The sequence below is a fragment of the Okeania sp. SIO1H4 genome (assembly GCF_010672695.1).
GTDB lineage: Bacteria > Cyanobacteriota > Cyanobacteriia > Cyanobacteriales > Microcoleaceae > Okeania > Okeania hirsuta.
On the sequence record NZ_JAAHGB010000033.1, the window covers coordinates 1 to 57,671 of the forward strand.

General features: G+C 37.6%; 51 protein-coding genes and 2 pseudogenes. 28 read left to right on the forward strand and 25 right to left on the reverse strand.

Annotation, left to right across the window (positions count from 1 at the left end):
• Positions 1-338 precede the first annotated feature (338 nt).
• Positions 339-1,802: an IS66 family transposase gene (locus tag F6K06_RS19735; protein WP_287242907.1), complete on the reverse strand. Its 1,464-nt coding sequence runs from the start codon at positions 1,800-1,802 to the stop codon at positions 339-341.
• 103 nt (positions 1,803-1,905) lie between these two features.
• Positions 1,906-2,151: a helix-turn-helix domain-containing protein gene (locus F6K06_RS19740; RefSeq protein WP_124143351.1), complete on the reverse strand. Its 246-nt coding sequence runs from the start codon at positions 2,149-2,151 to the stop codon at positions 1,906-1,908.
• 211 nt (positions 2,152-2,362) lie between these two features.
• Here F6K06_RS19740 and F6K06_RS34085 point away from each other — a divergent pair.
• Together F6K06_RS34085 and F6K06_RS19745 are read left to right on the forward strand one after the other, a co-directional pair.
• Positions 2,363-2,863 (forward strand): annotated as a pseudogene (locus tag F6K06_RS34085) (S8 family serine peptidase).
• Positions 2,864-2,887: 24 nt separating this feature from the next.
• Positions 2,888-4,117 (forward strand): PatA/PatG family cyanobactin maturation protease, encoded by a 1,230-nt coding sequence (locus F6K06_RS19745; RefSeq protein WP_353734871.1) that lies wholly within the window; start codon positions 2,888-2,890, stop codon positions 4,115-4,117.
• A gap of 523 nt (positions 4,118-4,640) precedes the next feature.
• On the opposite strand, the gene F6K06_RS19750 is transcribed toward F6K06_RS19745, so the two are convergent.
• Both F6K06_RS19750 and F6K06_RS19755 read right to left on the reverse strand, forming a co-directional pair.
• Positions 4,641-5,015, reverse strand: a complete 375-nt coding sequence (locus F6K06_RS19750; protein WP_124143352.1) for a hypothetical protein — start codon at positions 5,013-5,015, stop codon at positions 4,641-4,643.
• A 457-nt stretch (positions 5,016-5,472) separates the two neighbouring features.
• Entirely contained in the window at positions 5,473-5,649 is a 177-nt protein-coding gene (locus tag F6K06_RS19755) for a hypothetical protein (RefSeq protein ID WP_161564338.1), read from the reverse strand.
• A gap of 317 nt (positions 5,650-5,966) precedes the next feature.
• Here F6K06_RS19755 and F6K06_RS19760 point away from each other — a divergent pair, with 317 nt between their 5' ends.
• From F6K06_RS19760 to F6K06_RS19775, 4 genes are all read left to right on the forward strand, one after another.
• On the forward strand, positions 5,967-6,155 hold the full coding sequence (locus tag F6K06_RS19760; protein WP_124143353.1) for a cyanobactin biosynthesis PatC/TenC/TruC family protein: 189 nt from the start codon (positions 5,967-5,969) through the stop codon (positions 6,153-6,155).
• A 775-nt stretch (positions 6,156-6,930) separates the two neighbouring features.
• Positions 6,931-7,698, forward strand: coding sequence for a hypothetical protein (locus tag F6K06_RS19765; protein ID WP_353734872.1), 768 nt, complete (start codon positions 6,931-6,933; stop codon positions 7,696-7,698).
• A 121-nt stretch (positions 7,699-7,819) separates the two neighbouring features.
• On the forward strand, positions 7,820-8,428 hold the full coding sequence (locus F6K06_RS19770) for a ThiF family adenylyltransferase (protein WP_287242905.1): 609 nt from the start codon (positions 7,820-7,822) through the stop codon (positions 8,426-8,428).
• Positions 8,429-8,481: 53 nt separating this feature from the next.
• Complete coding sequence (locus F6K06_RS19775; protein ID WP_287242903.1) at positions 8,482-10,125, forward strand: DUF4435 domain-containing protein; 1,644 nt, start codon at positions 8,482-8,484, stop codon at positions 10,123-10,125.
• Between the two features lie 284 nt (positions 10,126-10,409).
• Here the strand turns inward: F6K06_RS19775 and rd are convergent, their stop codons facing one another.
• Positions 10,410-11,123 (reverse strand): rubredoxin, encoded by a 714-nt coding sequence (rd, locus tag F6K06_RS34090; RefSeq protein WP_353734873.1) that lies wholly within the window; start codon positions 11,121-11,123, stop codon positions 10,410-10,412.
• Between the two features lie 159 nt (positions 11,124-11,282).
• On the opposite strand from rd, the gene F6K06_RS19790 reads away from it, so the two are divergent.
• The 3 genes from F6K06_RS19790 (at position 11,283) to F6K06_RS19800 (ending at position 12,474) form a co-directional block, all read left to right on the forward strand.
• On the forward strand, positions 11,283-11,717 hold the full coding sequence (locus F6K06_RS19790) for a Fur family transcriptional regulator (RefSeq protein ID WP_192901041.1): 435 nt from the start codon (positions 11,283-11,285) through the stop codon (positions 11,715-11,717).
• A gap of 165 nt (positions 11,718-11,882) precedes the next feature.
• Positions 11,883-12,131: a hypothetical protein gene (locus F6K06_RS19795; protein WP_124143360.1), complete on the forward strand. Its 249-nt coding sequence runs from the start codon at positions 11,883-11,885 to the stop codon at positions 12,129-12,131.
• Entirely contained in the window at positions 12,088-12,474 is a 387-nt protein-coding gene (locus F6K06_RS19800) for a VOC family protein (protein ID WP_124143361.1), read from the forward strand. Before F6K06_RS19795 ends, F6K06_RS19800 begins: the two co-directional genes overlap by 44 nt.
• Positions 12,475-12,597: 123 nt before the next feature.
• Here F6K06_RS19800 and F6K06_RS19805 read toward each other — a convergent pair whose 3' ends face one another.
• Positions 12,598-12,762 (reverse strand): hypothetical protein, encoded by a 165-nt coding sequence (locus F6K06_RS19805; RefSeq protein WP_287242901.1) that lies wholly within the window; start codon positions 12,760-12,762, stop codon positions 12,598-12,600.
• 22 nt (positions 12,763-12,784) lie between these two features.
• Here F6K06_RS19805 and F6K06_RS19810 point away from each other — a divergent pair, with 22 nt between their 5' ends.
• On the forward strand, positions 12,785-14,050 hold the full coding sequence (locus tag F6K06_RS19810) for a tetratricopeptide repeat protein (protein ID WP_124143362.1): 1,266 nt from the start codon (positions 12,785-12,787) through the stop codon (positions 14,048-14,050).
• A 73-nt stretch (positions 14,051-14,123) separates the two neighbouring features.
• On the opposite strand, the gene F6K06_RS19815 is transcribed toward F6K06_RS19810, so the two are convergent.
• Together F6K06_RS19815 and F6K06_RS19820 are read right to left on the reverse strand one after the other, a co-directional pair.
• Complete coding sequence (locus F6K06_RS19815; RefSeq protein ID WP_124143363.1) at positions 14,124-14,684, reverse strand: Uma2 family endonuclease; 561 nt, start codon at positions 14,682-14,684, stop codon at positions 14,124-14,126.
• A 186-nt stretch (positions 14,685-14,870) separates the two neighbouring features.
• On the reverse strand, positions 14,871-15,737 hold the full coding sequence (locus F6K06_RS19820; RefSeq protein WP_124143364.1) for an aldose epimerase: 867 nt from the start codon (positions 15,735-15,737) through the stop codon (positions 14,871-14,873).
• A gap of 80 nt (positions 15,738-15,817) precedes the next feature.
• On the opposite strand from F6K06_RS19820, the gene F6K06_RS19825 reads away from it, so the two are divergent.
• Positions 15,818-16,000 (forward strand): hypothetical protein, encoded by a 183-nt coding sequence (locus tag F6K06_RS19825; RefSeq protein ID WP_287288568.1) that lies wholly within the window; start codon positions 15,818-15,820, stop codon positions 15,998-16,000.
• 281 nt (positions 16,001-16,281) lie between these two features.
• On the opposite strand, the gene F6K06_RS19830 is transcribed toward F6K06_RS19825, so the two are convergent.
• A complete protein-coding gene (locus tag F6K06_RS19830) occupies positions 16,282-17,538 on the reverse strand; it encodes a histidine kinase (protein WP_124155120.1) in 1,257 nt (418 codons plus the stop codon).
• Between the two features lie 445 nt (positions 17,539-17,983).
• On the opposite strand from F6K06_RS19830, the gene F6K06_RS19835 reads away from it, so the two are divergent.
• From F6K06_RS19835 to F6K06_RS19845, 3 genes are all read left to right on the forward strand, one after another.
• Positions 17,984-19,636 carry a DUF2079 domain-containing protein gene (locus F6K06_RS19835; protein ID WP_124155121.1) on the forward strand — a complete coding sequence of 551 codons (1,653 nt, stop codon included), beginning with the start codon at positions 17,984-17,986 and terminating at the stop codon, positions 19,634-19,636.
• Between the two features lie 194 nt (positions 19,637-19,830).
• Positions 19,831-19,995 carry a hypothetical protein gene (locus tag F6K06_RS19840; RefSeq protein WP_287242896.1) on the forward strand — a complete coding sequence of 55 codons (165 nt, stop codon included), beginning with the start codon at positions 19,831-19,833 and terminating at the stop codon, positions 19,993-19,995.
• Positions 19,996-20,077: 82 nt separating this feature from the next.
• Positions 20,078-20,341 (forward strand): hypothetical protein, encoded by a 264-nt coding sequence (locus F6K06_RS19845; RefSeq protein ID WP_124144407.1) that lies wholly within the window; start codon positions 20,078-20,080, stop codon positions 20,339-20,341.
• 433 nt (positions 20,342-20,774) lie between these two features.
• On the opposite strand, the gene F6K06_RS19850 is transcribed toward F6K06_RS19845, so the two are convergent.
• From F6K06_RS19850 to F6K06_RS19870, 5 genes are all read right to left on the reverse strand, one after another.
• Complete coding sequence (locus F6K06_RS19850) at positions 20,775-21,539, reverse strand: alpha/beta fold hydrolase (RefSeq protein ID WP_124144408.1); 765 nt, start codon at positions 21,537-21,539, stop codon at positions 20,775-20,777.
• Between the two features lie 471 nt (positions 21,540-22,010).
• Positions 22,011-24,623 (reverse strand): primosomal protein N', encoded by a 2,613-nt coding sequence (gene priA / locus F6K06_RS19855; protein ID WP_124144409.1) that lies wholly within the window; start codon positions 24,621-24,623, stop codon positions 22,011-22,013.
• Between the two features lie 1,129 nt (positions 24,624-25,752).
• Complete coding sequence (gene mutT / locus F6K06_RS19860) at positions 25,753-26,154, reverse strand: 8-oxo-dGTP diphosphatase MutT (protein ID WP_124144410.1); 402 nt, start codon at positions 26,152-26,154, stop codon at positions 25,753-25,755.
• A gap of 72 nt (positions 26,155-26,226) precedes the next feature.
• Positions 26,227-26,568 (reverse strand): DUF760 domain-containing protein, encoded by a 342-nt coding sequence (locus tag F6K06_RS19865; RefSeq protein WP_124144411.1) that lies wholly within the window; start codon positions 26,566-26,568, stop codon positions 26,227-26,229.
• A 1,336-nt stretch (positions 26,569-27,904) separates the two neighbouring features.
• Positions 27,905-28,861: an RNA polymerase sigma factor, RpoD/SigA family gene (locus F6K06_RS19870; RefSeq protein ID WP_124144412.1), complete on the reverse strand. Its 957-nt coding sequence runs from the start codon at positions 28,859-28,861 to the stop codon at positions 27,905-27,907.
• Between the two features lie 806 nt (positions 28,862-29,667).
• Here F6K06_RS19870 and F6K06_RS19875 point away from each other — a divergent pair.
• The 3 genes from F6K06_RS19875 (at position 29,668) to purB (ending at position 32,371) form a co-directional block, all read left to right on the forward strand.
• Positions 29,668-30,348 (forward strand): peptidase, encoded by a 681-nt coding sequence (locus F6K06_RS19875; RefSeq protein WP_287242892.1) that lies wholly within the window; start codon positions 29,668-29,670, stop codon positions 30,346-30,348.
• A gap of 37 nt (positions 30,349-30,385) precedes the next feature.
• On the forward strand, positions 30,386-30,607 hold the full coding sequence (locus F6K06_RS19880) for a hypothetical protein (protein ID WP_287242890.1): 222 nt from the start codon (positions 30,386-30,388) through the stop codon (positions 30,605-30,607).
• Between the two features lie 468 nt (positions 30,608-31,075).
• Complete coding sequence (gene purB / locus F6K06_RS19885) at positions 31,076-32,371, forward strand: adenylosuccinate lyase (RefSeq protein WP_124144414.1); 1,296 nt, start codon at positions 31,076-31,078, stop codon at positions 32,369-32,371.
• 357 nt (positions 32,372-32,728) lie between these two features.
• On the opposite strand, the gene F6K06_RS19890 is transcribed toward purB, so the two are convergent.
• Positions 32,729-32,905 (reverse strand): hypothetical protein, encoded by a 177-nt coding sequence (locus F6K06_RS19890; RefSeq protein ID WP_287274458.1) that lies wholly within the window; start codon positions 32,903-32,905, stop codon positions 32,729-32,731.
• On the opposite strand from F6K06_RS19890, the pseudogene F6K06_RS19895 reads away from it, so the two are divergent.
• The 7 genes and pseudogenes from F6K06_RS19895 to F6K06_RS19925 all read left to right on the forward strand — a co-directional run.
• Positions 32,897-33,172 (forward strand): annotated as a pseudogene (locus F6K06_RS19895) (M15 family metallopeptidase); the annotation flags it as partial. The gene F6K06_RS19890 and the pseudogene F6K06_RS19895 overlap by 9 nt on opposite strands.
• 28 nt (positions 33,173-33,200) lie before the next feature.
• On the forward strand, positions 33,201-33,431 hold the full coding sequence (locus F6K06_RS19900) for a S8 family serine peptidase (protein WP_275670335.1): 231 nt from the start codon (positions 33,201-33,203) through the stop codon (positions 33,429-33,431).
• Between the two features lie 911 nt (positions 33,432-34,342).
• The gene (locus tag F6K06_RS19905; protein ID WP_287242888.1) at positions 34,343-35,443 is read left to right on the forward strand and encodes a chlorophyll a/b binding light-harvesting protein; all 1,101 of its coding nucleotides are present in this window, start codon (positions 34,343-34,345) and stop codon (positions 35,441-35,443) included.
• A 191-nt stretch (positions 35,444-35,634) separates the two neighbouring features.
• A complete protein-coding gene (locus F6K06_RS19910; RefSeq protein ID WP_124144417.1) occupies positions 35,635-36,663 on the forward strand; it encodes a chlorophyll a/b binding light-harvesting protein in 1,029 nt (342 codons plus the stop codon).
• 2 nt (positions 36,664-36,665) lie between these two features.
• Positions 36,666-38,231, forward strand: coding sequence for a chlorophyll a/b binding light-harvesting protein (locus tag F6K06_RS19915; RefSeq protein ID WP_287242886.1), 1,566 nt, complete (start codon positions 36,666-36,668; stop codon positions 38,229-38,231).
• Positions 38,232-39,155: 924 nt separating this feature from the next.
• Positions 39,156-39,869, forward strand: a complete 714-nt coding sequence (locus F6K06_RS19920) for a phycobilisome rod-core linker polypeptide (protein ID WP_287242884.1) — start codon at positions 39,156-39,158, stop codon at positions 39,867-39,869.
• A gap of 255 nt (positions 39,870-40,124) precedes the next feature.
• Complete coding sequence (locus F6K06_RS19925; RefSeq protein WP_124144420.1) at positions 40,125-40,319, forward strand: hypothetical protein; 195 nt, start codon at positions 40,125-40,127, stop codon at positions 40,317-40,319.
• 91 nt (positions 40,320-40,410) lie between these two features.
• Here F6K06_RS19925 and F6K06_RS19930 read toward each other — a convergent pair whose 3' ends face one another.
• The 3 genes from F6K06_RS19930 to F6K06_RS19940 all read right to left on the reverse strand — a co-directional run bounded on the left by F6K06_RS19930 (position 40,411) and on the right by F6K06_RS19940 (position 42,128).
• Positions 40,411-41,331, reverse strand: coding sequence for an iron uptake porin (locus F6K06_RS19930; protein ID WP_287242881.1), 921 nt, complete (start codon positions 41,329-41,331; stop codon positions 40,411-40,413).
• 88 nt (positions 41,332-41,419) lie between these two features.
• On the reverse strand, positions 41,420-41,770 hold the full coding sequence (locus tag F6K06_RS19935) for a hypothetical protein (RefSeq protein ID WP_124144422.1): 351 nt from the start codon (positions 41,768-41,770) through the stop codon (positions 41,420-41,422).
• Positions 41,771-41,915: 145 nt separating this feature from the next.
• Positions 41,916-42,128 (reverse strand): IS1 family transposase, encoded by a 213-nt coding sequence (locus tag F6K06_RS19940; RefSeq protein ID WP_124144423.1) that lies wholly within the window; start codon positions 42,126-42,128, stop codon positions 41,916-41,918.
• A gap of 329 nt (positions 42,129-42,457) precedes the next feature.
• Here F6K06_RS19940 and F6K06_RS19945 point away from each other — a divergent pair, with 329 nt between their 5' ends.
• The gene (locus F6K06_RS19945; RefSeq protein WP_124154414.1) at positions 42,458-43,768 is read left to right on the forward strand and encodes a GTP-binding protein; all 1,311 of its coding nucleotides are present in this window, start codon (positions 42,458-42,460) and stop codon (positions 43,766-43,768) included.
• Positions 43,769-44,514: 746 nt separating this feature from the next.
• Here F6K06_RS19945 and F6K06_RS19950 read toward each other — a convergent pair.
• Positions 44,515-46,002, reverse strand: a complete 1,488-nt coding sequence (locus F6K06_RS19950; protein ID WP_287242878.1) for a TldD/PmbA family protein — start codon at positions 46,000-46,002, stop codon at positions 44,515-44,517.
• Positions 46,003-46,130: 128 nt separating this feature from the next.
• Between F6K06_RS19950 and F6K06_RS19955 the strand changes: the two genes are divergently transcribed.
• Entirely contained in the window at positions 46,131-47,597 is a 1,467-nt protein-coding gene (locus F6K06_RS19955) for an AMIN domain-containing protein (protein WP_287242876.1), read from the forward strand.
• Between the two features lie 305 nt (positions 47,598-47,902).
• Here F6K06_RS19955 and F6K06_RS19960 read toward each other — a convergent pair whose 3' ends face one another.
• Entirely contained in the window at positions 47,903-48,403 is a 501-nt protein-coding gene (locus F6K06_RS19960; protein ID WP_287242875.1) for a DUF3172 domain-containing protein, read from the reverse strand.
• Positions 48,404-48,915: 512 nt separating this feature from the next.
• Here F6K06_RS19960 and clpS point away from each other — a divergent pair.
• Positions 48,916-49,203: an ATP-dependent Clp protease adapter ClpS gene (gene clpS, locus F6K06_RS19965; RefSeq protein WP_124144428.1), complete on the forward strand. Its 288-nt coding sequence runs from the start codon at positions 48,916-48,918 to the stop codon at positions 49,201-49,203.
• A 70-nt stretch (positions 49,204-49,273) separates the two neighbouring features.
• Entirely contained in the window at positions 49,274-50,302 is a 1,029-nt protein-coding gene (locus F6K06_RS19970) for a CPBP family intramembrane glutamic endopeptidase (protein WP_287242873.1), read from the forward strand.
• Positions 50,303-50,531: 229 nt separating this feature from the next.
• Here the strand turns inward: F6K06_RS19970 and F6K06_RS19975 are convergent, their stop codons facing one another.
• The 5 genes from F6K06_RS19975 to F6K06_RS19995 all read right to left on the reverse strand — a co-directional run bounded on the left by F6K06_RS19975 (position 50,532) and on the right by F6K06_RS19995 (position 57,589).
• The gene (locus F6K06_RS19975; protein ID WP_287242871.1) at positions 50,532-51,911 is read right to left on the reverse strand and encodes a cytochrome P450; all 1,380 of its coding nucleotides are present in this window, start codon (positions 51,909-51,911) and stop codon (positions 50,532-50,534) included.
• A gap of 529 nt (positions 51,912-52,440) precedes the next feature.
• On the reverse strand, positions 52,441-53,385 hold the full coding sequence (locus tag F6K06_RS19980; RefSeq protein WP_287242869.1) for a putative 2-dehydropantoate 2-reductase: 945 nt from the start codon (positions 53,383-53,385) through the stop codon (positions 52,441-52,443).
• 787 nt (positions 53,386-54,172) lie between these two features.
• Positions 54,173-54,613 (reverse strand): thioesterase family protein, encoded by a 441-nt coding sequence (locus tag F6K06_RS19985; protein ID WP_124154418.1) that lies wholly within the window; start codon positions 54,611-54,613, stop codon positions 54,173-54,175.
• Positions 54,614-55,720: 1,107 nt separating this feature from the next.
• Positions 55,721-56,167 carry a tellurite resistance TerB family protein gene (locus tag F6K06_RS19990; RefSeq protein ID WP_124154419.1) on the reverse strand — a complete coding sequence of 149 codons (447 nt, stop codon included), beginning with the start codon at positions 56,165-56,167 and terminating at the stop codon, positions 55,721-55,723.
• Between the two features lie 114 nt (positions 56,168-56,281).
• The gene (locus F6K06_RS19995) at positions 56,282-57,589 is read right to left on the reverse strand and encodes an ATP-binding protein (RefSeq protein WP_287242866.1); all 1,308 of its coding nucleotides are present in this window, start codon (positions 57,587-57,589) and stop codon (positions 56,282-56,284) included.
• Positions 57,590-57,671 lie beyond the last annotated feature (82 nt).

Here is a 57,671-nt window from a genome sequence, read left to right on the forward strand (position 1 = left end):
ATATTTGGCTCACGACAGAGGAACTGAGTTGCGATCGCATATCAAAAATATCGGTCATGTAGCAGAACTTAATACTACATGTTAAGACATTAGTAGTATGTAAAGCGTGCCAGCGCTCATTGCTATAACTTTTAAATCATAAAACACTTGCAGCCATTTTTGAACTTCACCATAGCTAAAGAAACCTTCCGCAGATGTGAGTTCTTTGGTCAGTTGATTGACGATCTCTGGTGGTACTGCTCTTGGCCTTCCGGGACTTTTTTTTCTGTTTAATATTCCTTCTATTCCCCGTTGACGATATGTAAGGATTCAGGTGAAAGCGATCGCTTCCTAATAATTCAGGTATCAGATGTAGGAATCAGAGAAAGAGTTGATAAGTTATCATTATCTAGAGCGATATGGCTTATGCCACGCTCCGCGTTTAATGTCGGCGACAGCCGAAACGCCTTTAAAGACTGCTCAAAGAAATCAATCACTGAACGTCCCTGGCGACGACAGGTTTGTACCACAGTCAGTAAATTTGCTGTGTGTTGAAATCTTTCCATGCTTCTGGAGCCACCACTTACCTTTCGTTTAGTGATAGCTAGCCTTAATGAGCGCTCTGCAAGATTATTATCAGGAGGAATTTCTGGGTGATGGAGAAAATACCACCATTGGTGAGCTTTGAGCTTGAGGCTGCGTAACAATTTTCCTGCCTCATAACCTGCTTTGTTGCTCCATTGTTTGAGTGTTGACTCTACCTTGTGTTTAAATCTAACAGCCCAGTGACGATAACCATCACGCTCTTGATTTTGTTGCCATTGGCTATAATGACGAAATCCCTCATCAATTAAGTCTTTAAAAGCTTTCCCAATGGCTTGATTATTTTCCCCTGGTAATTGAATCAATCGTTGAAAGTGACGACGTAGATGGGCTAGACATTTCTGTTGAGCTTTGACTGGATAGCCATTGTACACACTTAAATCATCACTACTTATGACACCACCGTATTCACTACCTAACTGGGATTCTAGTTCAGCACGACTCCTAGTATCGGCGGCTCGGAACAGACAGAAATCTTCATTTGTCAACACCCATAGCCATTCCTTGATTCCCTTTACAGGCCAAGGTGTTTCATCTACATGAATTGATGGTTGTTCTTTTTTTACCCAATTTGACAATTGCTCTACATGAGGTTTGATTGCTGATTCCAACCTTTGATTGGTATTAACTAAAGTCCCTAAGCCAATATCAATTTTCCCCAACTCCCATAACATCTCTTGTTGTTTTTCGTAGGGTAGATGTCCGATCTGGCCTAACCATCCCAGGAAGGCTTGTAGCTTCACTCCTAAATCTTGTCCCGGTATCATCTCAGAAGACCAAGAAGCAGATGTTACTTGACTACAGCCTCTACATTGACAACTGTGACGGTGGTACTCTACTATCTCTATGGGTTGAGCTACCAGTTGTGCTACTTGTTGGGTTTCTACTTCTATCGGCTCACTTAAAAATTCTGTTTGACCACAATTAATACATACAAAAGGTTTGAGGATTTCGATTCTGTCTATTCTAGAAAATCCTTGACGAGTCTTTCCCTGATGGCCTGGTTGACCTCCGGGGAGTCTCTTTTTTGGCTCGGACTTTGGATTATCTTCAGAGTGTTTTGCTGTTTCTGACTTTTTTAGTATATCTGTTGATGGTGGTTTGGAGGAACTTTTGCTGTCCAAATCTCGACTAATTTTTAGTTTCTCAATTTCTCGTTCTAGTTTTTCGATCACTTTTTGTTGAGCCAATAGCGTCCTTACCAGTTCCTTCTTTGACAACTGGTTGAGATTTTCCCGGAGTTAGGGATGCTTGTGACTCACTCATATCCTTACTTTACCGTAGTTTGATTTTTTGTCAAGCTCTCGCAGATTTCCTGAATCCTTACCACTCAAGACCTGTTAAGCGATCGCTCTCACCTGAATCCTTACGACGATATTCACCAAACCAACGTTGTACTGTCACTCGATGACAACCGAGCAACTCTGCTATTTCTCCGATAGTATATAGCTTTTTCGTTTTTAACCAGTAAAGTGCTTGTAATTTTTCTTTGATATGCCCATCTGTTTCCTGGGACAACAGTTTTTTTAATTCAGATTCTGTTTCTAATATTTGAGTTTTTGTTTTCATCTAATAACTGCAATCACTTAATAATTTTGTACCTATTTCATTGTAACAATATTTTTTGAAATTGGTATAAAAGTTTAGTAAAAAATTTTGTTTGCCCAGCATTCCGCAGGAAAACAACTCTTGCTCATGCTGCCACCAAAATTAATATTTGTTTTGTCAGGCTGATGTTGAAGAGATTAGTGGCGATCGCCTAATTTCTTCGAGAACCCAAATGGGTTCTATAAACTTAGCTCGTGGCATTAACCTGGCCGTAGATTTAGGGGCAAATATTATCCACTGTGCTGCCTGCCGCCCTAGCAAAACGGGCGTTGCTCACGAACTATTGGAAAAAGCAGTACGTCAAGCTCTAGAAAATAATATTTTAATTGTTGCTCCGACTGGAAACAATAAAGGCGAATGTTGGTGTCTTCCCGCTATATTGCCTGGAGTAATGTCAGTAGGGGCAATGAAAGATAATGGTCAAATATTCAAGTTTAGTAACTGGGGTGGGCAGTAGCAAAAACAAGGTATTATTGCTCCCGGAGAAAATATTCTTGGTGCTCAACCAGGAACAGAAGAAACTGTTCGTAATAAAGGTACCAGTTGTGCAGCACCAATGGTAACAGGTATTTCGGTACTTCTAATGAGTTTACAATTGCAGCAAGGAGCAGCTCCAGATGCAGAAGCAATACGGGCAGCATTAACAAATAGTGCCATTCCCTGTACTTTGTAAGATACCGAAGAAGTAGAACGCTGTATGTTAGGTAAGCTCAATGTTGCCGGAGCTTTTCAACTTTTGACAGGAAAGGAGTTAGCAGCAGTGGAAGTTTCTACGGCAGAGGTAACGCCAGAGGAAGATGTAATATTAGGAGATAGTGGGGTTGATAGAAAGGCAGAAGGCAGAGAGCAGGAGGCAGGAGAGATTTATCCCGATGCCGTTCGCGTAGTGTCTCCGCAGGAGATAGGCAGGAGCATTCTGGCAACCAAAGGGGGTTTCAAACCTCCGCTGAACTCCCGTTTAGTGACTCCCATTCATTCGGGGTCAGAATCCGCAACTGAACAGAACCTTCTGCCTTCTGCCTCTCTTGGTGCGCATTCCCTTGCGTCTAACGCCGACGCGGGGTCGCACCGCTCCTGCCTTCTGCCTTCTCAAGGTATTACGCCCAGTGCTACTTCCAACAAAATTTATGCTTTGGGAACAGTGGGTTATGATTTTGGCACAGAAGCACGGCGTGACTCATTTAAACAGTTGATGCCAGCAGCAGTTATTTTAGGAGTTCAAGTTCCTGCGAACCCTTATAATGCTAGCCAAATGGCAAATTATTTAGATGCTAATTTATATGAAGGCAAATCTTTAATCTGGACATTAAATATAGAATTAACTCCTATTTACGCCCTCCAACCTGTAGGCGCATTTGCCGAGGATATTTATAAAACTCTGCAAAATATGTTAGCAGGAGAGGTTGAGGAAGAAGACAATGAAGGTTACATCGAAAGAGTCAGCATCACTGGTAGGTTGAGCGACAAAACTGTGAAATTATTTTCTGGGCAAATTCTACCTGTGGTAAAAATATATAGTCCCAGAGGAATGTATGGTTGGACAGTGAATATGCTGATAGATAGTGCCCTCGCATCAGTAAGTGCAGAGCGAGAAGAAGCTGAAGAAGAAGCAATACGAAAATCTCTAAGAAGTTTTCTGCAACGGGTTTATTATGACCTCCGCAACTTGGGACAAGCAGACCGTGATCGGGCCATTAACTTTGCTGCGACAAACGCTTTTCAATCAACAGCTTCTATTTCTAAAGCAGTAGCAGTTGGTATGGAGTTGCACAGTATAGAAGTCGAAAAAAGTCCTTTCTGTCCTTACAATAGCAACTGTTGGGATGTAAAGCTCAAGTTTTTTAATCCAGATAACACTAGGAGGGCAAAAAAAGTATATCGTTTTACTATTGATGTATCTGACTTGATGCCTGTAACATTAAGGTAAAATGCGGTCTTGGTCTGTTCCGAAGTAATAGAGTATCCCCATAATTAGTTATTGCATAATTCAGGAATCAGGACTCAGGACTCAGGACTCAGGAGACATAATTCTAATAAGAAAATTCTGATAGCCGATCATAAATAAAGTTAACTTTGAAGAGGATAAGCTACACTAAATCCGGCTATCTATCTATGAGTATCTTTATTACGATGGTAAACCAGAGGGCAGAAAGGTTAGAGAGGATTGAAAAGTACCTTTGGCTCGGCGGATTTAGTATCATAAGTATGGTATGATAGATCTATTAGGAGAGCCGTAGAATTGGCTACATACAGAATTCCGCCCAGGTTTGGATAAATTTACAACATCCGTATATTAGACGTTTAATTTTGCTAACCTAATTACTGAGGGTTAAAAGCATTTATTTAAGTCTATTTAATATAAAACATCTCAATTTAGTTTAGGTTTTTAACTCATTTGTAGCCCTCTATTTTACCCTTTTTACCCTACATATCTAATTTACCCTATATACCTAAGTTTTAATTCTTCTTGAAAGTAATTGTTCTTCTAAAGCAGCAATTCTATTATAAGCCGCCGTCAATTGAGCTGTTAGCCGTTGAATTTGAATCTCTGATGTTAATTCTCCATCCATATTTTGACTACCTTGATTCATATAGTCATCATCTACTAGCACATCTTTGTGTTCTAATTCTAGATCAAAACCGTTATATTTTTGTTTTAGCTCATTGACATGTATCAGATTAGAAGTAGTTTCTGTAGATGGATGTTTATTTACCTTCTGTTTAATTATAAAGGTTGATACCTGATCGTTCAGTTTTTCAATAATGGTGTGTATTGCTTCAATTTTTTTACTCAAAGCAATAATTTGTTCTTGCAATAGTTCCATATATTTCTTCACTACCCGAAAATTAAGTTTACATTCTTCAATTTTAATAAACATTGAGTATAATTAGCTATTATTTCCAATTTCTTAACTTTATAATAAGAATTAATTCCTTAAAAAAAGATTAAATTTTGAGATGTTTAAAGAGATATTAAAATCAAAAATAACTCTCTACGTCTATTTGATAACTTTCGGGTTTACCATTCTGTATCATGTGGCCCTTGCATAGGGTATTGAATGAATAACTCCACTGCTTGGTTTTCAAACAATTGTCTTCGCAGTTTACCCCCAAATCAAACTTTGAGTCTAAACATAGTGGTTTGCGATCTTAGAGCTGATTTGTAAACTTAGCTAAAACCCTTATTTTATCTAACTCTCAGGGATTTAGGTTTTCTTGGACTATAACTCCCAAAACCCTTGTATTGCCATAAATTCAGCCTCTTAATATTTACTTTATAAATCAGCTCTTAGTGCGTTGATGATATCCACTTTCATGCTTCCATTGATTACGTCCTTTTTTACGAATTCGTCTGAGACTCTCGTCTCTGGGATGGAGAGCAGCTTTGCAGTTGCCACGCTTTCCAATCACAGCATTTTGGCGTGGTGGAATAGTTGATTTCGCTCCTCTTTTGCTCACTATGGCATAATACTTTATGTTTTTAAGAAACCTAGGAAAAATATGGGTTTCAGCGTTCTTAGTTTTAGACTAAGACAACGAAAAAATCAAGCTTTCAGTCAGTCGAGAGAAGTTGTTTTGGTTGCCAATATCAAAAACATACCCTTGTAAGATATCTCCATCTCTTGATTAAATAGATCTCAAATGGGTTCTATAATTATCCGACTTACAATCAGCTCAAGTTCTCTGGTTGGGGTTTCTGAGAGTCCTCTGCACCTGGATAGTCGGGTGATCGCTAATCTTGAAAAAATTTATAATGTTGTTAAATAAGGATAATTATGTCAGAGCAAACATCTCAAGCTTCTCAAAATTTGAGTAACAGCGAAAATCAACATCTATCTGAGCAAGAACAAGAATCTATGATGCTGGCAACTGGTCTGGAAGACTATGCACATTGGAAAATTATGTTCAAAGACCAGAAGAGGGAAGACGATAAACCTTTCTGTCGCGGACGCATTTGGGCTTAATATCGAATCCAGTAGCATTGGTATATAGTAGAAGAAAGAAAAGTCTTGCTTTGTTTGATTTTTAAGCTTTTGATCTGTCCGCGTCCTTTGCTTCGACTGCTATAATTCAGTATTGAAATTAAAAAATAACAGTCAACATTGTAGGGGTAAACGGCCGTTTGCCTCTAATGATGCTAGAAATGATATTACTCACAAAGCAAAGGAATTTAATATTAAGAAGTTAAAACTTAAAATTCTTGATACCAAACTATTTCTTTGTTGCTAAATAGACATCTCCAGAAAAGAGGGAAAAGGGAGTAGGGAGTAGGGGGAAATAATTGATAATTTCTGTGCGATAATTGATTTGATTTTTTATAATTGAAGATGTCTAATAGAAATCTCCAGAAATTAAATATTACTATCTTCCTTCCAGTTAATAAATTTTAACTTCCAAATTTACTCATTATTATATCATGTCCGGTAGCATCGGTATTGTATAGCAAAGGTAGGCAACAGGCAACAGGCAGGAAGGCTTAAGAGCAAGAAAAAAACTTAAATTTCCTGTAGATATCCACGCTAACTTTTACACAAACGATACCAACAGACATGATATTACTTATTCCTTCTTCTTTCTTCCTTTTTCCCTCTTCCTTCTTCCTTCTTCAATAAATCAAAAACTATGACAGATATTTGAAATTTATTAAACAAATTAGCTGCTCAAGAAGCACAATTAAATAATATTCAATTTCTAGCACCTTGTATAAGAAATGGGCGAGTCAAAACAAAAGTAGCAGGAATGGTTTATACCTTTCAAACTCAACCTAAAAAAATTGAAGGTTGGGGAATTTTTCAACCAATTAATGACAAAATAGCAAAATTTGTAGAAGAACCAAATTTGCCTCAATTAGAGGAATATTTCCAACTTTTAAAACCTCTTAGATTATTCCTTGCTTGTCAATTAAAAGGGCAAAAATGGCTAGCATATCCAACTAATGAATCTGATGCTAAACAACGTTTTGGTTTTGCTAAACCTATAGCAGTTCATCTAGTAACAGAAGGAGCTATGTTTGAGTCAATAATTGCTAGATTTGATGGTAGTTCCTGGTGGTATGAAGATATCGATCGCCGTGCTGACCCTTTTGTTGCGGAACAGTTACGGGAAGCGTTGAAAAATATTACGCCACCCAAAGAGGTTAAGTTTAAGGGGATAACTCCAGAAATGAAAACAGTTTATGACTTAGTAGCGCGACAAAAAGAAGAATTTTTGAAACAAATGCAACAACAAAGGGATGAAAAACAATTGCGTGAAGCGTTAGAAATGGGAGGAGGTGAATTGCAGAATTTTCGCGATCGCTCTACTTATTGGCAGGTAGAATGGGTGACAAGGGATGGAGAACGTCATACTTCTGCTATTGATAAAAATGATTTGACTGTAGTGAGTGCTGGTATTTGTCTGAGTGGGGGCGATCGACATTTTGACTTACAGTCTTTAGTGGGTGTTGTTAAAGAAGGAAGAAGGAAGAGGGAAGAAGGAAGAAGGAAGGAAGGAGGAAAGACGGAATAAGGAAGAAGGAAAGACTGAAGTTGCAAGAAAGTAGGAAGAAGGAAGTAAGAAGGAGGAAAATTATGCTTCTAATTTACGAATAGTGGCTATAATGAGACGTTGTAGTTCATCAACTTCTTGAATGATAGAATTAAATAATTCTGGTTTAGCTAAATTTACTGCAACTATTTGTGGTGCAGGTGCTTTAGGAGCAAATATTACTGAAAATTTAGCTCGTTCTGGGTTTAGTAAATTACGGGTTATAGATTGCGATCGCATTGAGGAGGGTAACTTATCTACTCAACCTTATTATCGTTCTGATATAGGAGCTTTTAAAGTTAAAATTTTGACCAATAGTCTCTATCGTGCTTTAGGAGTAAAAATTGATGGTCAATCTCAAAAATTAACTGAAGAAAATGCAGGTAAACTATTAGCAAAAAGTGAATTAGTGATTGATACTTTTGATAATAGTATTAGTCGGAGTGCTGTGAAAAATTATTGTGCTGATGCTAATATTTTTTGTGTTCATGTAGGGTTAGCTTCTGAATATTCAGAGATAATTTGGAATGAAAATTATCGAGTCCCTTCTCCAGTAAATGATGATATTTGTGATTATCCATTAGCGAGAAATTTAGTAATGTTAACTGTTGCTGTTGCTTGTGAAGTTGTAGTGAATTTTGCAGCGACAAAACAGCAGGATAATTTTACTGTGACTTTAGGAGATTTTGCTGTTAGGTCTATAGATTTTTAGAATTATAAAATTTGCTAACATTTTAATAATTAGGAATTTACCTAACTTTATATATGAATAAAATAGAAATGTTGAATAAAAAGTTAATATTCCCACCTAGAAAAGGAAAAAGTGAAAATGAGGCTTTAGAATGCTCTGAAGCAGTTGTAATTATAGGAGCTAATGGTTCTGGTAAGAGTAGACTTGGTCGTTGGATAGAAGAACACCAAGAAAGTTCTCAAGTGGTTCACAGAATTTCCGCCCAAAGAAATTTAGATTTTTCTGAGTATGTGTCTCTTACAAGTATAGAAAAAGCCAACAATGAGCTATTATTTGGTATAGGTACAATACCTCAAAGCTGGGGAGAATTACAGACAAAGAAAATACAAAGATGGAAAGCTAATCAGAGACCGGAGTTAAGTGTTACACCTATGCTTGATGATTATGATCAAGTGCTTTCTCTTCTTTTTGCAAAAGAAAATAATCGAAATAGTGAATATGTCCATCAAGTAAGAGAAATGCAGAGCGAAGGAAATGATAAATCTCCGAAAATTTATGACTCTCCTATTGATGTAATACAGCGTATTTGGAAAGATATTCTACCTCATAGAAAACTTGTGATTGAAAATGATAAGGTTACTGCTGCTATTTCAAATAGTGATACTTATCATGGTCGAGAAATGAGTGATGGAGAAAGAGTCGCTTTATATTTAATGGCTCAATGTTTATGCGTACCAAATGACTCTATTTTAATTATAGATGAACCAGAAATTCATCTTCATAAGTCATTAATGAATAAGCTTTGGTCAGAAATTGAAGCAGCAAAACCTACTTGTCTATTTATTTATATTACCCACGATCTTGACTTTGCGGCCTCTAGAATAGGAGCTAAAAAAATATTAGTTAAAAGCTATGACGGTCAACAATGGGATTGGGATGAAGTACCAGAAAGTGAAAATTTACCAGAACCAGTGCTTCTTGAAATTTTAGGAAGTAGAAAAAAAATTGTTTTTGTTGAGGGTGATAAAGGCAGCTTAGATTATAAGATTTATTCGGCAATATATCCAAATTATTTAATAGTGCCTCGTGGAGGTTGTGATAAGGTGATTGAGTCAACAAAAGCAATGCGAGATAATTCAGCATTTCATCACATTAAGGCTTTTGGTGTTATTGATATGGACTATAGAACTGAATATCAAATAAAAGCTCTCAAAGAATCTGGTATAAAACCTTTGAATGTTGCTGAAATTGAGAATATTTTATGTGTACCTGAACTACTAGAAATTGTTGCAAATAATCTAGGATTCAACTATGAGGAAATTTATCAGAAAGTTTTAGATTTTGTCATAGATATAATTTCAAAAAACTTAGAAGATCAATGTTCAAAGCGTTCATCTGCTGAGATAGAATTCAAATTAAAGATGTTTAATGCAAAGGCTAAGGGAAAAGACGAATTATCTGTAGCCTTAAAGGATCTTTGTGATTCCATTAATATCAGCGAAATTTATGATAAAAACTTGAAAATATATAATCAAATAATTCAAGAAAAAGATTATAAAAAAGCATTATTGTATTACAATAACAAAGGATTATCAAAACTAATTTCAAAGTTTTTTGATGTGCGTGATTATAGTAATCATATTATTAGGCTTTTATCTACTGAAAATAGGGAAAAAATTATCTCAGTTTTAAAAGAATATGCTCCAATACTAGATTAGACATCAAACAGAAGTAAATAATTAGATATCTCCAAAATAAACTCAAAAAAGATATCGTAGTAATTCAGTCCTGTCATCGTAAAATCTAATGTAGAAAAGCAATCCCAAAAACTATTGGAGATTACTTTCCTATGGCAGTGATTTTATACTAAGTTATCAGTCAAATTTGATATATAGCAGTCGAAGGAAAAGTTAGAACAGATAAAAAGCTTAAAACTCAAACAAAGCAATATTCTTCCTTCTTCCCTCTTCCTTCTTCCTTCTTGCTTCAACAAAAAAAACACTTAAGCAGCAACCGCTTCTTCATAAGGAACAAAAGATTTCTTCTGCGCTCCACAAATAGGGCAAGACCAATCTTCAGGAATATCTTCAAATGCTGTACCAGGAGCAATACCAGAGTCAGGGTCGCCAACAACTGGATCGTAAATCATCGAACATACCCGACAGATCCATTTACGGGTTGCAGTTTCCTTTCCAGCAGCTTTTTGTTTCGGTGCAACCCCATTCAAACCTTCGAGAGCTTCCGTATATTGATCCGCGTGGTGATGCTCAATGCTAGTCAATAAACCAAATTTATGAGTTGCTTGACGGAACATGGAAGCGTGTTCGCGAGACTCTTCCTCTTGCTCCTTAAATTCTGCTGCTGCGGCACTATCGCGGTCTACCCGTGCTTGCTCGGCAAATTCTGGGTACATAGTTGTATATTCGTAGGTCTCTCCTTCAATTGCTAACTCTAAACAACGAGAAGCGATCGCTTTTTTCTGCTCTTCAGTCAAAGTAGATGGGTCGTCTACTACTAACTCTGGGTGAAGTAGGCGAAAGTGAGAAAAGGCGTGTTGAGTTTCTTGGTTAGCTGTTTCCCGGAAAAGTTTGGCTAAATCTGCCATGCCCAATTTCTTGGTTACTTCGGCAAAGAAAAGGTATTTACGGTTAGCCATTGATTCTCCTCCAAAAGCATCAGACAAGTTTTTGGCGGTGTTAGAGTTGGACAAGTCCATGATGTTCTCCTGAATTCTTTCTTTTACTCTGTTATATCTAAGAATAATTCTTATTTAATAAAATGTCAAGGAAAAGATTAATTTTAAATTAACAACCAATATTTGTTGAGATGTGTTATAATCTGAAGTTGGTATAAAATCTATTAATAAGCCTAAATAATGAACAGTAACTATACTGCAACAAATATTAAGAAAGAAATGCAATCTAAAGGACTGAGAATCACTCCTCAGCGGTTTGCAGTTTACGCTAATCTTTTATCTCGTTCAGACCATCCGACAGTAGAGGAGATACTGAGTGAAGTCAACCGTGAGTTACCAATTTCTTCCAAGGCAACTATTTATAGCGCCTTAACAGTGTTACGAGAAGTAGGGTTAGTTAAGGAAGTATTGTTGGAAGAGGGAGTAACTCGTTATGACGCTAACGTTAAACCTCATCATCATTTTTGCTGTCAAAAGTGTGGCGCGATCATTGATATCGACTGGGAAACTTTTAGTAATTTGCAAATGGATCGTTTACCACCAGGAATTTATCCTGAAAGTTATGAGGTTATTCTTAGGGGTACGTGCAGTCGTGAAAGTTGTAATAAAGCATAGGCATTGAAGAAGGAAGAAGGAAGAAGAAAGAAGGAAGAAGGAAGAAAGAGGAGATACTAAAAAGTTGACAACCCTCGAATGATACCCAACCAATTCTAGATACCGTGGGTGAGGTTGGGGTATTAAACCCATCAGGGAAAAGATAAATTTGATAGTGCGAGCATCTTGCTCGCGAATATTTTAGTATCGCTAAAAAAGAAGGAAGAAGAAAGAAGGAAGAAGGAAGAAGGAAGAAAGAATAAGAGAAAAGTGGATGGGGATACTAAAAAGTTGCCACGACTCTCGATCACTCCCCAACCAATTGTTCCTTCTGCCTTCGTTTATGATATTCTTTTTGTTAATTACTATTGCCAATTATTAGAATTACCCTATGAAAATCAAAAGCTTCAATCACGTTGCAATTATTTGCTCTAATTATGAAAAATCAAAACATTTTTATGTGAATATTTTAGGATTTGAAATTATTCAAGAAACTTGGAGAAAAGCACGCAATTCTTATAAGTTAGATTTACTTGTAGGAAATGGCGATCGCATTGAATTATTTTCATTTCCCAACCCTCCAAAAAGATTAACTCGTCCAGAAGCTTGTGGTTTGAGACATTTAGCTTTAGAAGTAGATAATATTGATGAATCTGTCGATTATTTGAAATCTCACAATATAGAAGTAGAAAATATTAGAATTGATGAAATAACTAGCAAACGTTTTACTTTCTTTCCCGACCCAGATGGGTTGCCTCTGGAAATTTATGAAAGTTGAAAAAGGCGATTAATAATTAATAATTCATAATTAATAATTGCCTCTTATTTTCAAGTAGAAATAATTATTGATGGTTTACTTCCCCTCCTGGGAGTTGCTATGGGAACATTGCATGCAACGTCCCTACTGCCACTCAAGAAGGAGTTTGAGTACCCATCCATTTTTTCCTTGCTTCCTTCTTCCTTGCTTCCTTCTTCTTTGCTTCCTTCTTCCTTCTTCCTTCTTCCTTCTGACTTCTTCCTTCTGACTTCTTTCTTCTTCCTTCAAATAAATGCTAGGATTGTTCATAAAACAATTAATTTAGAGTGTAATGGAACAAGAAATCTATAAGCAAGCAGTAGCAAAATCTCGTGCTAAAGACTATGAGGCAGCAATTCAATATTTTAGTAGAGTTATAGAAATTAATCCTAATTTTGCTGAAGCTTATTATGGCCGAGGTTTAGCAAAGTTTGATTTAGGAAACAACAAAGAAGCCATTGTTGATTATACTCAAGCTTTAGCAATTAATCCTAATTATATAGATGCTTATTTAGCTCGTGGTATTGCTAAGTTGGCAGTAAAAGATATTTCGGAAACTATTGCAGATGCAAATCAAATAATTGCTATTAATAATAACTATGCTCCGGCATATAAATTGTTGGGTAATGCTTATCGTCAACAACATAATCAAGCAGATGCCATAGATAATTTTAAGCGAGGAGCAGAATTGTATTTAGAACAGAAAGATGTAGTTAATTGTCGGAAATGTTTGGATAATATTAAGCAAATACAATCTGTATCTACTACTGCTGTAAAAGTTGAAAATAATCTCCAAAAAGGTGATAGTAAAACATTTTTAAATAAGATTTTAAGAAAATTTGAAAAAGGCGATCGCCAGGGAGTAATAGCAGATTTAAACTGGGCTTTACAAGTAGACCCAGAAGATTCTCAAGCCTATTGTTGTCGGGGAATTATTCGTTATAAACAAGGGGAGAATTTAGGTGCAATATCAGATTTTAATCAAGCTTTGCAATTTAACGACCGAGATATTTTAGCTTATCAAAATCGAGGGATAATTCGCAGTAAAATGGGAGATTTTAAAGGAGCGATCGCTGACCTTGATGCAGCTTTAAAAATTGAACCGAATAATTCGCTTATTTATGTAAGTCGGGGAAATACTTATCGGGATATGGGAGCATATCAAGAGGCAATAAAAGATTATGAACAAGCATTAAAAATTAACCCTAATGAAGCCAAAGCTTTTTATCATCGAGGCATTGTTTATTTCCGTTTAGAAGAAATGAAAAAAGCCATAGATGATTATCAGAATGCTGCTAAATTATTCGGGGATGCTGAAGATTGGAATAACTATAAAAAAACCTTAGATGACTTGAAGAAAATTCACGGAACTGTTCCTAGTCAAAATCAGAACCTTAACGAAGATAATCAATATAAACAACTACAACAAAAACTTTTAAAAATGGTTGGTGGGCATTGGGAAATGGCAGAAAGATTAATCGCAAAAGTTCGAGAAAAATATCCTGGAAGGGATAAGATTTGGTATTTGGAAAAAGTTATATCTGATTATCAACAATAGTCATTTCAGTTATCAGTTATCAGTTATCAGTACCTCTAAAACTCAACTTCCCCCTTCTTCGCTCCTCCTTCTACTATAAATTCAACCTAAAACCAGGCAATAAATTTTCACCCGATAATTCAGTTGGAAGATTTCTTACTTCCACATCCTTTGCCAAACGATAAATTTCTACTTGTTGCTGCTGAGGATTAATTAACCATCCTAAATTTACTCCAGCATCCATATATTCTTGCATTTTGTCGCGCAACATTTCCAAATCATCTGTTCCTGACCTTAATTCAATTACAAAATCCGGTGCAATGGGAGGAAACTTGCGCCGTTGTTCAGGTGTTAATGCTTCCCAACGTTCCCGTTTTATCCAAGCAACATCTGGGGAACGGTTAGCACCATTTGGCAACTTAAAAACAGTAGATGAACTGAAAGTAAAACCAAGTTTTGTTTGCCGATTCCAGATGCCCAAATCAATAATTAATTCAGCTTCTCGATTACCACTATCCCCACCAACTGGTGGCATAATAATTAATACTCCTTTAGCCGTTATTTCAAAGTTAAAATCGCAGTTATTTTGACATAACTGATAGAATTGTTCGTCTGTGAGATTAACAGTATCTAAATTTAATGTCAAAGTACTCATAATTTTATACTTATTTAGAATTTTTATAAATATTATATGAGGAACTTTCCTACGGAATGCTACGCAAATGTTATCAGCTTGTAGGGGCGAATGGCATTCGCCCATACTTGAGTTTAAATCTCCTTCTAAAAGTTTACTGCTGAAAGCTGAAAGCTGAGTGCTGAAATGCTGACAGCTTTTTTAAAATTAGCCAATTTCCGCAGTCATACTAATAACTGTTTCCACAGTTTTACCAGGTTCAGCAATTAATAAACTTTCCCCAGTATTCATAGCATTACGAGGTGCAGTCCAAGGTTCTAAACAATAAAAATCTTTACCTTTGACAGTCCAAAAAACTAGAGTAGAGTAATTACTATCGTAGTTAATAGTTAACTTCAAATTACGACTTTTATCAGTAACTACTGCTGATTGTTTTGACAAATTAACAAACGCCCAATCAATTTCTTCGGCATTAAAATCAAACTCTCCAGAAAAAGTATTAACAGTTTGTTCGCCCTTAAGTTTATACTCATTTGAAGGTAAATCAAACTCTAATTGACTCTTATCAGTTACAGCAAAATAAGGATGAATTCCTGTAGCAAATGGCATAGGTTTCTGAGACAAATTCGTGTGAGAATATCGCATCTCTAGAGTATTACCCCGCAATATATATGTATAATTCAACTCAAAATTAAATGGATATACTGCCCGAGTTTCATCACTGCTGCGGAGAGTCACAGTAATACTTGCGCCATTCTCGGTAGACTGTTGTGTAACTTCCCAAGGGAGGGTACGAGCAAAACCATGTTGCTTGATTTTGTAGCTTTCTCCATCTAACGTATAGGTATCGTCAACCACGTTGCCACAAATAGGGAACAGTAAAGGAATACCACCGCGTACCGAAAGAGTGGGGTCAGCAAAACGTTCCTTATCAAGATAAAATATTTTTTGGTCTTGAGTACGCCAGTCAGTAATGATGCCACCTCGTTCGGGAACAACAACTACCATAGACTGAGTAGTTTCATCAGAAAGGATATAGGGTTGATTTTGATTTTGTCCAACATTAGCAGGCATAGATAATTTACCTAAAACAACTGCTATTAAATTCTCATAGAATAGTCTGAAAAACTATTCATTTTGGACATAATACGAATTTGATAAACGTTTGCTACAAATATCTAGGGGATTTTTTAGGAGTCAGGAGTCAGGAGGCACGGAAGGAAGAGAATTTAGAAAGATTTGGCAATGGCGCTGAGGATGGAACATTTTTTTATACCGAACCCGAGCGGATTTTATATAAAATATTGCTTAAACCTTTAACCATATCATTTAAGTGAACTGAAAACAAGTCTAAACTTAGTGCTACTAATATCAGTTACCAACATCAAAAAATTAGGTAGTGCATAAGTTCTGAACTTAAGGAAATATATCTAGCGATCGCAGGACTTATACAATAGACATCTGGTGATCATCAAAAATAAAATCAATTATTGCATATAAATTATCAATTATTTCCCCCTACTCCCTACTTCCTACTCCCTCTTTTCCGGAGATAACTAATATATGAGGTCTAAACACTAAATATATAAAACGTTATAGTTTTGATTGACTATATCAATCATCGATAAACTGGTAAAGTAAACTGAAAACAACTACCATTATTTGGACTAGACTCTACCCAAATTTTGCCGTAGTGGGATAAAATAATCCTTTGACATAAAGCTAGACCAATACCATAACCTTCTTGTGACTCATCACGCTTGAGTCTAAAACTATCTTCAAAAATACGACCGTGATTTTCTTTAGGAATACCAGGACCACTATCACAAATTGTCACTTGAATCTTTTGAGTAGTGCGATCGAGGATTAAAACCTGTATTTTTCCTTGTTTAGGAGTATACTTTATGGCATTATCCAGCAAATTAACTATTACCTGACGTATTCTTTCTCGGTCAGCATAAACTAACGGTAAATCATTAGGAATATCCGTTTTCAACTGCAAATCTTTTGACTTAAGTCGGTCTCGAAAACTAATTATCACCTCGCGACACAATGCCCCCAAATCTAATTTTTCAGGCTGAATTTGTAACTGCGTACTTTTGCCTCTTGGCCTCTCCAGAATATCTGTAATCATTCTGTCAATCACACGAACTTGGTAACGTGCCTGCTTAATTAGCCTTTCCATAAGAGTCGGAGAGCTTCTAGGAAACTCACTATTAACAGTTTTTTGAGTTGATTCTAAAGTCTCTAGAGCCAATGAAACTGCTGTCAGAGGGTTGCGTAAGTCATGAGCCAACATGGCCACAATACGGTCTTTAAATCTTAGTTGAGCTTGAAGTTGTTCCTTTTCCTGTTTGAGACGAAAAATTTCATCTGACATTTGCATTAATTCTGCAGCACAGTCGATGGAATTAACAGATAATTTTTGATTAACAACCTGTTTAGACTGAGGTTGAGAGTTATGAGTGTGCCAATATTCGGCGATGGAACGTTGCCAGCGTGGCCACCAATATTCCAATTTGGCAATTAAATCTGTACCAGTTAGGGTTTGTCTCGGTTCAGGATAAATTTTGAGTAGAGCAGGAGTAGCAATTAACTTGAAGTGCTCTGCCATATAGGGTTGCTCTTGTACGTCAATGACTTGAAATTCAAAGGGATAATCATAATCTTTTTCTAAATTGTTGAGGGACTTACGAATGGCTTGAATTTGCTCTTGAGAGCCAGGACGTTTGTTGATAAACAATAAAATCTGTAAAAATCCCTGCTCATTACTATTATTATTATTATTAGATTTTTCTGAAGACACCTGTAAAAAATTTCTAGGTAAGTGGGATAGGCTATTAGCATCTCTTTTGCAAATAGAATAATTTACCATTTAGTAGTAATCCATATTGAATATTCCCGCCTACCTAGATACTTGGCCCTATGCTGTAAGCGGGGCGGGGTTTACCACTTACGATTAAAAAACTAATTGGATGAATTTTATATTTTTCTATTAATGGCCTATAAAAGAAAATTAGTTTCTGAGATAATTTAATATCTATTTCATATTGTGACACTAATACTTTCAATTCGCGTTCTAGAGTATATTGAGATTATCTAATGCTGACTTGACATAATTGATATTTTATAGTAAGTGAATACAGATAAATCTTACCAGTGGTTATGATGACTCAAGTGAGGGAGAATTTTCTGGTAAGTGGTATACTGCAAGCTTAAATTTTATAGTAGTTGGAGGTTTGCTGAGGATACTCTCAGAACTTCATGTCTCAGTTGTCAAAAAAATGTAATTTTAAATTTTGAAATATTGCTAAAAATGGATGAAGTTGGTTAGCTGGCAAAAAAATCAGTCCCTCAGAGTGGTGCTTGTGGCGGCGATCGCCTTCTTTGTTCTCTGTCTATTATTTAATTTGCACCGCTATTATAGTTTTTACGCCTCTTACGACCAAGGTATATTTAACCAGGTCTTTTGGAATAGTATACACGGTCGTTTTTTTCAAAGTTCTCTCTCTTCTGCTCTTTCTACAAATGTAGTTCACCAAGGCCAAGTACCAGAAGTATACTATCACCGCTTAGGCCAACATTTTACTCCAGCTCTATTATTGTGGTTGCCAATATATGCTCTATTTCCATATCCTGTCACCCTAACAGTATTACAGGTCACATTAGTTACTGGTGCTGGTTTAGTTTTATACATTTTAGCTAGGCACTATCTCCAGCCACCCTTATCAGCCATAATTACCATTAGCTTCTATTGTGCTAATGCAGTAATTGGCCCTACTCTCGGAAATTTCCATGATATTTGTCAGATACCTATATTTGTATTTAGCTTACTACTGGCAATGGAAAAACGCTGGTGGCCTCTATTTTGGATTTTAGTAGTATTAATTTTAGCTGTTAGAGAAGATGCAGGAGTAGTTTTATTTGGAGTAGGATTCTATCTAATTTTGAGTAAACGCTACCCCAAAATAGGTTTAGCTATTTGTACTTTCAGTTTTGTTTATATGGTAGCTTTAACAAATCTGATTATGCCCCTATTTTCCGAAGACATTTCCCAGAGATTTATGATGGAAAGATTCGGTCAATATGCAGAAGGAGATGAAGCTTCGACTTTGGAAATTATTTGGGGTATGATTAGTAACCCTTGGCGGTTAATAGCAGAAATTTTCACTCCATTTTTTGGCACTATCAAGTATTTATTAGGTCAATGGTTACCTTTAGCATTTGTACCTGCTGTTGCTCCCGCTTCTTGGATGATAGCAGGGTTTCCTTTACTGAAATTATTTTCTGCTCAAGGTTTGTCTGTACTGTCAATTACAATTCGCTACGCTATGACAGTAGTACCTGGATTATTTTACGGTGCAATTCTATGGTGGGGAAAGAGAGAATCAGAAGTTGAAAACTCACCACTGCCATCAGGAAAGTTTCGCCGTTTTTGGGTAATTTGTATTTGCTTGTCGCTATTTTTTACATTTACATCTAATCCTAATCGCACTTTTTATTTTTTAGTACCAGATTCAGTTAAACCTTGGGTTTATGTTCCCGCACACCAACAATGGCAACACGTTGGTAAAATGCGACCATTGTTAGGAAAAATTCCTGATGATGCAAGTGTGGCAGCAACAACTTATATTATTCCTCACTTATCAAGTCGTCGAGCAATTTTGCGGTTTCCTAGAATGCAATTTAGAAATGATGCTAGAGAGGTGGAAAAGGTGCAATATATTATTGTTGATCTGTGGCGGTTGAATAGATATCGGGTCGCATTTAAGAGCGATCGCCAACGGTTAGAGAAAATTGTACCGCGAATTGAAGAACTTTATAATTCTGGTGAATATGGAATTACTGATTTTAGAGATGGTGTGGTTTTGATGGAAAAAGGAGTAGTTTCTGATTTGGATGCTCTGGATGGATGGGAAAATTTCCGCATGAAGAAGGAGTCAGGAGACAGGAGTCAGGAGTCAGTCAAGTAGGTTGTGTTAGCGTTTGCGCAGTATTCCGCACCGAAAGCGTAACGCACCGAGATCTTTGAGATAGCTACAAACTATTCAACGGTGCGTTACGGCGCAACGTAATATTTGACAGTTCAACAGTATTTTGTAGTAAGCGCCTAACTCACCCTACTGTACTACTACGGAGGCGATGGCACTGACTCCTTAAATTAACAATGAGTAATCTTCTTGAAGAAGGCAGAAGGCAGAAGGCAGAAGGCAGAAGGCAGAAGGCAGAAGGCAGAAGGCAGAAGGCAGAAGGCAGAAGGGAAAATTGTTTGGGGTTAGAATCCCAAACAATTTTAAGCACCCCCGTTGACGGTGGGGTATTAAACCCATAAGGGAAAAGATAAATTTCAAATCAGATGAGGAGAACTTTTATTAGAAAAATTTGCTGCTCCTCCGGAAGATGTCTTAGGAGAATTGTCTTATTTTGAAATGGGAATTAGGCGTTTTTGTTACTGGTGCGATCGCCCCATCTTGATCGAAATAGGCAAAGAACAAATCAAAGTATTTTTAGACCCCGATATCTCTATGCTCCTGGAAGAAGATTTACCTACAAAAATCCACCAGTTATCGCGAGGGGAAACAATACGGTTAGAATTTGTTGATAGTTTTTGCCTCACAATAGAATTAGTACCTCTTGGCAACAAGGTTAACTGCAACTTACGATATTTTGGCTATTGAGATAGCAATAAAAACTTTTCTCTAGATAGCAGTTACAAACAATATTTCCTTGAGAGTAGGGAGTAGGAAGTAGGGAGTAGGGTGAAAAGAGGTAAGATATCTTGGTTTAATGCCGATAATCGTTATAAACATTACTAAACGATTATTATTACTTAATAACTGAAGTTCATCGGAAGTATAGCATTAATGCATGGTAATTGATATGAGACCTATTAAAAGAACAAGGTAAAGGAGAAGATGTAGAAAAAATCGAGAAAGCAATACAAAGAACTCAAGCAGAATCTTAAGAGAAATATAGGTAAAAAAATATAGCGGTTTGTGATTAATTTATATGCAAACCACTATTTTTTTGTTAGTTTTTCAGGCAAAGCATTGCTAATGCTACAGTTGTTATTGCCTTGATTAGGAAAACAGTGTCACCTTATCCATTAGACTATACAGCGAAAGTATCTACAAATACTGAACCTGTCGTGTTACCATTAATAGTTGAGAGTGATAAAGTAGTGTCGTCACTTTGCGGGAATGTGAACCCATCTAATAGATCGTTATACAATGTGTGAGCGTAGCTGTGATTACCTACAAAACTAAAGGAACCTGGTTGGAATAGATCGTCCCAGTTAATATATACATCTAAGTCAGCTAATGGGTCATCGTATCCCAATGTACTGCTTGTATGGAAAGCAACAACTCTATCCGCATCACTTGGATCTAAGCGATCGTCTGTGGGGTTAGCACTAGAGAACCAACCTCCTTCAAACTCAGGACCTGCTGGATCGAGACCAATAAGTTGATCGACTTCGCCACTTCGTTCGCGAAATTCTTCTCCTGCTTCACCCATCACATGAGCACCTAAACTGTGACCGATAAGAGTAGTATCGGTAGGATTAACACCTTGACTCAACAAATAGTCTGCTACCTCAACTCCCACATCATCAACTCTATCAGCAGCAGCAAAATAATTGAGAGTATTAGCGCCTTCTTGCCAATCTACTAACAAAATGTTAGCATCATTGCCTTCCAAATCTCGTATATTTTGTGCCATTTCTGACATCCAACTTTGAGGGGTGAAATTATTACCTGGATTTCCACCCGTACTTTGGAAACCATGTACGATTACATAAGTAGGATCGCTTGTGTCTATAGAGCGTGAATTATTTAATCCCCCATTATCCCAAGTATTAAAGAAAACATCTACCATATTTTTAGTTTGTTCTCATGTATAAGTGTTTACTGAAAATATTATGCTTTGTGTTGAGTTCCATTTTGGAACTGCTACAATAGTCCTACAAACTTTTGCTGTGTAAGCACTAGCTATTGCTAGGCAAAAAAGCTAGGAATTATGGCTATGTCCAGTTTTGATGGATTTTTTCCATCTATATTATTTACAAGTTTTTTATAGCATTTTCAGGACGGGGGGCAAATATGCGTTGAAAAGGCTATATGTAGGGATTAATGTCCTTCGCTATCACTATTTCCTCCCTATCCTATATGCTCCCCCCCCAGGTGTCAACTACATTTTGCCTACTTCATCAAATCTTCATAATACTTATGTTCGATAAACTAAATAGGAGGCCCACCACAATCCCTGAGATTGCTTCCCTCCTCTCCGTTCCAGTCGCAATAACTTACAATAACTAATAGTCCGAAGTAGTTGCGCAAACTAAATTTATCACAAACTCATCGGATCGACATCCACAGTTAAACTTACCGCTGGCGGGCAAAAATTAATCAACTTAGTCAAATCGGGTACATCCTCACATCCCGATAATAATTTTAACAAAATCTGCCACCGATAACGATTAGCGACTCTAGCAATAGGAGCAGGTGCAGGCCCCAATAAATCGTATTTTCCTGCTTCCGCTTTTTCCATTAACACACTTGCTAACTTTTGAGCAGTTACCGCTACTTCAGTCGGGTCATAACTACTCAAACGCAACAAAATTAACCGCCCATAAGGAGGATATAGTAACTCTGCTCTCGTCTGTAATTCAGTCTCCACAAAAGACTCATAATCATTACGTTGCACTGCTTGAATCACAGGATGTTCGGGAGTATAAGTCTGAATAATTACCTGCCCCGGATTATCTCCACGACCAGCACGTCCCGCTACTTGCAACAATGTTTGAAAAGCACGTTCATTGGCACGATAATCTGAAAAATGTAGTAACCCATCGGCAGAAACAACTCCTACTAATGTTACTTGGGCTAAATCTAAACCTTTGGTCAACATTTGAGTACCAATTAATAAATCTGCTTCTCCATTAGCAAACTGAGTTAACAATATTCGATGTGCATCTTTGGTGCGAGTAGTGTCGCTATCATATCTAATACATCGTAAATCGGGAAATTGTCTAGTTAACTCTTGAGTTACCTTTTGAGTACCACTGCCAAAAAATTTAAAAAAAGGAGAATCACATTCAGGGCAACGTTGGGGTTGTAGTTGAGTGTAATTGCAGTAATGACAACGTAACAGTTGAGTCCCCCCTTCGTGAGTATAATGATAGGAAAGTGAAACGTCGCAATGGGGACATTCCATTACATAACCGCAACTACGACAAGATACAAATGTGCTGTGACCGCGACGGTGGATGAATAAAATGCCTTGTTGTTTTGTTTCCTGTAACTGTTGCAGTGCTTCTTGTAGAGGATAGCTGAACATTGTCCGGTTTCCCTGTCGCAGTTGTTGGCGCATATCCACTATTTCTATAGGTGGCATTGGTCGTGAGTGGACGCGCTCTGGTAATGACAGGTAGTAGGTTTTAGGTGTTAGGTTTTGGGTGTTAGGTTTTGGGGAAACATTTTCATCTACATTTTCTCCTAGATTAAGATCTCCTTGACTCAAGTTTTCTGGGTGGTATTCTCTTGTTTCTAACCAACTTTCTAAAGAGGGTGTTGCGGAACCTAATATTAATGGGCAGTTTTCGAGTTCAGCTCGCCATTTTGCTACGGTGCGAGCATGATAACAAGGAGTGGGGCGGTCTTGTTTGAAACTATTATCGTGTTCTTCGTCTAATACAATTAAACCTAATTTTGGTAATGGAGCAAAGATGGCGGAGCGAGTGCCAATAATAACTTGAGGAATACCCCATGTCATATTACGCCAGGTATCGTAACGTTCCCCCGGAGACAGAGCGCTATGGTAAACGTAGACTTTGTTTCCGAAACGAGCGCGAAATCTATCGGTCAGTTGGGGTGTTAGACCAATTTCAGGAACAAGTACAAGAGCAGATTTGCCATTTTCCAGGATGGGAGCGATCGCCTGTAAGTATACTTCTGTTTTTCCAGACCCCGTAACTCCATGCAACAGCACTTGAGCAAATTCTTGTATTTGGGTAATAGTTGTTAATGCTTCTGCTTGATATGGGGTCAGTATTTTGATTTCATCTCTGATATTGCCTCTACCCTCTTCTCGTCGCAACACCTCCTGTGCTTCTATGATGACATAGCCTTTTTCTTCTAGTTTTCTGACCACAGAAGAATTAGTTTTGCAACTGTTAAGCAATTCAGTTAACCATGTTTCCCCACCGTTTCGCCGTAGTACTTCCATTACTTCTTGTTGACGTGGGGTTAAATCTCTCGGTAAGTTTTGAACAACTAAAGTTACAGCTTGTCTCAATTTTGGTTTTGGAGGAGAAGGAGGTTCGAGATAACTTTCTACCCAACCTCGTTGGAGTAAATCTTTTAATCCTCTGTTAGCACTTTTGACTTGACGTTGGATATATTGCCAGGTGTAATCTTTGGTTTTAGAATTTTGCAGAACTTCCAGAATTTTTTTAGCGGTAGCATTGAGAAAAATTTCTGCACCTGTTGGTATTGCTTCTTCTATAATGCGGATGCGTCGTTGACTACGTTTGAGTAACCCTGGTGGTAGAGCGGTGCGAATAACTCTAATAATAGGTGTTTGATAATAACTAGCAACTTTTTCTATAAGTTGCCAATAAGTGGGAGGGAAAAAACCTCTAGTAATAATGTCCGATACATTTTTGATGCGATCGCTCGTTAACCCTTCTGGTAGTTGGGAGGTTTTGCGAATGGCGATCGCCCCTACCTGTTGACTGCCAAAGGGTACTGTTAAAATGTCTCCTGGTTGAATGTCCAGATCGGGAGGTATTTTGTAGGTAAATAACTTTTCCTCATCTTCAGCATCATCTGTTGAAGTTTTGAAAGGAACATCAACTAAAACTTCCACCCACTCTTGCGACTCTTGAGGATGGTTGTTCATGTAAGACGATCCAGGTTCAGCCAATATTGGTTTTGAGAGTGCTTGAGTAGTTTGGGACATTTTGCCAAATTAACTAGAGGACAAGTAGGGTGTTTTGCTAATGTATCTCCCTAAATTTGTTTGCACTAGCTTACTATATCTGGCAAGATTTTGCTAGCAACGTCATGGATGTTTTAGGGAAGTTCCATGGTATGAAACATTTATATAGTATTCGGATAATTAGTTATCGTATAACTCAGGAGTCAGGAGAAAGGAAGCAGAAAGGAAGCAGAAAGGAGGGAAAAATCTGGGGATATTCCGGCATTTTATGTGTGCATTGAATGGAAGTAGAGAGTGCGATAACTATATAACCGGATTTTATATTACAGCAGTTTTCGAGTTGATCAGGTACAAGGTACAAGGTACAAAGTTTTATGCTTTTAGGGAATAGAGAACAGGGAACAGCGGTGCCACCCCGCGTCAGCGACAGACGCAAGCGGTCGGAATCCGTCTTTTGCTCCCGCAAAGCTCCGCTTTATATGTTGCAGAGCAAAAGGTAAACTACAGACAAAATATAAGTATCTTTGAAGTTTAATAATTACAGACTTAATAACTGTATTCTATGTTAATGAAAACTGCTATAAAATGACGGTTATTTAAGTTTTTATGGATAGATATAGAATCAGAAATACTGGGCGATCGCTCTGTTAAAATTATAGCGTTAGCGGAGCTTTGCGTCAGCAATCGCTCTATTTGCAATGCGCCATATATAGTGTCTTTCCCTAAGTCCTGACTATTTATCAACTCAAACATCAATTATTATCCAAATATCTAGTATCAGAGCTCAAATATCCTAGGCGTTGGTGATGCGTGGTTATGATTGTGCTTGAATGGCAATTGTCTAACTATTAACTGAAAAACATTTTATATTTGGCTAAATTTAGGTTTCATAGCTTGATTCACCAACGCCATATCCTACAATTAAAATGACGGTTATTTAAGTTTTTATGGATAGATATAGAATCAAAAATAGTAGGTGATCGCTGACAAAAATCATAGCGTTAGCGGAGCTTTGCGTCAGCAATCGCTCTATTTACCATGCGCTATATATAGTGTCTTTGCGTAAGTCCTGATGTATTTAATTTAATTGCTGAATTTAATTGCTGTAAATATGTCGGCGACAGTCGAAACAGACCGTAGAGCATGTCAATTAATGTGGATTTTTTTTCAGAGCAGTAATAATCTGACTATTTGCTTGAGGAAATGTAAATTGCTCGATATTATCTAAAGTTACCCACTTAAACTCATCACATTCTATAGTTTTTGGTGTTCCCCGCAAATAGCGACAATGATAGACATGAAGTGTTACTTTAACTTCAGAATAACTATGTTCTATAGTAATTAAATGTTCTTCTACTGCAATCTCAATTCCTAACTCCTCTAAGATTTCTCTTTTAATACAATCTTCTATTGTTTCCCCTGCTTCTATTTTGCCACCTGGAAATTCCCATAAACCGCCAAATGCACCCCCAGGTAGTCGTTTATCAATTAAAATTTGTCCTGCTTCATTCCAGATGACAGCAACACCAATTAACTTATGAGGCAATATCATATTTTAATCTTTTCTATTTCAAACAAAAATCCCCTGGTTAATTAACCAAGAGGACGATCAAAACTTAATTAATTAACCTTCATTATTGCTGATTTGATTTCCTGGCAAAGATTTTTCAAATGTCATTCTCTGTTCAGCATTTCTGAGAAAATAACCACTGATCATTGCTGAAGCTAATAACTTACCTAAATTTTCTCTACTGGTTGTTACACTTACATTAAATTGTTCTGAGGGTAGATTGCCTAAAAGTCCAACAATGTTTCTTTCCATCACTTGAAAAACTTCTTGAGAATTTGGCTTTGATAATTGAGAAACTGTGTCTGAACTCATAGATTGGACATATTCCCAGAGTAAATTACTTCCTTCTGAACTTTCTTCAAAAAACTCTCGGGTTTGATTTCTTCTATTGGTCACTTTACTAACTCCGTTTCAGAAACTTTGTTTATATCGACAAATCAAATGTGGTTGATTGACTTAACCACATAATATATTGGGGTTGTTAATATTCTTACTTCCTATAAACTAATGTAACAGCATAATTGTCACATCAAAGTAGATATAACCGAAATTATTACTTCAGGTATTTCCAATGTCCATTATTTAAAAGCTAGCTTAAAATGTGCGTAGAAATTATGGCAGCTAGAATATTAACCATTGGTTGGGACAAAATTTGCATATCATTTTAATAGGCTCTATAAGTATATATTATGTAATAATACATTTTGAAGCTTTAAATGTCAATATAACTCAAGTCCGACAGCATCGGTATGATCGAGTGCAAGCAATAACAAATTCAAAAAAGGTAGTGACATCTTAATTGGTAATTGATTCCGACAATAAAAAATCATCAATTCCATAAATTATAAAAATTCAACACTTTTTCCTCTTTTTAATCCTGTTTTTCTTTCCCTGTTCCCTGTTCCCTATGTTGTGACTGTAGCAATATTTTATGAACTATAAGGAAGAAAGAAAAAGTAGAGATTTACCAAGTTTTTATACAAACTATACCAATGGACATGATATGATTGATAAATTGATTTAGAATCTGAGAAAGCTAAAGCAGAGAAAAAGTATTTTATTTCCTCTGCTTCTTGTTCTATTTCTTTACAGGGTTATTGACATCCTCACTCGTTAAGTCGCTCGATTATAACGAGGAATTCCCAAACCTCATGATTTAGGTTTACTGCTTGAGTGGCACTTATCTAGATTGTTTCCAACCCCCGACAGTGCGCCTACACAGTCAATTTGTTGAACCACTATCTGTAAAGGCGGCAGTAACACCTCAATGACAAATCACTTTTGCAACTGACACATGACGCATTATTTCGTGATTATAACATAATTCGGTAGTGGTGTACAAGTAGCAATCTTCTTAAAAAAATTAAGTGGGCAAGCAAATACTATTCCGATAAAACGATTGAATTAGATATATTTTCTCTTGCCTTTTGCCAGATGAGTGGTGTTAAGTTAGACTCTTGCAAATCAAGGTCAGTATCTGTTTTTATTTTGGTCACGATTCACCTTCCGGTAAATCTAAGATTATACCGAGAGTCCTCTCGCTCCATTTTAGATAGGTTTTGATAAACTCCCGACGCTACACTTGAGCAACAACGCGGGATTAACCCGCAGAAGAGTTGCAGCTTGTATAGAGGTAATGTCTTCCCCCTATGCCCATTAGTATTCCATATTATGGCTCTCCCATAGGGCTCTGAATCAAATATTATAGGGTGGGGACTTTCCGCCAGAAAAGTTAACTAGCTAAATAATCATTCATATCTTGTTTTCTTTTACGAAGTTTACTTAGAGCTTCTCTTTCTATTTGTCGTACTCTTTCACGACTAATATTTAGGCGATCGCCAATTTTTGAGAGAGTCATACTTTGTCCATCCTCTAAGCCAAATCTTAATGCCAAAACTTGCTTTTGTTGGGGAGTCAGGTCAGTCATAATTGATTCTAAATCACTACGCATGGAAGATTGGAGAGCATAATCTTCTGGAGAAGCTCCTGTATCTTCTAGTAGGTCTCCTAACTCCGTATCTTGATTGTCCCCTACCCGTAAATCTAGTGATAGAGGTAAGCGAGCGCGTTCCAAACATTCACGAATTTGTTTTGGAGTGAAACCTAGTTCTTCTGCTATTTCATGGGTAGTGGCAGAGCGTCCTAACTCTTGAGTTAGTTGGCGTTGGGCTTTTTTGATCTTATTCAGCTTTTCTGTAATGTGGATCGGCAAACGAATTGTACGACCTTTTTCTGCTATGGCCCTAGTTATGGCTTGGCGAATCCACCAATAAGCATAAGTGGAAAATCTATAACCCTTGGTAGGATCAAACTTTTCTACCCCTCTCTGCATACCGATAGTGCCTTCCTGAATTAAGTCAAGCAAATCTACATTTCGTTTGATATACTTTTTAGCAACAGATACTACCAATCGTAGATTGGCCTCCACCATTTTTCGTTTGGCTCTTTCACCTTCGCGAACAATTCGCTGCAATTCATGACTAGATAAGTTTGTGGCCTCAGCCCATTCTGCTATTGTCGGTTCGCGGCCTAAACTTTCGGTGAGGGTCTTATTTACTTCATGCAAAGCTGTGAAGCGTTGTACTTGTTTTCCATAAAGAATTTCTTCTTCATGGGTTAATAGGGGGACACGGCCAATTTCTCTGAGGTAAGTGCGTACAGAATCGGTGTCTGAGATTTTTGTCTTCATAACTCTTCTCCCGCTAGATATCTCTACTGGTAGGGTTTCGAGCGCCCTGTTTTGAGTTAGCAAGAAAAGCGGGCGGGTATTGCGCTTTCCTTGGATTTTTTTTAAGAAGTTTGTTCTATGGCCATTTGATATAATTAATTTGGCCTACAGAAATTCTAAATTATAAATTTGATATTTCTGAGATTTTAGATCTGGTCAAAAAACCAAATTATCTTTTATCTTTTGAATCTATTTGTAAGAATTTGTGGACAATAAAAGAAGTTTTACTATTTTTTGAGAATTTAGATTAGATTTTGACTAAGATTCAAGTGCTTTAGTACAGAATCCAGATTGGATTGGCCTAAAGTACAGCTTTTTCGTTTCTTATCTATTCAGATAATTATGATGGCCTTTACACTACTCAATACTATGTTAAGAATGTTAACATTTATTACGTCTTATGGCTATACCTATAAGGATGATTTTTCAGATGAATGAGTTTAATTACCTAAATTAGTTAAATTATCTATAAGAGGGTACTCATAAATTCTTAAAAAAATTGCATCCTGCACAACAAAATCACAAAAATTTTGCAAAAATACTTAAACAAGGTCAAAAAAAGAGTATATGAAGTATATTTACTTGACTTTTGACTTTCAATTTTAAACTTTTGACTATCTTGAGTATGTCTTTAATTCTGTTTGCATAACATTTCGCAGCGAAATGTTTGCTCAGAATTACTTAGTCATTTTTGGCTTCCGCGAAGCGGTTGAGTTACTTAATATATGACTTATTGCCTTGGTATTATTACTGAATCTGGTATTTAAATGGCCTCTGACTCTCGTACTAATGCGGGAGTAGACTATATTTCCACTTACCTGAAGCTATTTGATTTTTCTCTGACTGGAGAGCGGGTTATCCTCATCAGCACTTCTGGAAATTTGTCAATTACTCAAGGAGTAATCACTGAACTAAAAAAAGACTTCAAGATTTCTGAGGATACTAATCTTCATACTATTCCTACCCTTTACGAAATTGCTCGCTATATTGGGAGTAAAATTCGACAGATTCAAGAAAAAGACCGCTCTTGGCTACAAAAGGATCGAATTGACACTGGATGCAGTATATTACTAGGGGGTCAAATTAAAGGACAAGATCCTGAATTATTTTTGATTTATTCTCAAGGGAATTGTATTTCTGCTACAAAAGAAACACCTTTTCTACAAATAGGTGAGACTAAGTATGGCAAACCAATTTTAGACCGTGCTTTAAGTTTTTATACTTCTTTAGAAGCTGCTGCTAAATGTGCTTTAGTTTCTCTAGATTCTACAATGAAATCTAATCTTTCTGTGGGACCTCCGATTAATTTGGTGATGTATGAAAAGGATAGTTTTCAAATTCGGCATCGCCTGCAAATGCGTCTGGGCGATCCTTATTTAGCTAAAGTGCGAAAGTTATGGGAGGAGTTTATCAAACAAGTTCTTGATGAAATGCCAGATTTAAACTGATTACATGATTCTCAAGAATCTCAGGAAGATATTTTGATTGATTGAACAACACAAGAGAGTGGAGGAGTGGGGGAGTGGGGGCGAACGGCCGTTTGCCCGTAGGAGTACAGGAGTCAGGGAGTGGGGGAGTGGGGGAGAAATAAACATTAGAATTACCACTTACACAGTACAACGTATTTCCGGAATGCTCCGCAAACGAGAACATCTCAAAAAAAATCTGCTGAAAGCTGTTTGCGCAGCATTCCGCAGGAAAAGCTGAACGCTGAGGTGCTTCTTTAATAATTTAAATGCTACCTAAGTTAAGCATTAATTCATGGTAATTGGTATAAATTAATCGAATTAAGCGATCGCGCAAGTAGAACAGAATTCTATCCCTCTAATATAGTTTCACCCCCATCGCGGAGTGTCTTTTTGGACGATAAATCTTGATCGTTGGTAAAAAAATTTAGATGCGTTGTAATACTACAAGAACTTGGTTAGGACATTTTTCAATCCTAAAATCCTTTTACAGTTTGTGATTCCCTATTCCCTGATCCCTACTCCCTAGCGCGTAGGGCTATAATTTTTCAGTTTTCCCCATTTGTGGTTGTCAATAGTATAGTTAGAAAGAATTGGTTAGGACATAGACTAATGACGAATCTTAGACTAGAAAATTTTTTTCCAACTGTCCCCTGTTCCCTGTTCCCTGCTATACAATGTAACGGTTGTTTTAATTTTATTATAGAGTGTGATTGAACGTTACACCTTGCCCGAAATGGGTGAACTTTGGACTGAGAATGCCAAGCTAAAAACTTGGTTACAAGTAGAAATAGCTGTCTGTGAAGCTCAGGCAGAACTTGGGTACATACCTGCTGAGGCAGTAGAAGAAATCAAGGCCAAGGCTAATTTTGACCCAAAGCGGGTTCTCGAAATTGAGGCAGAAGTCCGCCATGATGTGATTGCTTTCTTGACAAATGTGAATGAGTATGTTGGTGATGTTGGGCGGTATATTCACTTAGGGTTGACAAGTTCTGACGTTTTGGATACTGCATTAGCATTACAGATGGTTGCGAGTCTGGATCTGTTGTTGTCATGTGTTGAAGAGTTGGGACAAGCAATTCGCTATCAGGCACAACAGCATCGGGAAACTGTGATGGTAGGTCGTTCCCATGGTATTCATGCGGAACCTATAACTTTTGGTTTTAAGTTGGCAGGATGGTTGGCAGAAGTTTGTCGCAACCGCCAGAGATTGGTAAAAATGCGTGATAATATTGCTGTGGGTAAGATTTCTGGAGCAGTGGGAACCTATGCAAATATTGACCCACGAGTTGAGGCGATCGCCTGCCAAAAACTGGGACTTCAACCGGATACTGCATCTACTCAAGTAATTTCACGCGATCGCCATGCTGAGTATGTGCAAACTTTAGCGTTGCTGACTGCTTCTATAGAACGTTTTGCTGTAGAAGTTCGTAACCTTCAACGTACCGATGTTTTAGAGGTTGAGGAATATTTTTCTAAGCGTCAAAAAGGCTCGAGCGCCATGCCCCACAAACGCAACCCCATTCGTTCGGAAAGGTTAACGGGAATGGCGAGAATTGTGCGGGGTCATGCCGTTGCCGCTTTGGAAAATGTTGCTCTCTGGCACGAACGAGATATTTCCCATAGTTCTGTTGAAAGAGTGATTTTGCCGGATGCTTGCATTTTAACTCATTTTATGCTCAAAGAAACTACTAATTTAGTCAAAAATTTGTTAGTTTACCCAGAAAACATGAAGCGAAATATGAATGTTTATGGAGGGGTAATTTTTAGTCAGCGAGTGCTTTTGGCATTAGTAGAAAAAGGCATGATTCGAGAGGATGCTTATCAAATTGTTCAGTCTTGCGCCCATCAAGCTTGGAATCAACCAAATGGTAATTTTCAGGATTTAATTTGCAAAAATGAAGAAATTAAAAGTAAGTTATCTGAGGCAGAAATTGCAGCTTGTTTTGACCCGAAACATCATTTAAAACATTTGGATGATGTGTATCAAAGATTAGGTATTTGAAGTTTTATTTTGAGTATGTAGAGATTTTTTCCCTTGATAGTGACTTTCAAATGTTGAGCGATCAAGATAAGATACACCAAGAAAATACTTGGCTGTTTTTACAAGTTAGGTTGAATTATTGAAGCTATAACTTACTTATTTATTCATACCAAATTTAACGCTATAATTTGGTGAAATTGTTTTTGGTTCTGAATTAATCAGTAATTCCAATTAAGAATTTCGGTAGCTCCTAAACTGAAGTTTCTATAAGAAAAAATCTCAATTTGTAGTTCCGCTAACTGCACCCAATTAAAGTAAGACCGGGTTGAGCGGAACTATGAGTTTGGTGATAATTAGTAAAAATTCATCACGCGCTAATCACGAAACTAATGCTCCAACAGCAACTGGTGGTGCTACTACTGCAACTATTGGAGCGATCGCTAATGCTTTACCAAGCTTACCTATTAGTAGACTAATAAGCTTAAAAATGTAGGTTGGGTTGAGCGGTAGCAAAACCCAACAAAAAGTTACTGGTTTTGAGTTTGTCTGAATCATGAGATTATTTTAGATATTCGCTATGCCACTACAAATAATTTCCTCAACCAAAAATTATACCCTGTAGCAAAATGTGCTTGAAGAAAAGAAGTAGCAGAAAAATTATCACAAGTCCAGGCAGATTTAAAAATAATAGGATTAGGTTTAAAAGTTTATGATTGCTATCGACCTCTATCAGTGACAAAAAAGATGTGGGAAGTTTTGCCAGATTCTTGTTATTTTGCTAATCCTGAGAAAGGTTCTCGACATAATCGTGGTGCTGCAGTTGTCGTCTGCTTCTACTTGTTCCTCAATGATGCAAGTTGACCAGTTTCATAACGTGATGGCAGGTACGAGTATGGCAACGCCGTTTATTACTGGGTTGGTAGCGTTACTGTTGGAAAAGGAGCCGCAGTTAACCCCTGAAGAAATTAAGCAACGTTTGCATTCAAGTAGTTTTATTCCTGGAAAACCTGTTGGCAGTTTCGACCCAAAATGGGGTTTTGGTTTGATCGATGCTGAAAAATTATTGACGTTGGTGAATTAGTGTATGATATTAATCTTAATTATTTTAGGAGTCAACTCACCCCTCGCCCCTCCCCCTCCCAGGAGGGAAATTCAGGAGTCAGGAGTCAGGAGGCATCGAAGGAAGAGAATTGAGAAAGATTTAGCAATGACTAAAGATATAGCAGTATGCGCTAGTATATTCACAAATTGCAGGAACTACCCAATAGATAAAAGTCTGATATAACTCCTAAGAAATAGCCTAGCTATTTGCTGATAGTATTTCTCACAAACATCGATCGTGCTTGTTATTACTAATGATATTAAATCCGGTTGAATACTTATCATATATTTGGGAGTGGGGAGTAGGAGAGTAGGGGCGAATGGCATTAGCGAACGCTCTCAGTAGATTTAGTATCCGTGCAGAGGATCGGTTTTTCCCAGGCTGCTATTAAACAAATGGACATGATATAAGTCCTAAAATATGTTTAAGAACTTATTAAGAATCTATATCAATAAAATTAAGGTTATGTTAGGTGATTTTTTGAATAAATTATAAATAATATCACCCATAAAAAAAAGGATTGTGCATGATGAACATTTCTTGCTACTAGGACTACTAAACTAATTGTTTCTTATATATCTCCTAGATTTTCCTGCTATTTCTTACTTGCTCTCCAACCCCAACTCAATTGATGTAACAGATACCCCTTAATAAAACTTCATATTTTATTGTTGATAAAAAATATTAATTGTGTTCAAATAAAATTATTGATAATAAAGCTCAATTATAGTAGTCCTATTTCCGCTATGTAGAAAATATCCAACAGAGCAAAGGTATAAGGAATAATCATCATCAAAATTTTTATTCTACTTTGGGATTTTTACAAATTATTTAGGACTGCTATAGAGCCTTCTTTAACTGATCTTCATCAGACTGAGGACCAAATCTCTATGCAAACACTTGGCAATGAAGAAAGCAGCACCATGTCTACAACTAACGACAGTGGAGTTTTCTGGACACCTGTTTGGCGATCGCTAGGCTGGTATGTTGAGGCCACTGAAGAAGAAGGTGCAGCTTTATTAGGAGGTAATATCAGGTTCAAAGACCTCTCTGGGCAATTACTAGGTGCCCATGTAGCCCATGCTGGTTTAATCATGCTGTGGGCAGGTGCCATGACACTGTTTGAGCTATCTCAGTTTGACCCCAGCGTACCAATGTACGAGCAAAAACTAATATTACTACCTCATCTAGCAACATTAGGTATTGGTATCGAAGCAGGGGTACAAACAATCGACACCTATCCCTACTATGTCATCGGTATGCTGCATCTCATCAGTTCTGCTGTTTTGGGAGCAGGAGGTATCTACCATGCAGTTTTAGGGCCGAAACAGCTTGATGAGAAAGGTTTTGGCTACGACTGGGAAGATGGCAACAAGATGACTACTATTTTGGGTATTCATCTAGTGCTGTTGGGGGTGGGAGCATCTCTATTGGTCATTAAAGCAACGGTTTTAGGTGGTATTTACGATCCACTAATAGAACAAGTAAGGTTAATACAGCCTAATCTCGATCCCGTAAGAATTTTCGGTTATCTGTTTGGCTTTAGTCCTAATGGTTGGACAATTACTGGCATGGCTAGCGTAGATAATCTCGAAGATGTGGTCGGTGGTCATGTCTGGGTGAGCCTACTCTGCACTGTTGGTGGTCTATTTCACATTATTTCCAAACCTACGGGTTGGGCAAAACAAATACTAATTTGGTCCGGAGAGGCTTACTTGTCTTACAGTTTAGGGGCACTTGCGATCGCAGGATTTAGCGTAGCTGTCTTTATCTCCACCAACGAAACTGTTTATCCTAGCGTGTTTTATAGTCCTATTGGCAGCGACTCTGTGCGAACTGCTCTTGCTACCGTTCATGCTGGATTAGGTTTCCTAGCTTTGCTCGGACATTTATGGCACGCTTACCGAGCGCGAGCTGCTACTCGTAAAGTATTTTATGGAACGTTCTTTGACTTTATGGCTAAGAATGTTACACCTATTACACCTGCTTGAATAGAAGTCAAAATCTAAGTTCATTGAAGAAGGAGACAGGAGACAGGAGACAGGAGGAAAATTACATGGGGATAGTCTTCGACAAGCCACTCCGCGTCTACGCTCCCCCAAGTAATGCGTGAACATCGCAAGTGACGGTGGGGTATTAAAGCCATAAAGAAAATGATAATTATATAAGGAGAACAATAGTAATGACTGTCGTAACAGATGAGAATCTGCAAATCCCATGGCGGGCAGGTAATGCTCGGCTTGTTAACCTATCTGGCAAGCTATTGGGCGCTCATGTAGCCCATGCTGGCTTAATTGTACTCTGGGCTGGAGCTATTACTTTGTTTGAAGTTGCCAACTTTGATTCCTCCCTACCAATGTACGAACAGGGCTTAATTGTACTGCCTAATCTAGCCCGCTTGGGATTTGGAGTTGGTGAAGGAGGTGTCATTGATACCTACCCCTACTTTGTGATTGGGGTACTGCATTTGATTAGTTCGGCGTTTTTAGGAGCAGGTGGTATATTCCACGCTCTCAGAGGTCCATCTAAACTAGAAGACAAATTTTCTTTCTTTGGCTATAGCTGGGATAATCCAGGTAAAATGACAACTATCCTGGGTATCCATCTAGTCTTATTAGGAATCGGAGCATTTTTACTTGTAGCAAAAGCGATTGCATTTGGAGGGTTATACGATCCAGTAGTTCAAAATTTACGAGTAATATCAAATCCCACTCTAAATCCTATTACCATTTTCGGCTACCTATTTGGTACAGAAGGACGTTTCTGGCTGGCTGGTGTTAACTCTTTAGAAGATGTAGTAGGCGGTCACATTTGGATTGGTGCTATCTGCATTTTGGGTGGTATCTGGCATATTCGCACCGTACCCTTTGACTGGGCTAAAGGCTTATTTGTCTGGTCAGGAGAAGCATATTTGTCTTACAGTATTGGCGCAGTCAGCTTAATGGCATTTGTCGCAACATTGTTTGTGTCCGTTAACTCCCTGGTATTTCCCACAGAATTTTTCGGACCAACTTTGACTCTGGTGTTCGATCGCTTTCCTGTGTTTGTTAGTACTGATGGAGCCTTGACTGCAAGAGTATGGTTGGCAAATGCTCACTTCTGGTTAGGATTTTTCTTCCTGCAAGGACATATATTCCACGCCCTCCGGGCAGCAGGTTATAGCTTCACCGAAGGCAGAGTAGTCACATTTACAAGAGGTCAAGTAAGTTAGTTATGACTGTAACTAAATCAAATCCATTGAGGTTTTTAGGCTTTTCAACAGATAATAATGTTGATGTTGCGAACTATGTTAGTGATTCCCAAGAACCTTATTCTTGGTGGGCAGGTAATTTTCGCTTTGTTAACTTGTCTGGAAAATTATTGGGAGCGCACATTGCTCATGCAGGGTTGATCGTACTCTGGACTGGAGCAATGACTCTGTTTGAGCTATCAAAATTCGATCCTAGTCTACCCATGTACGACCAAGGACTGATTTTGCTGCCCCACATGGCGACTCTGGGTATAGGGGTTGGCGCAAATGGTGAAATTATTGATACTTATCCCTACTTTGCTATTGGTGTTATCCATCTCGTTAGTTCAGCAATTCTAGGCGCTGGTGGCATTTTCCATGCCGTGCTTGGACCTGACAAACTTGATGAAAAGGGATTTGGCTATCAGTGGAATGATGGCAAGAAAATGACTACTATCCTTGGTATTCATCTACTGCTACTGGGGATGGGAGCATTTTTGCTAGTAGCCAAAGCTATGTATTTTGATGGTTTGTATGACCCGGCGATCGCCAATGTGCGACTGATTACTGAACCCACTCTCAACCCACAGACTATCTTCGGTTACCTCGTCGGTATCACCCCTGATGGCTGGACGTTGAAGGGTATGGCTGCTGTCAACTCTTTAGAAGATGTAATAGGCGGTCACATTTGGATTGGTAGTATCTGTATTCTGGGTGGTCTCTGGCATATTAATACTGCTCCTACAAAATGGGCTAAGGGTCTTTTTGTCTGGTCTGGAGAAGCATATCTTGCTTATAGTCAGGCTGCTCTAGCTTACATGGGCTTTTTCGCTGCCTACTTTGTCTGGGTGAATGATACAGTCTATCCTTCAGTATTTTATGGTCCTGTAGGTATGACTAATGTTGATGGTACAATTACTCCTCGTACCTGGTTGATGTTGTTCCAACTCATCTTTGCCTGTCTGCTACTGGCAGGTCACTTTTGGCATGGTCTCAGAGCTAGAGCGATCGCCAGTGGATTTGTCTTCAGTAATATGAAGTTCAATCCCGGTGCCCTCTATGGAGACACTCAGTTTAATAACGAATCTCTAGTGACTGGTATTGTACAGCCTTTCCAGAACAATCCTCAATTGGGTAATTTGGCAACCCCAATTAATTCCAGTCAGCTTACCATCACTTGGGTTAAGAACTTGCCAATTTACCGCAATGGTTTATCTCCTATTGCACGGGGTCTAGAAATTGGCATGGCTCATGGCTACCTATTATTAGGGCCTTTTCTCAAGCTCGGACCATTGCGTAACACCGACCAAGCTCTTCTGGCTGGAGGTGGTAGTGCATCTGGCTTAGTAGTGATTTTAAGTATCTGTCTGTTTGTTTATGGGGCGGTAGTGTTTCAAGGTTCTAGAGAACCAAGAGGCGTTTTACCGGAGAACCTACAAACTTATCAGGAATGGAGTTTGTTTACCTCTGGTTTTCTCATTGGAGGACTAGGCGGTGTAGTTTTTGCCTGCTTTATCCTTATAGAAATCGGGCGAGCGGGAATTTTGTAACTTTGTTTGCTTGAGCAGGGGAAGAAGGGCAGAAGTTAATATTCCTAATTTTTATCAGGAAAGGCAGAAGGCAGGAGGCAGTAGGCAGAAGGGAATTCTGACTCGCCTGTTACCTTTAGGGGAACAAGGGTATAAAAACCCCATCCAATTGTTCCTTCTGCCCTCTGCTCTCAGCATAGCTGCCTTAGTTCATCGGATATTTACTATGTTTCCTGCTCTATAAAACTGACACAAAGCTTCACATAACGTGACAAATTGATGTTTACTTCCTGCTTCTTGTGAGGCCGTCGGCGGTTACTCATCCACAGGCATTGACGGTCAAGCCAACCGCATCTGTTGAGTCTATACCTACATTTAAGTCTTTGTCAATCAACATCAGAAAAAATCCTCAAACCCTGACTGCGCCCTTCCTAGTAGGGAGCGGGATTTCTTCTGAGGTCTATGTCTATATAGATAGACCAAAGAAATGTTTAAGTCGCGATTAGTGCAGAAGATACAAAGCGTCACCATCGTTACTACTTGCCTGTGAGAACTAGCGTATTATTTCGCGCTCCGTATCGCAAATTGTTAACTAAGTCGAAACTCTCCTGCTTCAGCTAATAGCTCAAATATGTTTTGACAACTCTATTACCTAGAAGTTGTTTGTAAATAATTATTTTGTAAATAATTATAAAGTTTTTTTACTCCTCACCAATTATAAATCTCCGATAATTAATCTTAAACCCTTGTACCACCTGGGCAAAAACTTCGCTTCTGGAGATATATATTGAGTATTTCAGAGTACAAAGTTTGGAATAAATAACTAAATTAAAGGTGTTCCTTTCCTTTACAAAAATTTACAAACATTCTCTTAGGAATTTTTAGGTAATTCACTCTATGGTATAGTCTAGTCTTATAATTTTTAGTTTTTACAGGATTTTATCAATGACAATTCCTTTAATGTACTACCCACTTTCTAGTCAAAACCATCGGGTTCAAAGATTTGATGTCCCTGGAGATGAATATCCTATACAATACAGTTTAGAGAACCTGCCTACTGCTACAGAGATGGATGAGATTATCTGGGCAGCCTATCGGCAAATTTTCAATGAGCAGCAAATGATCGCAGCACATCGACAGGTTGCTCTGGAGTCTCAACTGCGCAATGGTCAGATCACAATGAAAGATTTCATTCAAGGTTTGTTGCTTTCTGAGTCATTCCGGCGACTGATCTATGATAGCAACAGTAACTATCGTTGTGTTGAGCTTTGTATTCAAAGGGTTTTAGGACGCCCTGTCTATAACAATCAAGAGAAACTTGCCTGGTCTATTGTATTGGCAACAAAGGGACTTCATGGTTTTGTCAATGACCTGTTAAACAGCGAAGAATATGACAAGTATTTTGGCTATAACTTTGTTCCCTATCAACGTTGCCGAATTTTACCTCAACGCACTCAGGGAGAGTTACCTTTTGCTCGAATGGCTCGTTACGACAGCTATTACCTAGAGCAGTTATATCAAACAGGGCAACTACGGAAATTTTATCCAGGTATGTTAGATAGTAGCGCTCGTGCTTATCGCAAAGCTCTATCATTTGTGGGAATACTCTCTGTAGCAGTGTTATTAGTTACTCTGATTCTAGTACTTTCGCCCAAATAATATCAATAATCGGGACTTACGCAAAATATGAAATCATACACCATCTGTAGTGAAAAATTGTACTTAACCTCTACTATATGTGGTATTTATGCGTAAGTCCTGTAATAAATGTAACATTATGACAAACATCACAAAAACTTACATATCTACTTCACTCGATCAACACCAAAAAATCACGGTTGGTTGTACCATTAATCACTACCAAATCAGGAAAAAGAGTGGATGATTAAAATATAGAATTTAAGATTAATCTTAATGCTTCAAATTAACTTACTTCCCGGTGCAATCAACGAAATTATGGCTTCTGCTGCCAAAAGTGGCTTTCTCACAAAATTAGACTGCTATGGCCTCATGGCTGCTGTATTAGACGATTCTCTAAGCACAGAAGATCGTTCTACTGTTAAGCGACTTTCATATTTTGTACTCAGAGGATGGGTACGAGTAGAGTAGACATAGAGTTGGCGATCGATACTTTGTTTAAATGTTATGCCTCAACAAATTCATCAGGAAATGCTTACCTTCTTCCTTCTTCCTTCTTTTCCTAAAACAAAAAAATCATCCGAATAATTCCCACAGTAATAGTTTCATTATCCTCGTCATGTTCGGGATTAATAACTACTAAAACTCCCGGATTAATTGAAATATTGTCATTAATTTGATAACGATAAAAACCCTCCAAATGCCAAGCTGTATCATCATCATCTGGACCATTATCAGTATCAGTTACTTTAGGTGGATTTCCAATTACAAAACCAAGCAAACTTCCCTGTTTACCTAAGTCAGTAAATCCTAAAGTAACTGCCCAATTAAAAATAGTTGCTTCATCTCCTTCCTTAACAAGACCAACAGATTTTTCAGCATCAGCAAAACTCCATCCAGTCCAACCGGAAACTGTGAAATTATTCAAAGCACGCCAACTTCCTTGAATACCTAAATGATCTGCGGAAGTGGGAACTAAATTACCAAAGGGTGCATTTGCTCTTCTACTACCTGTTGCTGCTGAGACAAATAACTTCCTTTTTGGATAGTAAGAACGTACATAAGTAACGCCAAAACGGAGGCGATCGCTTGGTCGAATATCTAGTTGTGCTAAACCTGCATTACTACCATTAAAAAATCCATTACTTTCTCTTGGGTTTTCCGGGTCTCTTGCTAAATATCCTAATGATAAAGTTACGGATTTATTAATATTATAAACAACTGTTACTCCAGCACCTCGTGCCCCTTGGGCATAGATAGGATTGAAGCGTCCAAACCTAGAAATTGCCCCTGATATTCTATTTGCAAAAAGTCTGTTGAAGTTATCAGAAACATTCATATTAAATCTACCACCAATGGCATCAACATGAACTCTAAATTTTTTGCCAACGGGAAAACGATAGAATAATTTACCAATATCAACAGTATTATTAGTATTTCTTTGAAACGCTAAACGAGTCATATTTGTTCCAGTTATTGGCACTCCATAGGCAACTATCCTCTACAATCAATTTGGCTCACTTCCTGAAGTTACACCTTTTCTAGATGGGATTAAACCAGTTGTTCTATCCTTAATTTTTAGGTGGTACTCCTTGCAAAGCAGTAATCAGAGGTCTGACCGCTCGACTAATCAAAGGTTTTATACCAGCTATTATTCCGAGGAAACTGCCACTTAATGTTGCTATTGTGAAGCCACTAATTGCATTTAAACTAGTAGTTAAAATAGCTAAAGTTAATTTATTTGCCGTTGCCAAATTTTTCAGAGCGACTAGAGTTTCTAGAGGAGAAGGTAGAATGATTGAACTATAGTGCATTGCTAGTAGTTGCCATATAGTTATAAATCCTAAAAAGCCGATTAATTCAGGTAAAATAACTTGAATTAGTTTGAATATATTTTTATCAAATTTATCAGATTGAATCATCAACTTGACTATGTTATTTTAAACTTGAACAGGACTTACGCAAAGACACTATATATAGCGTTTACCAATTTAGGCGATTGCTGACGCAAAGCTCCGCTAACGCTTAAAAAATCAAGTGCGATCGCCTCAAGATTTTGGGCATTTTTCAAACAAGAGTAAAAACACTTAATATAGTGTCCTTGCGTAAGTCCTGATTAAAATACATTTTAAGACATAGTTGTTTAACTTCAGGGTGATATGCTTTGGGTTTAGGAGATTCAACAAATTGATGTCCACAGTCGTGACAACGATAAGATTGTTTTTGCCGACGAAAACCATTTTTCTTATAACGAGAAGATTGGCATTTGGGACAGTACATTTTTTCTTGAGTTTGACAACAATTTTATTCTATAGCATTCTATATTCACTAACGCCTGAAAGTTTACATTAGGCATCTCCAATAATCAAAAATAAAATCAATTATCATACATAAATCATCAATTATTTCCCCCTACTCCCTACTCCCTACTCCCTACTCCCTCTTTTCCGGAGATGTCTATTTTTGAGAGTTGAATAGAGTGTAAGATGGTTAATCAGTTGTTGAATATAACTAAGATTATTATGGCTCAGTCTCTAAACGATCACCTTCACCTTTCTATCATTGCATGTGGTCACGCTGGTTCCGGTAAGTCCACCACCCTATGACACTTGATCTACAAATGCGGCTCGATTACCAAGCGTCAGATATCTACGTTTGAGAAAGAGTCTCTTGAAATGGGAAAGGGGTCTTCCAAGTATGCCTGGGTCATGGATAGAACTCCGGAGGAACGCGAGCGAGGTATGACCCTAGAGGTGAACTACTGGAGAATAAAAACGGAGAAATATTTCTGCCATCTCATTGATGTTCCCCATGCCATTGATCAAGTGATTAGTGCGGCCTCCCAAGCTGATGCTGCGATACTCATGGTTGATGCCAAAAAAGGAAGCTTTGAAGCTGGCTATGCTATGGACGGACAAACTCGCCAACACGCTTTCATACTCTATTGCCTTGGTGTCAAGCAGCTTATTGTTGCTGTCAATCAGATGGATGCTGTTAACTATGACCAAGAGCGCTACAACGAGATTGTTCTAGAAATGAGTGAACTTCTCAAAAAAATTGGCTACAATCCGAAAGCAATTAGGTTTATTCCTATCTCTGGATGGACAGGTGAGAACTTCTTGGAACCAGCAAGTAATATGAGTTGGTATCAAGGTACTCATATTGAGATGATGAACAGGTACGGGAATTTGGTACGAGCTTCTTTTAAAACCCTCTTCGAGGCTATTAATACCTTTCTTCTACCTTCAGATGACTCTGGACCCATGCGTACCTGTGTCTCTAGAGTATTTCAACCCGGGGACGACCATAACCTACAGATTGGTAATGGTCGATTTTCATTTATGGGACATGTTGAACGTGGAATCCTTAAGCCGGGAGATGAAGTTGTCTTTTACCCCACTCACACCAACTCCAACCCTTGCACAGCTAGAATTACCAATCTAGAGATTAGCCATGAGGAGACCACCTCCGCTAAGAAGGGTAACATTGTCAATTTTATTCTCGATGGTATTTCCCATGCTAACTCGCCCCATGTTGGTGATGTCATGGTTCATAAATCCGACTCCTCTATTGGCAGGATTCGGAGCTTCCAAGCTCAGGTTATTGTGCAATCTCATTGTGGTTCGATTGAAGTTGGCTACCAGACCACAGTCCTTATCAATAGTGCCCAGGTTGTAGTCCGCCTCACTGCTATCGAGCGTCAACTAGATAGAAGGGGTCGCACCATCGCTGAGAACCCCGCTAAGATTGAGGAAGGAGATGGTGCCATTGTTACATTTGAAGTCCAAGAACCTTTAACGGCAGAGCCATTCAAGGATTGTTCAGGACTGGGTCGGTTGATTCTGATGGACGGTAATAAGAATTCTGAGGGCGTTGCCAATTTAATAGTTGGTGTCATCCGAGAGGTTGAACGTGTTTGACCTACCCATTGACATCCTCTCCCGCTAAATCGAAGATTATAGCGGGAGATTCCCAAACATCGCTATTTGGGTTCCGGGTTTAAGTAGCAATTGTGCAAGAAACCCCGTTAAGGTATTTGCGATCGCGCTCTCCAATTAAACCTCTCTGAGAAAAAACCCTGAGACCCTTGATTTATCGTTATAAATTTCTGCACCAAATAAACTACAGTTTATTAACAGGACTTACGCAAGGACACTATATATGGTGCTTAGCGTTCAGACTATCTCTATATTGGCACTGCTTACTAGGTTCCTCTGAGCGATCGCCTGAACTCCAAAACATAACTAATAGATATCTCCGAAAAAGAATCTGAAATCCCTGTGTATAGGTAAAAATATAATTTCTAGAGATGTTTAATGGAATATTCACTAACATAGGCGATCGCACTTGATTTTTTAAGCGACCGCCTAAATTGGTAAACTCTATATATAGTGTCTTTGCGTAAGTCCTGTTGAATATAATCTTGACAGGATTTATCGCAGAAGGAACACAGAGTAATATAATTCCCTTGATCATCATACAATGCGTAGGGGCGAATGGCCATTTGTGCTCCGCAAAGCTCCGAATGGCGCCCCTACAATATAGACTCTTAATCTTAAACAATGCTGAATAACACTGATGCGACCAGATTTGAGATCAAACCCTTGTAGGAATGTTCCATGGAACGCCCCTACATTCTTTTTCGGAAGGAAAGCAAGTTGAAAACCTACGAAGCACTTCCAATTACAATATCGCGCACCCGCACAGGTACACAACTATGAGTCATTTGAGCTATCTGCATCGGTTCCCCTTTCCCACAAATATTAGTACCACACTGCTCCCTTTCTGCAACAGTTCCCACCGCATCAACACTATTCCAAAAATCTGTTGTCATCGAATGATAAGTCACATCTTTCAACATTCCCACAACTTTGCCTTTTTTCACCTGCCAAAAAGCATCTCCACCAAATTGAAAATTCCGTCGCTGTTGGTCAATAGAAAAACTACCAACACCATCAATTAAAATCCCATCTTCAGTATCAGCAATCATTTCATCTAAACTAGCAGTATGACTACCACCATCAGCACCCGCTTCTAACCCCAAATTCGGAATGCGTACCATCGGTACACTCGACCAACTGTCAGCAAAAGCACAACCATTACTACTACCACGTCCAAGTCGGTAAGCTGTTTCTCGGTCTGTGAGATAATCAACTAATATCCCATCCTTAACAACATACCATTCTTGTGACTTCACACCCTCATCATCATATCCCATTGTACTACGACCACCTGGTTGAGTGCGATCGCATTTAAAATTAACCCAGGGAGCAGCATATTGAAGTTTACCCATTTTATCGGTAGTGGCAAAACTTGTACCAGCAAAATTAGATTCATAACCATAAACCCTATCTAATTCGGTGGGGTGTCCAACAGATTCGTGGATGGTTAAAAATAGATTCGTTGGTTTTAAAATTAGGGTGGAGCGAACATCCGCAGGTCCTTTGGGAGCATAAACTTTTGCAATTGCTTCCTCAGCAACCCGTTCTACTTGACTCAATAGATCCGTGGGGTTAATATGCTCATAACCAATATTCAAAGGAGGTCGTTCGTAACTGCGACTTTGAGCATCACCATTAGCAATAGCTGTACAAGTAAACCCAGGATAACTACGGTAAATTGTTTGCTCAATTAAGGAATCATTTGTAGAAGCAAATATTTTCTCTTCTTTAGTAAACCGGAGAAAAGAAGCAGCTTTTTTCACTCCTCGCTCCTCATAACTCAATAATTTCTCATTCAAATTTAAAAGTAATTCTGCCTTTTCGCCAATGGGTACTGCAAAAGGATCAATTTCAATGGGAGTAACATAACTATCACGGTAGGTTTCCACAGGTACTAACTTTACAGGTGTTTGTTGACAGAGACGACTACCCTTAGCAATATCTACTGCCAGAGCAACAACTCTAGCTACCTCTTCTAGACTTTGGCGATGACTGGCAGCAAAACCCCATGCACCATTGAGCAAAACTCTCACCCCAAAACCAGAATTGACCTTATCTTCTAATCTGTTGAGAGAGCGATCGCGAGCTGTTAAATTTTGAGAACGATAAATACATAAGCGAATATCTCCATATTCACATCCGGACTGACGAATTAAGTCTATTGCGAAGGTAGCTAATTCTGTAGTTTTAATCTTTGCTGGTGCTTGTACCATTCTATGTTAATCTGAATTTTATCTAATTTATTTTATATAATGCACCATTTTTGTCCAAAATTTTAGTTTGTAGGTTGTAGGTTAATCAAAAATGATTGTAGATTTGAGAGAATCGTGAGGAGTTTGCTATGCCTAATCAATATTTATCTCCAAAAAATCTGTTAAAATCAAAATTTTTATTAAAATTTATTGGATTAGTAGGAACACTGGTAATTAATTGGAGTTTTACTCGGCCAGTTTTTGCAGCCTTCTTAACAAACTGGTTTTTTGACCCAGACAATAATCAACTCCAGTTTACTCTCCCATCAGGTACAGCTCCTAGTTTTTCTTTAGAAAATAAACCAGCTCGTCTAATTGTATACATTCCCAATACAGAGGTTAGTGTAGATGTGACTGAGTTATATCCGGCAGGTTTGGTGCGCCGAGTTAGTCTTTCTCAAGAGCAACCAGAACAAGCAAAAGTTATTATAGATTTTGCTCCAGAAGTGGTTATCTCTAGCAAACAAGTACAATTAGAACAGGTTGAACCACAGGAAAATAGTTGGCAGTTACGTTTACTTATGGCTGAAGGTGCATTCTCAGAGCCACCAGAGATAATTTCAGATCCACAGGCAACTGAGCCAGAAACTACAGAAGTAGAAAATTCTCAAACTACTGCTTCACAGGCAACTGAGCCAGAAACTACAGAAGTAGAAAATTCTCAAACTACCGAAGAAGAAGAGGATAATCAAACTTCTACTCAACCAAAGCAAGATAGTGTAGGTTTGTTAGACACTGCTCCGGAACAAGAATCTCCTTTACCAAACCCAGGGCCTTCTGCGGAGCCTTCTGTACCATTTTTGGTCATTCCCACTGACAGGCCAGGTAGGTTTAGGTCTCCAATAGTAGATGCTTTGAGTAATGAAAAGCCGGAAACGGAAAGTTCTCAGGTTGAAGAAACACCAACACTTGAGACTAGAGAGGAAGAAGAGACAGTTATTTCACTTCCTCCAGAGTCCATAGAAGAATCAAAAAATACTACAGAGTCAGTAAGTGTGGTTACTTTTGGAGAACCTTTGCCTGGATCGTCGGGGCCAAAACAATCTGAAGATGATGCTTCTATATTAATAGAGGAAGGAGAAGTTATCGGTTTAATTTATCCTTCTCAAGATGTTAGATTACCACGAGATATTGAGATACAGGAAGTTTTGCTGCTCAAAGAGGCGATAGTTGACGAATCTGGTAGAGTTATAGTTCCAGCTAGAACACCTGTAGTTGGTGGTTTTGATACTACCACTCGCGGAAGTAAATTTATCGCCAGGGCTATATATGTAGATGAGCGCTTAATTCCTTTTTCTGCTGAATCAGAATTACTCCGAGGCCATCCTAATGTAAATGAAAAAGTTTTGGCTGCCAGTAGCGCTGGTGGGGGGTTAGGATTATTACTGTTAACGGGTTCAGGTTTTGGTTTTCTGGCAGGAGCAGCTCTTGGTGCTGGTAGTGTTGTTCTTACTTCTCCTCGTTCTGTTACTCTAGAAGGCGATATTGTTATAGAAGTTCGTGTAGTTAAGGATTTACCTCGTTCTAGGTTTTACGAGGATATTGGCAGTTTTTAGGAGATGGGGGGATGGGGTGATGGGGTAATGGGGTGATGGGGTGATGGGGTGATGGGGTGATGGGGTGATGGGGTGATGGGGGGATGGGGGGATGGGGTGATGGGGTGAAAAAGACACCTAGAAACAAACATCTATTGCACAGTTTTAGGTATGCCACTCCACTACTGGATTGACTTCTCCCCCACTCCCCTACTCCCCTACTCCCCTACTCCCCCACTCCCCATGAGGAAACGGAGACACGGGGACACTCCCTCTCCGCGTCTCCGTGTCTCCCCCTCTCCGTGTCCTCAAGAACCCCTACTCCCTTAAAAGTCAGGAGCATTTCCTGGCCCTAATTGATCGGGTAAGAAGAGGTTTTGAGCACTATCGTTTTGATAGATACAATTAATCTCTGGATCGTCATTAATATCTCCGGTATAACCAAAGGTATTCATTCTATTTTTACAATCCCGTACTTGCTCATTATTGACTAAGTTTCTTTTCTCTAGAATTGACCAGTTATTTCTGCGGATGACACACCCTGGTTTCATATTTGGTTGAGATACATATACGTTAAAAGGATTTAGAGTCAAGAAAACTCTCATATTCATTACCATAGCACTAGCTCCAAACTGTACACAAAGTTCTGGGTTTGGTACGCTGCGATCGATAAATTCACGAGAGGCCACATTTTGGGGAGTAAAGTTAGCGGTAGAGCTAAAGGCAATGCCAATGCCAATACCTAAAACAAATACTCCTCCTAAAATTGCTATAGTGGCATAGTTGAATCTAGATGGTTGGGTGGTAGTTTGAGGTCTACGTTTCATATAAATAAAAGTTAAGTTATGGAGCTTAGGCTATAAACTAATAGTGGACGAGCTAAATTTAGATTTTTACTTTCCTAGTTTGACAAGCAAGTATGTATAATTTTACCAGGTAGGTTATTTGTCCTTAAGTAAGCATAAATAACCATCAGTAAATTACCTAATTTGGAAATTTTTTGATTAATACTATCATAATTCTCAAATTAGAACGATTAAGTCAAAATTTAAAGGTCAAAAGTCAGATAACCCCCTAGTTGAGTAATGTTAAGTTTTATGTTATAATATTTCCAATATATGCTCATAATTTTTGAGTGTAGGCCAAAATATATATCAAATAATATTTAGCTATATGTTTGTTTTCGGGTAAGTTCTAATGAGTTAGCATTCCTGAAAGGTAAAATATTTGGCAAATATTATTGAACAGAGTTAAGTATTTCTACTTTATGTCTAGCCTAAGCATTGGTCTAGACTAATGTGTCTATGTCGTATTAGAATTTTTTAATCAGGATAGAGTAGTGTCTGTCGAGACTATAGAAAAGCGTTCCACTTCCACAGTCCGTAAACCTGCACCACGTTATCGTGTTTTACTCCATAACGATGATTTTAATAGTATGGAGTATGTAGTGCAAGCATTGATGAAGACAGTGCCGAGTCTAACTCAACCCCAAGCTGTCGATATTATGATGGAAGCTCACAGTAATGGTATTGCATTGGTGATTACCTGCGCTTTAGAACACGCTGAGTTTTATTGCGAAAATTTAAAAAATCAGGGACTAACTAGCACTATAGAACCTGATGAGTGATTTAATTGTAATATAGAAGCCGAGTTTCTACCTTGAGAAGCTCGGTTTCTCATTTGTATAGGTGTTGGTAGTGCCTAATTTATCATTTGGCAAAATTGCAAAGTTTTCGGTTTCTATCAGAATAGGAATTTTTATTTTAACATTATTTCTGGGTTGGATACCACTAGCAGCACCAATATATTTTTTTGGGCGAGATGCAAATTTAGCGAGTATATTGGCGATCGCTCTATTATATATAGAGTTTATTATTTTAGTCCAGTTTTGGGGAAAGAAAGTTTATCAACAACCACACCTACTACGTCACTACGGTTTAGAAATAAGTAGGGTCAACTTTCAGAATTTTTTTCAAGGTTTAGGAATAGGTTTAGTTAGTCTGTTTGGTTTTTTTATTTTAGAAACGTTTCTGGGATGGGTAATATGGCAGTCACCTTCAGCAAAGTTACCTCAATTTATTCTGGAAGGTTTATTGGTATCTGTGGGTATTGGTTTTGCTGAGGAGTTACTATTTCGAGGGTGGTTATTGGATGAGTTGGAGCGAGACTACAAACCAAAAGTAGCTTTGTGGGTAAGTAGTATTGTGTATGCCTTACTACACTTTATTAAACCAGTTGAGGAAATTTTGCGGATTTGGTTTCAGTTTCCTGGTTTGGTGTTGTTAGGTTTAATCTTTGTTTGGGCAAAACGTGGATCAGTTGAAGAAGGAAGAAGGAAGAAGGAAGAAGGAAGAAGGCATCCCCCCTTGCCCCCCTTTGAAAGGAAGAAGGAAGAAGGCATCCCCCCTTGCCCCCCTTTGAAAGGAAGAAGGAAGAAGTGGATGGTGACTCAAAACCCAACTAATTATCAACACCGTGTAGATAGCGGGGTATTAAACCCAAAAGAAAAAGATAAATTGACTTATTATCAACAACAATTATTGGGTTTGCCTATTGGTATTCATGCTGGTTTTGTTTGGGGTTATTACATTATTAATGTGGGTGGTTTAGTTAAGTATTCTAGTGTAGTTGGAGAGTGGATAGTTGGGATAAATGGTAATCCTTTAGCAGGTGTAATGGGGTGGTTTTTTTTAGGAGCGATCGCTTTGTTTATTCAGCGAAAGTGAATTGGTATAACCTAGAGGTAGTTATAGTCATTTAACTTTAGATTGAGACAAAGCTTTCTTGCTATGAGGGAGTTTCAGACGAAAAAACGTCTCATTTTTAAGTTAAACTACTATATATCATGTCTGGATAATAGCGTTCTGATTCAATATCAAATTGCTAATAGCTATAATGCTTATAGAACAAGTTTTTTGGGGAATTTATAATTTATAAAGCGACAAGTCTAATATTTTATACAGTTGCAACAGAGGTAGGTTTTGTTTGTGACAGTATGCGTTTAGCTTTCATCAGCATTTTTACTCCTCCCTTGGGTCCTAAAGTTACTCCTCGACGTTGGGGTTTTACAGGTTGATTTTCTGCTAATTCCATCTCGAAATTAGATAATAGAGTTGCCAATACCAAGCGCATCTCAAAATCTGCTAGTGCCATTCCCAAACAGCGACGACTGCCACCTCCAAATGGCAAATATTCATAGGGAGAAAACTTCTTCTCCAAAAATCGCTCTGGCTTAAACTTTTTCGGTTCTGGGTACAAATCTTCTCGTTGGTGAGTCAAATAAATAGAACCACGAATTGTTGTATCTGCTTCCAAGTGATAACCCTGCAACTCAACAGGTTGTTTTGTCCGACGAGGAAATGTCATAACTACTACTGGATATATTCGTAAGGTTTCCTGACAAACTGCTGTGAGATAGGGTAAACGGAATATTGTCATGGGTTCAGCATCTATTTCCAGAGTTGTCAACTCTTCGATCAACTTTTGATACACTTGTGGTTGTTTATGAACCCAATAAACTGCCCAAGCTAGAGCTGTTGCAGTGGTTTCGTGACCAGCCAATAACAATGTCATCAACTCATCCCGAATTTCTTGGTCTGTCATACCTTGACCTTCTTCATCTTGTGCTAATAGCATTAAGGTCAAGATATCAGTACGATTTGGATCTAGTTGAGAGCGGCGAGTGGCAATTTCTGTATATAGGAGTTCATTAAGTTTTTGTTGTTGACGCTGATACTTACCCCAAGGACTCCAAGGGCCTAAATCCTTTTGCAACCAGGGAAAAAATAATAAACTAGCTCGGAGTGGAGAAGCTGTGAGTTCAAGAAAATCTGTCAACATTGACCTAATTTGTGATAAGCGGGGGCTATCATATAGACCAAAAACAGTTTGGAGTATCACCTGCATCGTAATTTCTTGCATCAGTTTACGGGCAATAAATGTTTTACTCACTGTTAAGTTGCTGGCTACTTCTTTGGTGATGTTACAGATTAAATCACCATAGTTCCGCATTCTGTTGCCATGAAAGGGAGGCATTAATAATTTGCGTTCTCGACGGTGGCGATCACCTTCTAAGCAAGAAATTGAGTATTCCCCAAACACTGATTGTAAAAGTTTATTAGCAGGAACTTCATACTCATTATTATCCTTTGTCAATACCTCCTGCAAAGCTTGCGGACTGCTGAGGATCACAGCTTTCTCAGCAGGAGCAGGAGTTATCATGGTAAAAATATCTCCATACTTCTTGGCATAAAATTCAAGAGTATTGAGTGGAGCGAGAACCAATTGCAGTCTCTGAAAGAGGGGTGGTGTTTTTGAGCCTTTGATTAATTTCATATTAGATTTGTGAATTTTTAGACTGTTTAATGTTAGAAGTTAACAAGAGCATTTTATCGGTTTTTTTGTCTCAGATTTAATACCCTAGTGTTATACAAATTTTTATGTTGGCGACAACCGTTTGCGTAGCATTCCGTAGGAAAACAATTAATTATTAATTATTACCTCTCTTTGGCCAAGTTCTTTACATTGGACAAGTTTTTTCGCACTTTCAGGAGTTTTATCCCCTCAATCCATTTTTTTAATCTTTTTTTACCAAATAATTAAGGTTTAAAGCCTCTCCTTTGAAGGAGAAACAAGCGGTCCTCTTCGGAGCTTCCCGTAGGGTGGGATGGCGCAATTCGGAGCAGCTCTGATAAGAGCGGGTATCCTCACCATATCCATGATACCAAGAGAAGAAAAAATTTTCATGATTAGTCAATCCTCTTCTTTTCAAGGAGAGGTAATTGTTAATTATTAATTATTAATTGTTGAAAGATACCCTCTAGTAATTAGTATTAGAAGGTAGAGAGTTGAAGCATCATACAATTCAAATATCTTGTCTATTTCTGGCATCTAAAAATTTTAATTGTTGATACAACATTCCAATTTTATCTAGCTGAATACCTGCTGCACCTGCCATTCGTAAGGGGTTGCCAATAATACTTTCTATTTCTAAAGGTTGTCGTCGCTCATAATCAATTTTCATGCTAGTTAAATAAGGGTTTAATTTGTCAGTATGGTCTAACATATTTTGAATATAACTATCTGGAACTTGGCACTTACAACTTTTTGCACCCTCCAATACTTCCTGCATTATTTCTGTGATTAAGTTTCTAGTATGAGTGTCTCCCATCATTTCATCAGTTCGAGCATCTAGAATTACTGACAAGCTGTTATAAGGAATATTCCAAACTAATTTTTTCCATCTTTCTTGAAATAAATCTTCAGTCAAATTAACTTGTATTCCAGCACTTTCAAAATCCTGGGAAATTTCACGCATTTTATTAGTAATACTAGCAGGTTGATAATTTGTGGCATATTTTCCGATTCTAATCAAACCATAATCTACATGGCGAATATGACCGTGACCTATTTTATTAGAAGCAATATTAGATACTCCTCCAATCACTCTTTCTTCACCAAAAATTTTGGCTATTTCAGGTTCTGCACCCAATCCATTTTGTAAGAGTAAGACAACGTTATTTTCTTGGCACAAAGGTGGGAGTAATTCTGGTAATAAATAGTTTTGCGTTGTTTTTAATGCTACGAGAATTACATCACATTTTGGCATTTTATTAGTATTGTTATAGGCGTTAATTTGAGGGAGGGTAAAGTCGCCATTTTTGGATTCTATGATTAAGCCATTTTTGAGAACGTGCTGATAATCACTACGCAGTAAAAAATGAACTTCTAATCCTGCTTTTTGTAGTTTTGCACCGTAAAAACCTCCTAGTGCGCCACTGCCAATAATCGCGTAAGTATTTTTTGACATTTTATTGAACTTAAATTCGACTCTGTTTCTATTTTATTGTAAGCATTTCCTACGGAATGCTGCGCAAACAGCTATTAGCTGTCAGCTCTCAACAACAAGACTCTCTCATATAGGACAGTGTTTAAATTAATATAGACTTTAAGGGCAAGGGAGCTAACTTTTGCAGTAAGACAATTAATAAAGCTTTTATCGTAAACTAAAAGCAATAGCTAATAGTTATGACTGACCGTTGAATGCTTCAATAAAAGTTTTATTTAAACCCTGTTATTAAGAGCGAAGTATTAAATTTTTGTACTTCATATACTTGCATTTTGCTGTATTAAACTCAGCTCTATAATTATTTTGTCTGTTCAAATTTTTCAACTTTAATTTTGTTACATGAATATTCTTTCCATTATCCACTTTGAAATTTGTCCTAAAGCAAATCTTCCTGCCAATGCTAGGAAAATATAATACAGTAGATTCCAATTTAATGAGGTACACCAGTTGTGGGCAAGATGCCCGCACTACAAACATTTAATTGTTAATCTCTGTACTTCTTATGGGAGGAATTTGCTGTAATTTATATTTATCACTCCAGCTTCAGTTTCTAGAATGTTCTGAACAAAGAAAGATAGAAAAAAATAGCAGGCAAAAACAGTACTAAAACTTTAGTTTTAGTGTTTATAAAAGTTATAGCAGTCGAAGGAAAGGTTAGGACAGATAAAAAATTTAAAACTCAGACAAAGCAATATTTTTCTTTATTCCCTCTTCCTTCTACTATGCACCAATTCCTGAAAATAATGCTCTACTTATATTCATTGTTAATTTTTGAATAACTAGGAAAACTCAATAACCATTTCCTCATTTCATCAGATAATTTTTGCCTACTTCTACTTTGAGGATGAATACAAACGTGCTTCGTAATAGCTCTCGCCACCCACTTATCTCCTGCCTCTTTTAAAAAGACTTGATAGAAAATTTCAAACTCATCATCTCCCCAATTTTTAGGCATTAATTCAATAGTTAACTCATCTCCACAAAACATCGGGCGACGAAAATCAACATTAGCATGAATAATCGGAATAGCCATTTCTTGATTACTAAAAAAGACTTTCAGATTAATACCAAATTCTCCTAAAGATGCCTCATAAGCTTCATGGCACATTGCTAAAACATTAGCAAAATAAACCACTCCAGCAGCATCGGTATCTTGAAAATGAACTATTCTTGTATAGTAAAAAGACATTTATAAAGATAGGTTTAATAGTTAAGTTGAAGAAAGTTTTAGGTGGAAGCTTTTAGGTTCAATTGAAGATTTAATTCCAAGCAATTTATAGATACTGTGAAAACGGTCATATTTTCTATACCTATAACCTACAACCTGCCATCTACCACTTAAGGAAGGATAAGGACAATAAATCATATATTCAGGAATTAGGGATTTTTGAGTTCTAAACGCTACATATCTGTAACGTTATAGTTTTTGTTTCCTATATATAGTGTCTTTACCTAAATTCTGATAATCTGACACCTACCACTAAAGCAAAGGTAGGGATAATAAATCATATATTTAAGAATTAGGGATTTTTAATTTCTAAACACTACATATCTATAACGTTATAGTTTTTGTTCTCTATATATAGTTTCTTTACCTAAATAGAGTAGGAACAATTAATCATAATATTCAGGAATTAGGGATTTTTGAGTTCTAAACACTACATATCTGTAACGTTATAGTTTTTGTTTCCTATATATAGTGTCTTTACCTAAATATCGATCGCCTAACACCTACCACTAAAGCAAAGGTAGGGATAATAAATCATATATTTAAGAATTAGGGATTTTTAAGTTCTAAACGCTACATATCTGTAACGTTATAGTTTTTGCTCTCTATATATAGTGTACTTGCCTAAATTTTGATAATCTAACACCTACCACTAAAGCAAAGGTAGGGATAATAAATCATATATTTAAGAATTAGGGATTTTTAAGTTCTAAACGCTACATATCTGTAACGTTATAGTTTTTGCTCTCTATATATAGTGTACTTGCCTAAATTTTGATAATCTAACACCTACCACTAAAGCAAAGGTAGGGATAATAAATCATATATTTAAGAATTAAGGATTTTTGAGTTCTAAACACTACAGATATGTAACGTTATAGTTTTTGCTCACTATATATAGTAGTTGAAGCAAAGGGTGCGGACATATCAAAAGCTTAAAACTCAGACAACGCAAGATTTTTCAGTCCTTAGCTCCTTCCTTCTTTCTTTTCTGAACAATGAACAATACTAAATTTGATTGTAGTAATTGTTCATTGAACATTCATCAGGACTAATTTTGTAATTAAATTAACCCTTATTTTTAATCATCATTACATCAATAATATTAGTAGCTACTGCTTCAGAAATTTCCAAAGCATTATATAACTCATTCAAAAGTTGTTCCTCCTCTTCAGCAAGGTCTCCATCTACTAAAACCAAGTCTGTACTAACAGCAAAAACTGTTTCCCTTAACTCCTTTGGAAGTTTAGCAACTGCAGCATCAAACAAAGGCTTAATTTCTTGATTTTTAATCATATCGAGAAGACGGTCTTGCATTTCTGTTTTACGTTCTTTTGGATAATCACTAAACAGTTGCATACGAGAGAAAATATTATTAATACCTTGAGATTCACTCTTAGTAATAACACCATCAGCAGCAACAGCAATTAAAGCGATCGCTGCAAAAGCTTCTGCCGGTTCTAATTGAATATCAGTAGCTTGTATTGTTGTTGTTCCTTGATCGAAAAGACCCATTTTAGTACCTCATTAATGATTTTTTTACCATCTCTATTTTGGAAAAATATTAGGTGTTATTAAATAAGTTTTAGATTGAATCTACAACCTAAAATTTACCACCTACTACCTTCTTCAATACTTCTCAAAAACTGTTAAATTAGCTTTGAGAAAATCAATAAATTGTCGTGCCGTTCGCCCAGAGCGACCATTATATTTCGTAGCCCATTGTAAAGCTTGATAGTCTAAATCTTCAGGATTTAGATTAATTTTTGCCTGTTTTGCCAGATGTCTAACAATTGTTAAATAAGTATCCTGGTTAGCAGGTTCAAAAGTTAAAGTTAAGCCAAAGCGATCGCTAAAAGAAAGCTTTTCTTGAACTGTATCCCAATTATGAACCTCATCACTATCTTTTGGGCGAGGGCGATCGTTAAAAAATTCTCTAATTAAATGCCTTCTATTTGATGTAGCATAGACTACCACATTTGTTGGTCTAGCAGTTAAATTACCCTCTAAAACAACTTTAAGAGCTTTAAAAGTATCATCATCTTCTTCAAAGGAAAGGTCATCGACAAAGATAATAAATTTTTGTGGAATATCGCGTAATTTTTCTACAATTAATGGTAAATCTTTTAGGTTTGATTTAGCCACTTCGACTAAACGAAGATTGCGTTGACTATACTCATTTAATAAGGCTTTTATTAAAGAGGATTTGCCAGAACCGCGACTACCATAAAGTAATATATTAAGGGCTGAATATCCTGCTAGGAGAAATTCTGTATTTTTGATTAAGGCATCTTTTTGAAATTCATATCCGACCAATTCTTTTAATTCAACTGGGTCAGGGTAAGTAATAGTAAGTAGTTGACCGTTACGCCATTCAAAGGCAATTGATTCAGCAAATAAACCAGTGCCATTATGATGATAATGAGTGGCTAAGGTCTCAATGGCATCTGCCCAATTTTCTAATTTTTTTAACTCGTCGTAGATAGCTTCTTTTTGTTGTGATTGTATTTCCCACGCAATAGGGGGATTCTCTAATTTAGCTATTGTTTTTACCCACTGACTAATTGTTTTACCACTGCACTGATAAAGATTTTGTAAAATTTGTAAATCATGTTTTGCAGCTGCAATTAAATTTGGAGATAGGCTGGTAATATTTATTTTTTGAACTTGTTGACTAAAGGGATTATCATCTTGAATAATCTGAGCAATTAGATATTCTTGCCAGGAAATATTTTGACTAGCAATATTTATAAACCAGTTACCATAAGCTTGAAGGCATTCTATAGCAACTCCATCATTTTTAGACAAAGATTCTAATAATTGGATAAAAGCTTCACCCACTGTTTTTTTTAGAACAGACTTATATAACAATAGAGATGCTATTTGCTGTTGTAAGTTTTGAATTTTGGCTAACACTTGGGAACCTAAACAAGACATAATTAATGATATGATTGCCTTATTAAATAAAGGATCAGCACTTAGCACTCAGCAATTAGTAGGAGCATTTTTTTTAGGTTTA

Bases quoted from the DNA above. Each gene is read 5' to 3' on its own strand.
- priA (WP_124144409.1), bottom strand. From the start codon at position 24,623: ATGTCCCAAACTACTCAAGCACTCTCAAAACCAATATTGGCTGAACCT.
- F6K06_RS19920 (WP_287242884.1), top strand. From the start codon at position 39,156: ATGACAATTCCTTTAATGTACTACCCACTTTCTAGTCAAAACCATCGG.
- F6K06_RS19870 (WP_124144412.1), bottom strand. From the start codon at position 28,861: ATGAAGACAAAAATCTCAGACACCGATTCTGTACGCACTTACCTCAGA.
- F6K06_RS19745 (WP_353734871.1), top strand. From the start codon at position 2,888: ATGTTAGGTAAGCTCAATGTTGCCGGAGCTTTTCAACTTTTGACAGGA.
- rd (WP_353734873.1), bottom strand. From the start codon at position 11,123: ATGGACTTGTCCAACTCTAACACCGCCAAAAACTTGTCTGATGCTTTT.
- F6K06_RS19815 (WP_124143363.1), bottom strand. From the start codon at position 14,684: ATGAGTACTTTGACATTAAATTTAGATACTGTTAATCTCACAGACGAA.
- F6K06_RS19740 (WP_124143351.1), bottom strand. From the start codon at position 2,151: ATGAAAACAAAAACTCAAATATTAGAAACAGAATCTGAATTAAAAAAA.
- F6K06_RS19955 (WP_287242876.1), top strand. From the start codon at position 46,131: ATGCCTAATCAATATTTATCTCCAAAAAATCTGTTAAAATCAAAATTT.
- F6K06_RS19960 (WP_287242875.1), bottom strand. From the start codon at position 48,403: ATGAAACGTAGACCTCAAACTACCACCCAACCATCTAGATTCAACTAT.
- F6K06_RS19820 (WP_124143364.1), bottom strand. From the start codon at position 15,737: ATGCCTGCTAATGTTGGACAAAATCAAAATCAACCCTATATCCTTTCT.
- F6K06_RS19805 (WP_287242901.1), bottom strand. From the start codon at position 12,762: ATGAACAATCCTAGCATTTATTTGAAGGAAGAAGAAAGAAGTCAGAAG.
- mutT (WP_124144410.1), bottom strand. From the start codon at position 26,154: ATGATATTGCCTCATAAGTTAATTGGTGTTGCTGTCATCTGGAATGAA.
- F6K06_RS19790 (WP_192901041.1), top strand. From the start codon at position 11,283: ATGAACAGTAACTATACTGCAACAAATATTAAGAAAGAAATGCAATCT.
- F6K06_RS19840 (WP_287242896.1), top strand. From the start codon at position 19,831: ATGAGTAATCTTCTTGAAGAAGGCAGAAGGCAGAAGGCAGAAGGCAGA.
- F6K06_RS19975 (WP_287242871.1), bottom strand. From the start codon at position 51,911: ATGAAATTAATCAAAGGCTCAAAAACACCACCCCTCTTTCAGAGACTG.
- F6K06_RS19995 (WP_287242866.1), bottom strand. From the start codon at position 57,589: ATGTCTTGTTTAGGTTCCCAAGTGTTAGCCAAAATTCAAAACTTACAA.
- F6K06_RS19990 (WP_124154419.1), bottom strand. From the start codon at position 56,167: ATGGGTCTTTTCGATCAAGGAACAACAACAATACAAGCTACTGATATT.
- F6K06_RS19850 (WP_124144408.1), bottom strand. From the start codon at position 21,539: ATGGTAGATGTTTTCTTTAATACTTGGGATAATGGGGGATTAAATAAT.
- F6K06_RS19765 (WP_353734872.1), top strand. From the start codon at position 6,931: ATGGTTTATACCTTTCAAACTCAACCTAAAAAAATTGAAGGTTGGGGA.
- F6K06_RS19775 (WP_287242903.1), top strand. From the start codon at position 8,482: ATGAATAAAATAGAAATGTTGAATAAAAAGTTAATATTCCCACCTAGA.
- F6K06_RS19770 (WP_287242905.1), top strand. From the start codon at position 7,820: ATGATAGAATTAAATAATTCTGGTTTAGCTAAATTTACTGCAACTATT.
- F6K06_RS19985 (WP_124154418.1), bottom strand. From the start codon at position 54,613: ATGTCTTTTTACTATACAAGAATAGTTCATTTTCAAGATACCGATGCT.
- F6K06_RS19750 (WP_124143352.1), bottom strand. From the start codon at position 5,015: ATGGAACTATTGCAAGAACAAATTATTGCTTTGAGTAAAAAAATTGAA.
- F6K06_RS19980 (WP_287242869.1), bottom strand. From the start codon at position 53,385: ATGTCAAAAAATACTTACGCGATTATTGGCAGTGGCGCACTAGGAGGT.
- F6K06_RS19950 (WP_287242878.1), bottom strand. From the start codon at position 46,002: ATGGTACAAGCACCAGCAAAGATTAAAACTACAGAATTAGCTACCTTC.
- F6K06_RS19835 (WP_124155121.1), top strand. From the start codon at position 17,984: ATGAAGTTGGTTAGCTGGCAAAAAAATCAGTCCCTCAGAGTGGTGCTT.
- F6K06_RS19800 (WP_124143361.1), top strand. From the start codon at position 12,088: ATGAAAATCAAAAGCTTCAATCACGTTGCAATTATTTGCTCTAATTAT.
- F6K06_RS19915 (WP_287242886.1), top strand. From the start codon at position 36,666: ATGACTGTAACTAAATCAAATCCATTGAGGTTTTTAGGCTTTTCAACA.
- F6K06_RS19935 (WP_124144422.1), bottom strand. From the start codon at position 41,770: ATGATTCAATCTGATAAATTTGATAAAAATATATTCAAACTAATTCAA.
- F6K06_RS19925 (WP_124144420.1), top strand. From the start codon at position 40,125: ATGCTTCAAATTAACTTACTTCCCGGTGCAATCAACGAAATTATGGCT.
- F6K06_RS19875 (WP_287242892.1), top strand. From the start codon at position 29,668: ATGGCCTCTGACTCTCGTACTAATGCGGGAGTAGACTATATTTCCACT.
- F6K06_RS19810 (WP_124143362.1), top strand. From the start codon at position 12,785: ATGGAACAAGAAATCTATAAGCAAGCAGTAGCAAAATCTCGTGCTAAA.
- F6K06_RS19910 (WP_124144417.1), top strand. From the start codon at position 35,635: ATGACTGTCGTAACAGATGAGAATCTGCAAATCCCATGGCGGGCAGGT.
- F6K06_RS19760 (WP_124143353.1), top strand. From the start codon at position 5,967: ATGTCAGAGCAAACATCTCAAGCTTCTCAAAATTTGAGTAACAGCGAA.
- F6K06_RS19940 (WP_124144423.1), bottom strand. From the start codon at position 42,128: ATGTACTGTCCCAAATGCCAATCTTCTCGTTATAAGAAAAATGGTTTT.
- F6K06_RS19905 (WP_287242888.1), top strand. From the start codon at position 34,343: ATGCAAACACTTGGCAATGAAGAAAGCAGCACCATGTCTACAACTAAC.
- F6K06_RS19900 (WP_275670335.1), top strand. From the start codon at position 33,201: ATGCAAGTTGACCAGTTTCATAACGTGATGGCAGGTACGAGTATGGCA.
- F6K06_RS19830 (WP_124155120.1), bottom strand. From the start codon at position 17,538: ATGGTAAATTATTCTATTTGCAAAAGAGATGCTAATAGCCTATCCCAC.
- F6K06_RS19890 (WP_287274458.1), bottom strand. From the start codon at position 32,905: ATGATTCAGACAAACTCAAAACCAGTAACTTTTTGTTGGGTTTTGCTA.